This is a genomic window from Fusibacter sp. A1 (genome assembly GCF_004125825.1).
GTDB lineage: Bacteria > Bacillota > Clostridia > Peptostreptococcales > Acidaminobacteraceae > QQWI01.
Window position 1 is genome coordinate 1 of the sequence record NZ_QQWI01000003.1, and the last position, 57,671, is coordinate 57,671.

Consider the following 57,671-nt stretch of genomic DNA (forward strand, 5'->3'; position numbering starts at 1 on the left):
AACTCTTAATTAAAATAGTTTGTTTAACGTCTAGCGTTAATTATTTGTGATTTTTTTTGGTGCTTTTCTTGCACTCTAATTATCCATTGTCGCTTTCCAACTCGCCTATCGTTTATACGGGGCGGCTTATTGGAAGCGGGTACATTGTTCAGTTGTCATGGTTCATTGATCGTGAATTTTTCTTATTCACGACGCCCCACCGGCCAGTTGAACGTACTTTGTTCAACGAAGAGGTGATTAATTTTTCTTACTCGCAATTAAATTGTCTTGCCATCAACGCTTTGTTTCGGCAACTAGTACATAGTATCATCTAAGGCACTATGTCGTCAACACCTTTTTTCAATCTTTTATTCTTTTTTCAGCGCAACTTACTTTTACCCCGTTTTACTTTGAATTAACACAAAATTCATATTTTTTTACGTTTTTTTTCCGTCGGCGTTTCATCATCTTCAACTGCCCTTTCTAGGCCATTTTTGATATTATTCATATTTAACATTCTCTTTCAAATGCAAAAAGGAACTCATGATTAGACATGAGTTCCTTCAAATTTATTTGATAATTAATTTTGCTCAGGCTTCATTGTCGGGAATAGAATTACGTCTCTGATAGATGGTGAGTCTGTCAGTAGCATAATCATTCTATCAATACCTACACCTAAACCGCCTGTTGGAGGCAAGCCGACTTCAAGCGCGTTGATAAAGTCTTCGTCCATCATTTGAGCTTCGTCGTCGCCAGCTTCTCTTTGAGCCACTTGATGTTCGAATCTACCACGTTGATCGATCGCATCATTCAACTCAGAGAATGCATTTGCGATTTCCCAAGTGTTGATGAACGCTTCAAATCTATTTGTGATTCTTGGATCATCAGGGTTACGTTTTGCTAGTGGCGACACTTCTACTGGGTGATGTAGAACAAACGTAGGCTGAACCAGATCGGCTTCACAGAAAGCCTCAAACGCTTCGTTGACAAAATGACCCACTGTCAAGTGATCTGCTACATCAAGGTTAAGACGCTTTGCTTCAGCACGCGCTTCTTCATCTGTCAAAGCGTAGAAGTCAACACCTGTTTTTTCTTGTACCAAATCGTGCATCGATGCACGTCTCCAAGGCGGTGTTAAGTCTAGCTCAGTACCTTGATAATTGATTTTTAAAGTACCGTTCGCTTTTTCACAGCAGTACGCCACTAGATTTTCAGTCAGTTCCATCATGAACTCATAATCTTCATACGCGACATAGACTTCCATCGCAGTGTATTCCGGATTGTGTTTTACAGACATACCTTCGTTACGGAACATCTTACCCATTTCATAAACGCCATCAAAACCACCGACGATTAATCTTTTTAGGTATAGTTCATTTGCAATACGCATATACATGTCAATATCGAGAGAATTGTGATGAGTGACAAATGGTCTTGCAGAAGCTCCACCGACGATTGTGTTGAGTGTAGGAGTATCCACTTCGATATAACCTTTGTTATCTAGGAATTCACGAACCGCTTTTGTGATCAGGTTACGCTTGATGAATGTCTCTTTTACACCTGGATTTACAATTAAGTCGACATAACGCTGTCTATAACGTAAATCGTGGTCTTTTAATCCGTGGAATTTTTCAGGAAGAATTTGAAGTGACTTTGATAGAAGCTGGACTTCATTGGCTTTTACTGAAATTTCACCGACTTTTGTTTTAAAGACAACACCTTTAATTCCCATGATGTCACCGATATCTACTTTTTTGAACCATTCGAACTCTTCTTCTCCGATTCTGTCCAATCTGACATAACATTGAATTCTTCCATCCCTGTCAAGCAAATCGATAAAACCGGCTTTTCCTTGAATTCTCTTTGACATGATTCTGCCAGCGATACTTACTTCTTTATCTTCGTACTTTTCAAAATCCTCTTTGATCGCTGCACTGAAAGCATCTCGCTCGTATTTCTCGATTTTAAAAGGATCTCTCCCCGCTTCTTGTAACTGCTTCAATTTGTCGCGTCTCACCTGCAACAATTCATTAAGATTTAATTCTTCGCTCACTTTGCACCTCCGCTGGTTTAAATTTATTGAAGCCTTTGCAGTAGCAAAGGCTTCGTGTTATCTATGGATTTCTAAAATTTTAAGTTTAGTCACACCATCCGGTACCACGATTTCTACTGTTTCGCCGATACCTTTTCCAATAAGCGCTTCGCCAATAGGTGATTCGTTTGAAACTTTAAAGTTAAACGGATCAGCTTCTGTTGCGCCTACTATTGTATATTCTACTTCTTCATCGAATTCGAAATCAAATACTTTAACTACAGTACCTACAGATACGTGTTCCATATCGATTTCGCTCTCATCAATAACATGCGCGTTTCTTATGATATTTTCAAGCTTCAAGATACGTGCTTCAAGCTCTGCTTGTTCATTCTTCGCCTCATCGTATTCTGAGTTCTCACTGATATCGCCAAAAGCTCTAGCGTGTTTAATCTTTTCCGCTACTTCCTTACGTCTTACCGTTTTTAAAAGTTCGAGTTCCTGTTCTACTTTGTTGAACCCTTCATGCGTTAACACCACAGATTTATTCCCCATGTGATCTCTCCTTTAGTTTATTGAATAAGACTGAAACATAAGCCTAGCCTGTTAGTCCATCAAATTAATAATATCTGATCATGTAACAGGCTTATATGAGTAGTTGCAATCATTACATCGTACAATGATTCTAATGTTACTATTATAGAGTAGTTAAAGTGCCATGTCAAGCCGACTTAAAGTAGCGATCTGAGCAGTGTCGACAACTCTTCCTTAGTAGATGCCTTGTTGATTTGAGCTCTTATGTTGGCAGAGTTCTTGATTCCTTTCAAGTACCAGGCCGAATGTTTTCTCATTTCCATCACAGCGACATGTTCTGGCTTATATTCAGTCATCCAGTTCAATTGTTTTTCAATCAACAGGATTCGTTCTTCAAGGCACGGATCAGGCTTATAGGTTCCTGTCTTTAAGTAATCGTTTATCTGCTCGAACAACCAAGGTCTCCCCTGCACTCCCCTGCCTATCATGATGCCATCGCAGCCTGTCAGTTCAACAATCGATTTGGCGTCTTCCGGTGTGAAGATATCGCCATTTCCGATGACGGGGATGGCTACCGCTTCTTTCACGCTTTTTATGATTGTCCAGTCCGCTTTACCAGAATAGTATTGCTCACGGGTTCTACCGTGTACAGTGATGGCATCCGCACCGGCAGCTTCCATCATCTTGGCAAACTCAACCGCATTGATATGCTCATCATCCCACCCTTTTCTAAACTTTACCGTTACCGGTTTTTTAGAAACCGCTTTGACCGCACTAACAATCTCAGCTGCGAGTCTAGGGTCTTTCATCAAAGCGGAACCATCACCGTTTTTCACGATTTTTGGTGCGGGACAGCCCATGTTGATATCCAAAATATCAAAGGGATGGTCATTTAAGACCTCTTCTGTGACTTGAGCCATCGTGTCAGGTTCTGAACCGAAAATCTGTAGCGCAAGGGGCCTTTCCTCTGGATGGACCTCCATGTATTTGAATGTCCTCTTGTCTCTATAACTTAAGGCTTTTGCGCTTATCATCTCTGTTACGACTACAGGACACCCGAACTCTTTGCAGATTTTTCGAAATGCCAGATCCGTCACTCCAGCCATAGGCGCCAGCCATATGTTCCCATCAAGGGTTACTGATCCAATTTTCATTTTTACTCCTTACAAAAAACCAAGGCAGTGCATACCTTGGCCCTTTATTACTTATTCATCATATAGATTGTGTATAGTCCGTCAAGGGTCAGATGTCGATCAACCGTATTGATCGTTTCTGAATCCGTCGCCACCATGGAGGAGAGCCCTCCTGTTGCTATTACAGGTATATCGCCATCATAATGCATCTCTGATTTCATTCTTCTCACGATATAGTCGACAGCACCAATGTTTCCGTAGATCAGCCCCGCTTGTATGCTCTGTGTCGTGTTTTTACATATGATCTTATTGGGCTTTTCAAGTTCCACACGTGTAAGTTTAGCAGCCCTATTCGTAAGCGCTTCACTTGAGACCTTAACACCCGGCATGATCGCACCACCAAGATATTCACATTTTTCATTGATCGCACAAAACGTCGTAGCGGTTCCGAAATCGACGATAATCACAGGTCCGCCATATTTTTTAAACGCAGATACACCGTTTACGATCCTATCCGCTCCGACTTGACGTGGGTTGTCGTATTTGATGTTCATTCCAGTCTTCACGCCCGGTCCGATGACAAGCGCTTTCACATTACAATATTTAATTGCCATGTGTTGCAATGAATACATGATCGAGGGTACAACAGACGATATGATCACCGCTTTAACTTCAGTAAGTTGAAGACCATGATAACCGAACAACTGGTGTACGATCATTCCGATTTCATCAGATGTTTTTGATTTGTCTGTCGAGATACGCCACTGATGCTTCAGTTCGCCGCTTTCCTCATTAAACACACCGAGTACTACATTAGTATTTCCAACATCGAATGCCAATAGCATAAGTCACCTCTGTTTTCTATTTTATACGAACACTGACTTCACCATAGTAAAGGGTTGTCTCTGTTCCGTCATTTTCAGTTATTATCAGTTCACCAAACTCGTTTATTTCTTTTGCCAGTGCTGTTCTTGTAAACTCTCCCAAGATGACGTTTATCTCTCTTGATACAAGAACGGAGCGTTCGTTGATCAACTTCACAACGGACTTCAACGACAGGTCCTTAAGAAACTGTGCATAATGAGCTTCGAACCGATTAAGAAACGCGCGTAGTAAATCAAATCGACTCACTTCAATGCCAGTTTCTATTCTAAGCGATGTGGCGATCGCGCTGATCTCGTCTGCAAAAGTCTCTTGATTGACATTTAGCCCTATACCAATTACCACATACTGCACAGCGCTCAGTTCTGCCGACATTTCTGTCAGTATGCCGCATACTTTTTTTTCGCCGATGAGCAGGTCATTGGGCCATTTTATCTTTACTTTTAGAGCTAGAACTTCCTCTATCGCCTCGAGCATCGCAACAGCTGCGACCTGTGTGAGCATGGACGCGCCTGCGGGCCTGATACTTGGTCTTAACAGAATTGATTGCCACAATCCTACTCCAGGAGTCGATACCCAAGTTCTACCTAGTCTCCCCCTACCTGCAGTCTGTTCATTTGCCACAACAATCGCTGTGTCCATTTGATCTGAATTTGCTTTCAAGTAGCTGTTTGTTGAAGGGATGCTTTCAAAAAACAGCGCCTTCTTTATAAAATCATGTTCTTCGATGAGCACTTCAAGAGCCGCTTGGCTTATCGTACTACCGACAGTGAGCTTATAACCCTTTCGATGAACTGAACTTATGTCATATCCTTCTTCTTTTAAGCTGTTGATATGTTTGTGAATAGACTGTCTGGATACCTCGCAAATTGCAGATAGCTCTTGACCGGTCGTATACGAATCTCTATGTTCCAATAAATAACCAAGTATTTTTGACTTCATCATCCACCTCCATATGCCATGTTCATTATAGCCCAACTTCTCATAATTGTCACATATAAAGAAAAAAGGTGTCCCTAAGGACACCAAATATCTTTAACTGCCAAACAGTGTTAAAAGTACACCGGCTGCTACTGCAGACCCGATAACTCCAGCAACGTTTGGACCCATCGCATGCATCAATAAGAAGTTAGATGGATTTTCTTTTTGACCTACAACTTGTGAAACCCTTGCTGCCATAGGTACAGCGGATACGCCCGCCGATCCTATAAGCGGATTGAGAGTACCACCAGAAAGTTTGTTCATTAATTTGGCTAAAAGAACGCCCGCAGCAGTACCGACAGCAAATGCCGTTACGCCAAGGATAATGATTTTAATGGTATCCCATTGTAAAAAAGTATCCGCTTGCGCTGTCGCACCAACAGTCACACCTAAGAAGATCGTGACGATATTGATCAGTGCGTTTTTAGCTGTATCTTCAAGTCTTGCAGTCACACCACATTCTCTGAATAGGTTTCCTAGCATCAACATGCCGACAAGGGCAGTTGCTGGTGGAACCATCAGTGAAACGATGATTGTAACGGCGATAGGGAAGATGATCTTCTCTGTTTTAGAAACTTGTCTTAACTGACTCATTTTAATCTGACGTTCCGCTTTTGTTGTAAGCGCCTTCATGATCGGCGGTTGAATAACTGGAACAAGTGCCATGTATGAGTATGCTGCAACTGCTATCGCACCCAATAAGTGAGGTGCAAGCTTAGAAGCTAGGAAAATCGCAGTCGGTCCGTCAGCACCACCGATGATACCGATAGCACCTGCTTCAGGGCCTGTAAATCCTAACAGCAAGGCTCCGATAAAGGTAAAGAAGATACCGAATTGAGCCGCTGCTCCTAAAAGTACCGCTTTGGGATTTGCAATAAGCGGACCGAAGTCAGTCATCGCACCTACACCCATGAAAATGAGTGGTGGGAAAATCCCAAGCTTAACCCCTTGATAGAGGTAGAAGAACAAACCGCCTACACTTTTGATACCAGTATAAGCATGTAATTCGGCGGCGCCGACGAGTCCTTCTTGCACAACTAGTTCATTGATGATCGGCATAGCTGAATCTTTATGGTCCAAGATAGCCAGCATCGGCTTCATCATCATATTGCCAAGCGGCATATTCGTCAGTAGCATACCAAAAGCGATTGGAACCAGTAGTAGGGGTTCAAATCCTTTTTTGATGGCAAGCCACAAGAGTAAGCACGCAACGGCAATCATAGTAAGTGAACCGAAATCTACTGCGCCATCAAAGAATAGGCTGTAGACACCAGAACTTTTAAAGAAATCTATGAAAGCTTGTAACATTAATGCATCTCCTTTCTGTCAGTAGATGTATTAACCTAATACGATTAATACATCGCCAGCGTTGACAGATGCACCTTTAGTCGCGTTGATCGATACAACTTTACCAGCTGCTGGAGCCATGATTTCATTCTCCATTTTCATTGCTTCAAGAATAAGTAGAACATCGCCGTTGCCGACAGTGTCGCCAACTGCTACTTTAATGTCAAGTACCGTACCTGGCATTGGAGCATTAATTGTATTAGCGCCCGCTGGAACTGCTGCTGGAGCTGCTTGCGCAGGTTTAGCTTGGGCAGGAGCCGCTTGCACAGGAGCCGCTGCTCTTGGTGCTGCCGCTCTTGGTGCTGGTGCGCTCATTGCTGGTGCGCCGATTTCTTCAACTTCTACTTCGTATGCTTTACCGTTTACTGTAATATTAAACTTTCTCATGGTGTTAAGCCTCCCAATTAAAATCTTGCGTTCATTTGGTCTACGCGACCTTTACTAGCCCATGCAGGTGTCTCATCAGGAATTCTGACGATATTTTTAACAACCACATTGTGAATCGACGTTTTTAGTGATGCGGCAATTGCTGCTGTTATTACCGCAATCAGTTCATCGTTGTCTTCTGTTTCTTCAACAACAACTGATTTAACCGTAGCGGGTTCGTGTTTAACAACTTGAACCGCTTGCTTTGGTTGTTTAACGATTAGTTTTGTCATCACTACTATAGCACCCCATAATATGAGAAGTGCCAAGACTGTGATTGTCATACCGATTAATGTCACCATAAGACCTGCTGTAAGTTTATCGCCTACAGTCATTGTCTCGAGTAGTGCTGGGTCTGACAATTTGTTAATTAAATCCATAGTCTCACCTCGTCATCTTATAGAGGGATATTACCGTGCTTTTTGCCCGGTCTCGTTTCACGTTTACCAGCTAACATATCAAACGCGTCAATCAATCTTGGTCTAGATGCACTTGGTTCAATCACATCATCAACAAAACCTCTTTCAGCTGCTTTGTATGGTGTAGCAAACTCATTCGTATATTCCTCGATTTTTTCTTGTCTTTTTGCCACTGGATCAGTTGCATCTTTAATGTCGTTTCTGAAAATGATATTAGCTGCACCTTGAGGACCCATTACAGCAATTTCTGCAGTCGGCCAAGCAAGAACCACATCTGCACCTAGTTCTTTCGAACACATCGCCAGGTATGAACCACCATAAGCTTTTCTAGTGATCAGTGTAATCTTTGGTACTGTCGCTTCACTGTATGCATAAAGCATCTTAGCGCCGTGACGGATAATTCCGCCGTACTCTTGTGTCGAACCAGGTAAGAAACCAGGCACATCGACGATGTTTAAAATAGGTATGTTGAACGCGTCACAAGTTCTAACAAATCTAGCTGATTTGTCAGATGCGTTGACATCCAAGCAACCCGCAAGCACTTTAGGCTGGTTGGCGATGATACCTACCGATTGTCCGTTAAGTCTTGCATAACCAGTCACGATATTTTGTGCAAAGTAGGGTTGAACTTCCATGAAGTCACCGTTGTCTACAATCGCACGAATTACATCAAGAACGTCATATGGTTTGTTCGGATTATCAGGGATAATCGTATCTAGCGCTTCAGCAATGCTGTTTATGTCGCCAGCTTCCATGATAGGAGCAGTTTCCATATTGTTTGAAGGCAAGAAGCTAAGTAATCTTCTGATATCTGCGATACACACTTCATCATTTTGAGCTACAAAGTGGGCAACACCAGATGTTCTATTGTGTGTCATCGCACCACCAAGAGCTTCTGCTGTAACTTCTTCACCAGTTACTGTTTTGATAACTTGTGGACCTGTGATAAACATTTGTGATGTTTGATCTACCATGAAGATAAAATCATTAAGCGCTGGTGAGTAAACCGCACCACCTGCACATGGTCCCATGATTGCAGTGATTTGTGGAATAACACCAGATGCGATTGTGTTCTTGAAGAAGATCTTGCCATATCCAGATAAAGCGTCTACCGCTTCTTGGATACGAGCTCCACCTGAATCGTTAAGGCCGACTACTGGAGCGCCTACTTTAAGAGCGTTATCAAGTACCTTGCAGATTTTGTTCGCATGCATTTCGCCAAGTGAACCACCGACTACTGTAAAGTCTTGAGCAAAGGAATAAACCAATCTGCCATCTACCTTACCATAACCTGTGACACACCCCTCAGCCGGAGCATCCACTTTTTCCATACCAAAGTTAGTACATCTGTGCTTCACAAACGCATCAAGTTCAACAAAAGTTCCTTCATCAAATAATAGGTTGATACGCTCTCTAGCAGTCAGCTTACCACTTTTGTGTTGCTTTTCGATACGTTTTTCGCCGCCGCCCATCATGATTCTGTTTTTTTCTTGGCGTAGCTTTTCGAGTTTCTTAAGTGTTTCAGACAATGTGTTTACCTCCAGGTTCAAATCGACTTGAATCGATTATCTTTCCGACAATTCAACTAACACGCGGTTTGAGCTTTTAGGATGGACAAAAGCGATCTTTGCTCCACCTGCGCCGTAACGTGGTTTTTCGTCGATCATTCTCATGCCCTTATCGAGCATGTGCTGAATTGCTTCTTCAATGTTTTCTACTTTGAAAGCGATGTGTTGCATGCCTTCTCCATTTTTTTCAATGAATTTAGCGATAGGACCGTCTTCAGATGTCGATTCCAAAAGCTCGACTTCTGTATCACCGATCGGTAAAAAAGCGACTCTTACCTTTTGCTCTTCCACTGTTTCAGTACCTTGACATTCGAGGCCTAGTACTTCTGTGTAAAACTTAAGTGTCTCATCAAGATTTTTAACTGCAATACCAATATGGTCTACCTTTAAAGCTTTCATGATTCCTCCTCGTTAAAACTGTGATTTAATGGTGCTTAAAATCTGTTCGGTGGCTGTGTAGGGATTGTTCTTCCTATGTGCCACTTGCTCAGATAAATCATCTACTATTTTGTGATACTCCTCATTGTGCAGCATCGATTTCAAGACATGTTCCTTTACAAGTTCGATAATCTCCGATTTAGCATTCGCTTTTCTTCGTTTAGTGAACTCTCCTGTTTCATGCATGTAATCCCTGTGCGAGTGAATCGCTATCAAAAGATTGTCGATTCCTTCGTTTTTTATGGCAATGACCAGTTCCACAGGTGGACGCCAGTCTTCTTTCCCAAAATCAAGCATCATGTTGATCTCACGGGCTGTCTTATTGGCACCATCCCTATCCGCCTTGTTGACGGCAAAGACATCACCGATTTCCATCACACCGGCCTTGATCGCCTGAATATCATCACCAAGTCCCGGTACCATCACCATCACTGTCGTATCACAAGTTTTTACAATGTCGATTTCGGATTGTCCCACACCGACAGTTTCTATGAAGATATAGTCCGCTCCATAGATATCAAGAATTTTCACCGCAGCTGCTGTGGATTCGGATATTCCGCCTAGATGCCCTCTGGCACCCATCGAACGTATGAACACGCCCGGGTCGGTACTCACTTCTCCCATTCTGATTCTGTCACCGAGAATCGCACCACCCGAAAACGGACTGGTAGGATCGATGGCGACAACAGCCACTGTTTTTCCTGTTGTACGAATCGCTTTGACAAGCTTGTCCGTCAGCGTACTTTTTCCGGCTCCAGGAGGTCCTGTGATGCCGATAACATACGCATTTCCGGATTCATGATACATTTCCTTTAGCAAATCGTAAGCCTGAGGATCTTTATTTTCCACTAAGGTAATCAGACGAGCTGCCGCTCGTCTGTCACCGCTGAGTAACCTTTCTTTAAGGTTCATATCATCACCCTTTTGGGTTCTACTTCACGTTTGCGCGAATAAAGTCGATTGTTACAGTAGTCGGCGTGCCTGGAGTGAATACTTCGGCAATACCGCTTTCTTTTAAGAAAGGAATGTCTTCATCTGGAATTACACCGCCACCAATGACTAAAATGTCAGAAGCGTCTTCAGCTTTTAGCATATCGACAACTTTTGGTAGTAATGTATTGTGGGCTCCTGAAAGAATCGAAAGAGCGACACAATCAACATCCTCTTGAATCGCCGCACTGACGATTTGTTCTGCAGTTTGTCTAAGACCTGTATAGATAACTTCCATACCAGCATCTCTAAGCGCTCTAGCGATTACTTTTGCGCCTCTATCGTGACCGTCCAAACCAGGTTTGGCAACTAATACTCTAATTGGTCTATCCATGATATCTCCTCCGTAGGTTCCTATACATTAACGCTTTGCTGATATTCACCAAAGACTTCACGCATAACACCACAGATTTCTCCGAGTGTCGCATATGTTTTAACCGCTTCTAAGATAAATGGCATAACGTTGTCATCGCCTTCGCATGCCACTTTAAGTGCGGCAAGTGTTTCTTCCACTCGAGCGTTGTCACGTTCTGCACGAAGTTTCTTAAGCTTGATTTTTGCGTTTTCACCTACGATAGGATCAACTCTCAACAAGTCTTTTGGCGATTCTTCTTCAACTTGGAATTTATTCATACCGACAACGATGACTTTGCCTGTTTCAACATCCTTCTGATATTGATAAGCGGCGTCCATGATCTCTTCTTGAATATAACCAGCATCAATCGCTTTTGTAGCGCCACCGAGATCGTCGATTTTTTTGATGTATTCCATCGCCTTATTGGCAATTTCATCAGTTTTAGCTTCAATGTAGTACGAACCTGCAAGTGGATCTACAGTATTTGTCACACCTGACTCGAAAGCGACCACTTGTTGTGTACGAAGTGCCGTTCTAACAGAAGCTTCTGTTGGAAGCGCAAGCGCCTCGTCTTTTGAGTTTGTGTGTAATGATTGTGTGCCACCAAGAACAGCAGCAAGTGTCTGAATGGCAACACGTACGATGTTGTTCTCAGTTTGCTGTGCAGTTAGTGTAGAACCACCAGTTTGCGTGTGGAACTTAAGCTGCATGGATTTTGGATCTTTTGCGCCGTAACGCTCTTTCATGATCCTTGCCCATAGCTTTCTTGCAGCGCGGTATTTGGCAACCTCTTCTAAAAGATCGTTATGCGCATTAAAGAAGAATGAAAGTCTTGGAGCGAACGTATCCACATCAAGGCCCGCTTTAATTGCAGCGTCTACGTATGCGATACCGTCAGCAAGTGTGAAACCGACTTCTTGAGCAGCTGTTGAACCAGCTTCTCTAATATGGTAACCGGAAATACTGATCGTGTTCCATAGCGGCACATTTGTCGAGCAGTATTCAAAAATATTTGTAATTAGTCTCATCGACTCTTCTGTTGGGAAGATATAAGTTCCACGAGCGATGTACTCTTTTAAGATATCGTTTTGAATTGTCCCTCTGAGTTTTTCAGCAGATACGCCTTGCTTTTCAGCAACAGCGATATACATTGCAAGAAGAACTGCAGCAGGAGCGTTGATTGTCATTGATGTCGATACTTTATCAAGCGGTAAGCCATCAAAGAGAATTTCCATATCCGCAAGTGAATCGATGGCAACGCCGACTTTACCTACTTCACCTTCAGCAAGTGAGTGGTCTGAATCGTAACCGATTTGAGTCGGTAAGTCGAATGCGACAGATAGTCCCATAGAACCTTGCTCAACCAAGTACTTGTATCGTTTGTTAGAAGCTTCTGCAGTAGCAAAGCCTGCATACATTCTCATCGTCCAAAGTCTACCGCGGTACATGTTAGGTTGTACGCCGCGAGTATATGGATATGAGCCAGGCATGCCTAAGTCATTCGCGTAATCGAAGTTCTCGATATCATGCGGGCCGTACACGCGTTTTACTGGATCTCCAGATATCGTCACAAACTCACTGTAACGTTCCGGTCTCTTTTCTAGTGATGCTTTAACCTTTTCTTCGAAAGCGTCAAATTGCGATCTGACACTAGCGATTTTCTCTTTATCGAACATTGGTATGCCTCCTTAGGAATAGTTCCTTTTAATACCCAATATAGCATATCATATTGGTTGTTAATGTGAATGTTTTTTCACAAAATATGCTTGTATACTTTTTGACAATCTGTATTTAAAAAAACACTTGAAACCTTTTAAAAAAACGTTTGCCAATGTTTCATGAGCACAACCAATTGACGCTCATGCTTATTATATATAGTTTTCTTTTACAGTGCCATAGATTTGAGAATATCCTTCGATAATAAAGTAAGTTACACAGACCGCTTAACTTAATTATAATATGCAAGCTTCTCAAATTGCATTATAAAGATTAGCAGCTGGTGCCTTCCTATTATTTTGTTTTGATGTTGTAACATGTATTTAGAGGCTGTAACATTTGGCTATTTGCTTAGCTTCATCGAGCCCGTTTTCAAGAAACGTTCATGCCAGGAAAGCGCCTCGCCTATCACATGCGGCTGATGCTTGAACTTTCCTTCTCTGGCTCTAGTCAGGTAGTCTCTCAACATAGGTCTGTAATCCGGATGAGCGCAGTTTTCGATAATCGCCTCAGCTCGTTCTATCGGATTAAGTCCCCTTAGGTCAGCAAGTCCAATCTCTGTGACTACAACTGAAACATCATGTTCAGTGTGGTCTATGTGAGACGCCTTAGGAACGATTGATGAAATATCGCCTCCCTTGGCTGTAGAAACCGTTGTGAATATCGAAAGATATGCGTTTCTTGTAAAATCACCGGAACCGCCTATGCCGTTCATCATTCTTGAACCCATGATATTCGTTGAGTTTACATGACCGTAGATATCAAATTCGATTGCCGTGTTCATTGCAATGACACCCAGTCTTCTTGCCACCTCAGGATGGTTTGATATCTCCATAGGTCTCAAAATACAATGTTTAGCATAGTGATCTATGTTGTCCATCAGTCTGACTAGACCTTCTGACGATGGTGTGAATGAAGTACCAGAAGCCACTGTGACTTTACCTGCATCGATTAGGTCGAACATGGAATCCTGAATGACTTCTGTATAACAGGTCAAGTCAGTGAAGTCCGATTCGACCAGTCCGCCAAGCACTGCATTGGCAACTGATCCAACACCTGATTGAAGAGGCAGTAGGTTCTCAGGCAATCTGCCCGCTTTAACCTCGTCTTTTAGAAACTTGATGATATGTGCAGATATCGCCTTAGAATCTTCATCGATCGCTCCAAGGGGTCTGACATTATCCTGAACATCGCAGAAAACGATCGCAGCGATTTTATCAGGGTCACATGGAATATAAGTCGTACCTATGCGGTCTCCTGAATGTTCAATTGGAATCGGCTTTCTAAAAGGCGGTTTTTCGGTAAAGTAGATGTCATGAACACCCTCAAGCGCCATCGGTTGAGATGTGTTTATCTCGATGATCACCTTATCGGCATGTTTGATCGCCTGAGGCGAGATTCCGACTGAAGTGGACGGCACGATTCCACCATCCTCATTGATCGCTATCGCTTCTACGATTGCGATGTCGATTTTTCCGAAAAATCCATATTCGATAAACTGCGGCACATGTGAAAGATGCATATCCTGATAACAGACAGATCCATCATTGATCGCATTTCTACTGGCGGTATTCGTTTGATAAGGAAACCTTCTTTTTAACACGCCTGTCCTCGAAAGTTCTCCATCAAGTTCATCACCTACCGACGCACCTGTGATCAGTGTCACACCGATTTTTTCGCCTTTTTCAGCACGGTTTGCAAGCGCTTTGGGAACCGCCTTCGGGTAACCAGAAGGTGTGAATCCGCTTGTTGCAAGCGTCATTCCGTCTTTAATCATCATCGCCGCTTCTTCGGCGGTCATCACTTTCGATTTAAGCGCTTCACTTCTTATACGAGTATAATCCATCCTTAACCTCCATCATAAATCATGTGTTCAAGCACCTTGAATAAAAAAAGAGTCAGTGGTTTTCTTGTTGAAAACCTCCGACTCTCGACTGCGTGGGTTCAGCACTAGGGTAGTAGCGCCTGTACACAGTCCGTCATTTGAATGCTATTCATCTATCGTTTCTTTGTTCTTTAGAATGTTCTGGTACTTTTCGTTGATAATCTTCAGGGAAGAAAGCAGGGCTTTTCTGGCGGAACCGTGATACCTCTCAGTAAACGCCTTTTCAATCGATTCAAGATCGAGAATGCTTTTTCCGACGATCAGTTCCTTCACGAATTGCCTAGCCACCGTGGTGACTAGCGAACAGTCGACATCGGTGATCAGTCCTGTTTCCCTGTCAAGGAGAACACCTACTGCGATAACCGTGTACAGCTCTGTTGCTGTGATCCCCTGTGGTAATTTTGCATACCCTGTAACAAAGATGATATTTTCATTCAAGGTGTCTTCCTCCAATCGTACATGAAACTTATACACTGAACCATATAGCCATTTTAACAATTAAATCAGCAATTTAAAACCCCATTCATGCTACATCGGCAGCTTATGAAGGATGATTGTGAAGATTACCATTCCTAAAAGGGCGAACGGGTACGTCGCTCCATAACCTGCAGCCGGATCATCGCTGTCTACAGCGTCGATCGCAGCTCCAAGACCAGGAGTCGATGTCATTCCTCCACAAATTGCTCCCGAAAGCATGATCCAATTGATTTTGAAAATATAGTGTCCGACGATAAAACCAACTGTCATCGCTACAAAGCCTACAACAAGGGCCACTACAGCAAGTAGCCAGCCGTCTCCGAGAAGAGCGTCGAATACTTTGAAACCGTATCTGAGGCCGACTACACCAAGGAAGAACGCTAAGGAAAGCTGTCTTACCACACCCAGTATTTTAGAGTTCATTCTGAATGTGACAGGACCGATCTTGCCGATGTAACCTAAGATCAACGAACCGATCAATACTCCACCTGTAGCTCCTAGACTGAAATCACCGAGGAAGCCCATTTTTATCTTGATCATCCCTAGGGTATAACCGAAGAAACATGCAATGGCGAAAGCGATCAGATCAAAGGATGCTTCGGGAATCTCCCTGGCGCCATGACCATTTTTCGCCTCTTCCATTTCAAGCTTGAAGGCCTTATGCTCCTCTTCAACATTGATACGGAACATTTTAGGAAGGAAGTTCACCGCGATGATCACAATCAGGACGCCAAAAGGATACCCGATAGCATGTCCTACGCCGATTCCCGCCTGAGCGTTGGTGATGTACTGCTTTTGCTGTTCCGCGGATAGACTTGGAGTGTTTTCAGGAGTAAGCGCTCCCGTCTTATCCAAGCGATCAAGCATTTTAGCCTTTTTCTCATCCGAAAGCGTGTCATATTCAGCTACAGCTTCTGTGGAGTGCGCTTGAGCGGTCTCAATCGCTGCCGCAAGTCCAGGAGAAGAAGTCAAGGCTCCTGTGTAAACGCCCGATACTTCATAAGGATTAGAGCCGCTACTTACGAATGTCATTCCATAAGTCGCCGCAGCGCCTACCGCTGTGATCAGAACGCCTAGGATAATGAACTTAACACCATACTTCTTCAGTACCACAGCCATATCTTTCGCCGCCAGCAGACCGACAGCCGCTACGAAAAGAATTAGAAAAATAGTAAAGAATTCCTTAGGAATAACTCCTGCAGAGATTAATTTAGAAGCAGATTTGAATGCTGTGTCGGATTCTCCAAATTGCTTGGCATATCCCATTGCCAACCAACCTAAGATGAGTCCTGTGAAAAGTGTGCCGGAAACTCCAAAATTGAATTTTCCAAATTTGATTTTGCCGAATAATAGACCTGTGAATACCGCTACGAACATCAGCACGTAAGGATTCATCAACCAACCTATAAAATCGAAACTCATGCTAAAACCTCCTCTTTGTCTATTGGCCAGTCCCCCCGACCATTTTGAAGTGCAAGATGTCAGCCTCGCGAAAGCCAACAAAAAAGCACAGTACTTACCCTTTTTTAGGATTAGTACTGCGCTTTCAATAAGGCAAGCAGGTAAGGTCGTTACCTACAACTCATTAAAAAGTACAATGTGTCTGATGATGTGCAATATCTTTTATACGCGTGCGACGCCGGATTTGCGTGCCGCTTCTTTTACAGCTTCAGAAACATTTTGTGCAATGCGGGTATCAAACGCCTTGGGTAGAATATACTCAGGAGTTATCTCGTCATCGCCGATTGTTTCTGCAATAGCATAAGCTGCTGCTATTTTCATTGATTCGTTGATGTCGCTTGCACGGACATCAAGTGCTCCTCTGAAGATTCCAGGGAAAGCAAGTACGTTGTTCACCTGATTCGGAAAATCGCTTCTTCCAGTCCCGACCACAAGCGCTCCGGCTTTGATTGCCAGCTCAGGCATGATTTCTGGGATAGGGTTGGCCATCGCAAATACCACAGCATCCTTGTTCATAGATGCGATCATTTCTTCAGTGACCACATTCGGGGCAGATACTCCGATAAAGACATCCTTACCCTTAAGTGCGTCACAAAGCGTTCCGCTCTCGTCGTTCTTGTTCGTGATATCAAGCATCAGACGCTGCTCGCTGTTGATGCTTTGCATGTCTTTTGTCAGTATCCCCTGCTTGCCGCAAAGCACCACATTCTTGATGCCCAGCTGAATTAGTAGTTTGGCAATGGCGATTCCCGCAGATCCTGGTCCGTTGATCACAGCCTCGATATCGGAGAAAGCTTGCTTTTTAAGTTTCAGCGCATTGATCAGACCGGCGGCCACGACAATGGCGGTACCGTGCTGGTCATCATGGAATACGGGAATATCCAATTTGGATTTGAGTTGTCTTTCAATTTCAAAACATCTGGGAGCCGCGATATCCTCAAGATTTATCCCGCCGAATCCAGGAGCGATCAGTTCAACCGTTCTAACGATCTCGTCCACGGATTTAGTGTTCAATACGATAGGAAACGCATCCACATTCGCAAAGTTCTTAAAGAGAACCGCCTTACCTTCCATTACCGGAAGCGAGGCTTCGGGACCGATATCGCCAAGTCCAAGCACCGCCGTTCCGTCACTTACGACAGCCACCATATTGCCCTTGACGGTATATTTATAGACATCGTCCCTATTCTCATGGATTCTTCTGCATGGCTCTGCGACACCTGGAGTATATGCGATGGATAGATCATCCTTGTTTTCCACACTGACCTTGCTGACGACTTCCAGTTTACCTTTATGTTTCTCATGTAGTTCGATTGATAGCCTATTGTAATCCATCTTATACCTCCACGGCGTACTTTGCTCTTTCGGTTTCATATAGGTTGTTGCCTTTGGAGTCGATTACGACGACTGCCGGAAAATCAACCACTTCAAGTCTTCTGATAGCTTCTGGTCCTAAATCTTCATAACATACGATTGTGCTATTTTTAATCGTGCTTGCAATCAGTGCGCCCGCACCGCCGATAGCGGCAAAATAGACTGCTCCATATTTTTTCATTCCTTCGATGACGACACTGTTTCTAGCGCCTTTTCCGATCATTCCGGTTAGACCCTGCTCGAAAAGCGGTACTGTCAGACCGTCCATCCTGTAGCTGGTCGTCGGACCTGCCGATCCGATCACGTTTCCGGGTTTTGCTGGTGATGGACCGACATAATAGATGATCTGGTCCTTTATGTCAAATGGAAGTGCCTCGCCTTGTGAAAGCGCCTCATTCAATCTGATGTGGGCGGCATCTCTTCCTGTATAGATGATTCCTGTTATTTTAACCGTATCTCCCGCTCTAAGTTTTGACACCTTATCTCTTGTTAAAGGGGTTTCAAGTCTGATATCTTCACTCATGACAGCCTCCTATAAGATAACTTCGTCGTGTCTTGCCGCATGGCAGTTGATATTGACAACAACCGGTAGTCCGGCGATATGCGTAGGGTAGGCTTCCACATGTACCGCGATGCACGTCGTCTTTCCGCCTAAGCCTTGGGGACCGATTCCCAGCGCGTTCACCTTGGTAAGCAATAGGGTTTCGAGCTCTTGATAATAGTCGTCCCCGTGCACCGACCCTATCTCCCGTGTCAATGCGTGTTTGGCTATCTGCGCCGCCTTGTCGAGCGTTCCGCCGATTCCGACACCGACAACTATCGGAGGGCATGGATTTGGTCCTGCTAGTGAAACGGTTTTTAGCACAAAATCGATGACGCCGTCAACACCGTCTGCCGGCTTAAGCATCTTTGATCTGGACATGTTTTCACTGCCGAACCCCTTAGGAGCGAATACGATCTTTAGCCTATCGCCGTCCACAAGATCTAAATGTATGACCGCAGGCGTATTGTCGCCCGTGTTTTTTCTTCTTAAAGGATCTGCTACGACCGACTTTCTTAAAAATCCCTTCGTATACCCCTGTCTGACCCCTTCATTGACCGCATCAACAAGAAGGCCTCCTTCAATCATCAGTGACTGGCCTAGTTCGATAAAAAACACTGCCATCCCAGTATCCTGACACATAGGGACTTCGTTTTCGCTGGCCATGTTCGCATTCAAGATGATATCTTCAAGTATTCCTACACCAATCGGTGATTCCTCTTTGTTTTTCATCTCGATGAGTCTTTGTTTTACATCATCAGGTAAATGAAAATTAGCTTCCATACACATTTTTGCAACCGCGTTTGTAATCTGATCGACATGGATTGTTCTCACGTGACTTCCTCCTGTATTTCGTCTTCCTGTTTATTCTAACAGATGAACATTCCAGTTGACTAGCCTTCATTTAAATGGCTAATAAAACTTAATATATCCTTTGAATGAAGCGCAATGTTCGTGTTTTTGCTTTTCCACACTAAAAAAGCACAGCAATAAATCTGCCGTGCCGTAAGAACAATACCGAAAAGTGATGATGAATCACCAAGTGAGTTCAGACAAGTGCCCGTAGTCAGATAACTCTGAAAACGTTTCTGTCGTAATTGTAACATATTCTTAACTGCCTGCCAATACTTTAACAATATAACTTTTCAGAGTATATTACTTTCCTTTGTTTTCAGCGCTTTGAACAAACTTTTCGAATGGTATGATATATCTTTCATGGGTTCCTTCACCAATTAAGTCTAATTCATCAAAGGCCTTAAGGCTGAAAGTAAGCTTTTTACCATCAATTTTTATCAGTTCGGCCTCTGCCCACACCTTCATACCCACAGGCGTCGCAGCCAAATGCTTTACATCCAGATGGATACCTACTGTCGCATACCCCTCAGGCAAATCCGAATCAACCGCCTTAAGGGCGGCGTTTTCCATAAGTCCAATCATCATTGGTGTCGCAAACACCCTCACTTCACCGCTTCCGAACGCTGCGGCGGTGTCATTCTCACCTACGATGCGTTCCACCTTTGCACATTGACCTATCTTCAATTTCAGTTCCATTTAGGCACCTCTTTCTTTAACTGTCGGAAGAATTATTCGATTTCTTCCGTTAGCTTAACACAGGTAAAAAAGTTTAACAAATAAAAAAAGCGGATCAATTTGATCCGCTTCAATTTATTTCTCGGTTTTTTCGATTTTAGCCTCGTCTTCAACTTTAGTCTCTTTTGGGACTTCAGCATCCTCTTCGGCTTTTGTCATGTCATCGATTGTCGCTTCAAAAGTAACTTCATCTTTTGTCTGCGCTTCAACCAATTCCTTTTTCTCAAGAGAAATCTCTTCACTTTCAGGTTGAACAAACAAGGTATTGGCCATTTTGCCTTTGTTGGCTTCCCTGATTGCAGTAACGGCTTCGCTACCGGATTCATATGCGGCTTCGAACTCTTCCCCATTGATTGTTTCAAACTCCAGAAGCGCTTCCGCGATCCTGTGAAGCTTGTCCATATTCTCTTCAAGTAGAGTAAGTGCCTTTTCATATGCCGTGTCCACGATGGCGCTGACTTCCCTATCGATTTCAGCCTGTACACGATCTGAGAAGTTTTTCATCTGTCCCATGTCGCGGCCGATGAAGACTTCTTCTTCCGAGCCATAAGACATTTGAGATAAGTTGTCACTCATCGCATATTTCGTAACCATCGCTTTTGCGATTTGTGTCACTCGATGAAGATCGTTCGACGCACCGGTTGAGATATCATGAAGCACTAATTTTTCTGCGATCCTACCACCTAGAAGTACGATCAGTTCATTTTCCATCTGACCCTTTGTACGATAACTTCTATCCTCTGTAGGAAGCTGAAGCGTAAATCCGCCTGCGCGTCCTCTTGGGATGATCGTTACCTGATGTACAGGATCCGTGTTTGGCATCAATTTGGCAAGTACGGCATGGCCCGCTTCATGGAAAGCGGTAAGCCTGCGCTCTTTTGGATTGACGACTCTACTTTTCTTCTCGACACCGGCGATCAGTTTAGTAGTCGCTTGTTCGATCGTGTCCATTGTGATTTTCTTATGATTATATCTGGCGGACAAAATCGCCGCTTCATTTAGGACGTTTTCAAGGTCTGCAGGTGTGAAACCCGGTGTTCCTCTTGCAACCACTTTAAAGTCCACAAGTTCGGACATGGGTTTGTTTTTAGCATGAACCAGTAGGATTTCCTCACGGGCTTTGATGTCTGGCAGTCCTACAGTGATCTCCCTGTCGAAACGGCCTGGTCTTAAAAGCGCCGGATCTAGGATATCAGGACGGTTCGTCGCCGCAATAATGATGATTCCTTCATTTTCTCCAAAGCCGTCCATCTCGACAAGCAATTGGTTAAGCGTCTGTTCACGTTCATCATGGCCGCCGCCTAAGCCTGCGCCACGTTTACGACCTACAGCATCGATTTCATCGATAAAGATAATGCAAGGTGAGTTCTTTTTGGCGTTCTCAAACATGTCACGTACACGAGAGGCACCGACACCTACGAACATTTCTACAAAATCAGAACCCGAAATATTAAAGAAGGGTACCCCCGCTTCACCGGCAACCGCTTTTGTAAGGTAGGTCTTTCCTGTACCAGGAGGGCCCACCATCAGGATTCCTTTAGGAATTCTGGCACCCAAGTCGATGTATTTTCTTGGAGCCTTCAAGAAGTCTACGATTTCTTGCATTTCTTCTTTTTCTTCTTTAAGTCCCGCTACATCATCAAAGCAGATTTTCTTTTGGTCTTCGTCTTTGTGCAGCTTAGCACGCGACTTGCCGAATGACATGACCTTGTTGCCTCCACCTTGTGAGTTCTGCATGAACAAGAACCAGAATACGACAAAGATCAGTACCATGAAGATCATCGGTAAAAGGTCTAGGATGAAAGGTCTGGCCTGAGGCGCATCGCCATCAAGCAGTAGATCCGTATTTAAGATCTTGTTATAAAGCTCTTGACCGACCGCTTCTTCAAGTGTGGTCGGCACATAGGATGTAAACGCGCTACCTGAATCTAAAACACCTTGAATCTTATTGCTCTCAATCTTAATGGATTTGACATTATCCGATTCTAGATGCTTGATGACATCAGAAATCGCCAATTCCGTTGTAGTTTCCGTCTTTTCAGAAAAGAAGCTAACCACTAATAAGATCACCAGGAATATGACAATATATACCGTGGCTCCCTTAAAAAACTTCCTCATATTTATCCTCCTCGAATTGCTAAAATTCATAATATACGTGTTGTAAGAAATACTTCTGCACTTTGGAAATCCTTTATATTCTATCACACTTAAAAAGGGCTCACAACGATTGGATGGTAATCCTCACAAAATCACCTGTTTTTTTTTGACTTTGCGCATAAATCGATTTTCTTCTTCCTACCACCCAAAGCACTTCATCACTGCTAGCTATAAGCGGTACAGATGCTTTCTCATCTGCTGAGAGTTTTAAATCGATTAATAATTTTTTTACACTTTTACTGCTTCCACCCATACCTGCCAGTCGTATTTTATCTTTTTCACGTCTGGTTCTGATCAGGATACCTTCCTCAAAGACTGAGCGCTCTATGACCATTTCATTCGCATTTGAGGCGCCGGCTTCGTCCACGCTTTCTACGACAATCCGAAGTCCCCAGTCTTGCAGCTCATGCGTGCCCATACTTAAGCGTTTATCCGCTTTCAGACCGAGCTGATCGAACCGGGACTCGAGCATGAACTTGACATAGTTTCCTCGATGTTCGAAACGAATTCCATGAAAATTCATCACAGAACCGGTTCTCCCCGCTTCAATCCAATCGACAAGGGCGTCGATATGCGATTTAAGCACGTTCTTCACATGACCGTTCTCAAAGTCAAAAATATGTCTTAGCACTCTTCTTTGAATCGCTTTTGATTCACTTAGGAACATCTCCCTATCAACATAGTGATGTTCGTCCTTTGTTGTCACCAGCTTAGCATAGGCCTCGCCGGTAATCCGGTCAAGCACGGAGACATCCTCAACGACAAGTTGACTCAACTGATTAAGATGAGCGACTATTTGTGGGTCATAATCCCTTTTAAGGAGCGGTAGCAGCTCTGTTCTGATTTTATTTCTTGAAAACCTTGTATCCGAATTGCTTTTATCTTCTCTATACGGTACTTTGTTTCTGATCGCATATTCGAGTAGTTCAAACTTAGTGAGGTTTAACAGCGGTCTGATCTTAACTCCGCTCTTGTACCTGATACCTTTAAGTCCATCAAGTCCTGATCCTCTGAAGAGGTGCATCAAGACTGTTTCGGCCTGATCATCCATATGATGTGCTGTTGCCAAATGGGTATACCCCTCTGTTTTGGCCAGCGCATCGAACAAAGAATATCTTATGGACCTTGCCATCTCCTCAAAGCCTTTGCCTTGAGCACTCGCGATTTTTTCTATCGGCCTTCTGTAGCTGTAACAGGGAATTTGATTTTCCTTGCAGTAGTCCTTCACAAGCACCGCATCGCCGATGGCTTCGTCACCGCGGTACATATGGTCCAGGTGGCAAACTCCGATTGTAAAACCGCTGCTTGGGCTCAACACCTGAAGCATGTCGAGCAAAACCATGGAATCCGCTCCACCACTCACCGCAATCAGAATTTTGTCACCTGGTTCAACCTGACAGTTTTCTTTAAGAACCTCTAGAACTTCATCGATTGAACTTCTCATAATGGCTCACCACTCAGTTCATAAACAAACGTATCCCGATTCACATCACCTTCTGAAGAGAATCCCTCTTTCTTAAGAGCGTGGATGATCTGTTCATCATCGCTCATGATATGGATCCCTTCACGGTGCGAAAGAAGCGCCTTATCGATGGCAAATGCGACAATTTCTTTCAGATGACCTGTACTGAACACGACCAAAGATAAGATATTGTCTTTGGCATGTTGAGTCGTCAAAACGAAATAATCTCCTTCGATATGATAAAGGTCCCCCCTTGACTGACATTCGGCAAGTATGGATGCTGACACACCCTTAAATACCCAGTCCATGCCAATCATTCCACAACCTAGCCCCTTCTCTTTCAAATAGGCCAGACATGCTGAAGCATCACCTTTTATGATTTCTACTGTAGGCCTGTATCCGCTTGCTTTATCCGAGATATCACAGTATAAGGCTAAAAACTCGCCTATCCGTATGAATCCCATTTGCTCGATGATGGGGATGCTGTGGTTCAAATAATAGGTCGACAATCTTATTTTGACAGGTTTGAGTTTCTTCAACGACTCAAGCTGCGCTCTTGCAATCATTTTTCCGATGCCTAGCTGCCTGGCTTCCTTCGCGACCCTCAAACCTTCCAACCAGTAGATTCCATCGCCAAGATGAGTAGTGCGGGCAAGTGCTACAGCGCGACCTTCATGCTCCGCTACAAGCAACTCGCCTTCCTCATCACTGAGCCAGTGGTCGATCACATGATGAATGTAATCGTAACCGTCCCAGGTATCCTTCGTAAATGCAAGGATTGCGTCCTTATCCGTTTGTTTTGCGAATCTGATCTTCATAAGCATGCCTCCACTTTAGCACCTGAATATGAATACGATATGAATAAATTTAAAAAAGCCTTGTTGCAGGCAACAAGGCTTTTACTTTAAAGATATGGTAGCGGCGAGTGGACTCGAACCACCGACCTCTCGGGTATGAACCGAACGCTCTAGCCAACTAAGCTACGCCGCCGAATACCTTTAGTAGTATACACGAGCCTTAATTACATGTCAACAACTCTTTGAAAATTGCTCCCTCAAGATTATCATAATCACTGACCGCAACCTCCTCGATGGATAGCTTTTGCATGATCTCATCCATGACGGTCGCTCCAGCTGCGATGATGTCGGCACGTTTTGGCATTAGTCCCGTCATCAGAAGCTTCTCATCCAAACTTGCCCGTATAAGCCTGTCTGCGAGTCCGCTGATCGTCCTTCTCGAAAGCTTATGATTTTGAATTCTATCGGCATCGTACTCATCCATCTTCAAGTCCATCGCTCCTAGTGTCGTTATCGTGCCACCGATTCCGATGCATGCACCGATTTCAAACTTTCCAAGTTCCTCCATGATGCTATCTATCCCCCTGTCCACATCCGTCCTGACAGGTTCGAACTCGACTTGACCGCTTTCGTGTTTAAGGGCATGTCTGTCGGTCATCCTCACCGCTCCGATGTCCAAGCTGTGTGCGAACAGAACCTTTCCGTCACGGGTTCCGACAATCAGTTCTGTCGAACCTCCGCCGATATCGACAACCAAGAACGTATTCGCATCCGATCCCGCTCCGAGGGCGACACCCATAAAGCCTAAATTCGCTTCTTCGACCCCTGTGATCACTTGAATATCAAATCCGGTCTCTAGCTTGACCAGGTTTACAAACTCGATTCGATTCGAGGCGTCTCTTACAGCGCTGGTCGCAAAAACAGGACAAGTGGTCAGGCCGTTTTCAAGAAGGATGCCTTTATACGCCTTTAACGCATTCACGGTATCCGTCATCCTTTTACCGTCAAGGGCTTTGGTCGCGTCGACATCTTTTCCTATCCTTGTCATTTCAAGCTTCTTTTCTTTCCAAACAATCTTATCACCACTTAGTTCGCATAGCAGTAACCTCACTGAGTTTGTTCCAATATCGATTGCGGCTTTTATCATCCTTGACTCCTTAATATACAGAAAATCCGAAGCTTCAGCTTCGGATGTTTTTACTCTCTACCACTTTGATGCCCGTTTCCTCGTCTTGACTTAGAGGACTTCTTTACCCCTTTTAGATTATCATCACTTGTTTTGATGAACTGGGACAACATGGATTCAAAGTCATTGCCTCTTCCCTTTGGTCGCTCATAACTGTCCTTTGAACGATCCGCATGATACTCTGTTTTAACTTTTTCGGAAGGTTTTTTTTGACTTGGAGTCTTTAACGGATCGGGTTGAGCTTGTGCTTCTTTGATGGATACGCTCATCTTGCCTTTATCAAATGAGATCACCTTAACGGTAACTTCATCTCCAACAGAAAGATGGTCTTCAACTGATTTGACATAGCTGGCACTAACTTCTGAAATATGACATAATCCGGTCTCTCCGGATTTGAGCTGAACAAATGCACCAAATTTAGTAATGCTGACTACCTTACCTTTTACAATCTCACCAACGGCCGTTGCCACAATGCCCCTCCTTCTTACTCGGGTTTTTCTTTAATAATATATTGGATTTCATCTTTTTTTATCATTTGAAGCCGTTCTCTTGCATACTCTTCTATCGCTTCGTCGGAACCGAGCGCGTCTACTTGAACACGCAGCTCTTCCACTTCAGCGCTTAATGTGGCTTTCACCTCTTCATAATGCTTCTGGTCGTATGCCATCTCCTTCAACTTGATTTCCTGATTCGTCCACACAAGCAGGCAAAGCACCGCAATGATAAGAACGCCCAAAAAAACAAAGCGGTTTCTTCTGATGATTCTCAATTTTTTTTTAGCCATCATATCACTTCCCATATAACTTATCGGTAACTTGGCCTTAAAATTTATAGCTGACTTTCAAATTTATTGCAATTGTTTATACATTTCAAGAGCTTCCTCTTTTTTTACGTGTTCACTTAAGCTCAATACTTCATATTTACTTGTACGGTTTCCAAACGTAATTGTGATGATGTCGCCCAACTTAACCACATGACCTGCTTTAGCCACCATATCATTAACCATGATACGCCCCTGATCGCAGGCATCCTTGGCAATCGTGCGCCTTTTTATGATCCTTGAGGTTTTTAAATATTTATCCAATCGCATAATCTCTTCCTCTTAACTTTCTAGTCGAGTAAAAGACATAAGTTCAATCATATCTTTTCTCAGTTAATAACAATCCAATTATACAACAAGATGCCAGTTCACACCACTGACTATCTGCCTATAGTTATTTTCCCCAAAGAAAAAAGCAGCTGGTTGGCTGCTTTTATGTAATATTATGCGTTTACTAATTCTTTAAGAGCTTTACCTGCTTTGAATACAGGAGCCTTTGAAGCTGGGATGTCAATAACTTGCTCAGGATTTCTTGGGTTTCTGCCTTTTCTTGACTTTCTTTCTCTTACGTCAAAAGTACCAAAACCTACTAATTGAACTTTCTCGTCTTTTGCAAGCGCCTCTTCTACAGAGTTCATGAATGCGTTAAGAGCAAGTTCTGCGTCTTTTTTAGTAAGACCTGATTTTTCTGCAATGCTAGTTACCAATTCGGCTTTATTCACAATAGTACCTCCTTAAAGTATTTAAAATGCATGAATAGCAATAATCGCTATCTACATATTAGCTTGAAATATCAGTGTTTTTCAAGTCTTTTTTACAATTTCTTTAGAAAATTTTCACTTTTTTGCCCGTTCCCATGCTTTTTCGAGCATTTCCAAGTCAGAATTTTCCATTTTTCGCCCTAAGCTAGTGAATTCCGCCTCTACGCGAGAAAATCGATCGATGAATTTGTCAGTCGCCTGATGAAGACATAATTCGACATCCACCTGTAATTTCCTTGCAATATTGACAACTGTGAATAATAAATCGCCGGTCTCTTCCGCTATCCCATCGCTGGATTCATTTTTAAGCGCTTCTTTGAGTTCGTCGATCTCCTCATGCAGTTTTTTGAACACTGGATCAAGTTCCTTCCAATCGAATCCTGCTTTTGAAGCTTTATGTTGAACCTTGTAGCTTCTAAAAAGTGCCGGCAGGCTCTTACCGAACTTCATCATCGTATCGGTGACCGTCTCATGTTTGTTTTCTTCTTTTTTTATCGCTTCCCAGTTGTCTAATACCTCTTCACTGTTAAGAGCTGTGATCTCACCAAACACATGAGGATGTCTCGAAACCATCTTTTCACAGATTCCATCAAGTACCTCAGCCATGGCGAAATCGCCGTTTTCACGACCGATTTGAGCATGGAAAACGATTTGTAGCAAGAGATCTCCCAGTTCTTCCTCAAGTGCGAAAAGATCACCCGAGACGATCGCTTCTGCGACTTCATAAGCTTCTTCTAAAACATAGGGAGTCAACGTCACATGAGTCTGTTCCCTATCCCATGGGCAACCGTTCTCGCTTCTCAGGAGCTTCATGATTCTGACAAGATCATCATAGGACGCCCTTTTAGTCGCCTTGTTTTTCAAGACAACTACAGAAGTCAGGTGGTCATATCCCTGATATCTGTCGAGCTCATAAAGTGGAAGGTGGACAATTTCTTCAAGTTCAGGAATGCCTACAGCCTTGAGGACGACCACAGGGTGGTCATCCATGTACATTTCAGACAGCCAAATCTTGAGCTCTGAAGCGACAATAGCGTCATAACACTGTATGCAGACCATCGCATCATCATTGGCGGCATACGCCTGGTCAAGCTTTAGACAGTCGACAATCCGCATTCCATCAACAGGATCGACTCCAAGCCTTGTGATGATCGCATCCAAAAAGCTGGTCCCGTGGACCACGCGAATCATGTCTGCGCCGTATTCGCTCATCAGAAGCTGAACTGTTTTTTCAGCCACAAAGGGATTGCCTGGTATGGCATACGTGATATCCGATATTTTCAACTTTTCGAGTATATCGTTCTTTATTCCCTGGTAGACCTCATCGAATTCTTCCGACGTCTCATAGAGGTAATCATAACTTTCAAAGGAGACACCCATCTCTTTAAGGGAGTCGATCACCGGATGTTTATCCGTTCTCAGGTAGACGACTTGACTCTCCTTTAACACCTGCATGGCTTCCATCGTCAAATAATTCAGATGCCCAGGCCCTAATCCCACTATGGTAAGTTTGTTCATGATTTTCTCCTATCTGACGAGCTTTTTCAAAATGCGCTTACCTGGTAAAAATGCCAGGTCATCCGCATCCAACGCTTTTATGACGAACAACATCACTCCATAAACCACGACACCTGCGACAACGCTCAGTGCTGTAGAAGTGACATTTCCAAATTTTACTATTAGAAGTATATAACCGAAATGCACCGCCACACCCATGACAATCGATGCGATAACAGGCTTTGCGATGGTATGGGTGATAGAGAATTTCGGTTTGATTTCCTTAAATACAGCCATGACATTCAAAACCACAGCTACAGAGAAGGCGAGAATCGTAGACAATCCGGCTCCTAGAATATTGATTGAAGGAATCCCTACAAGAACATAACACGCGACAATCTTAAAGGCCGCACCGATCATCAGATTCCTCGCAGGGGCATGTTGTTTACCTATACCTTGCAGGATACCAGTCGTCGCTTGGAACAAGGATAAGGCTATCAGACTCAGGCTCACCACCTTCAGCACGTTTGGAGCAAACTGCACCACACCGTCAAGGTTCGGCCATAAGAGGCTTAGGATAGGTCCTGAGAGTACAAATAGACCGATCGCCGATGGAACACCAAGCAGAAGCGCCACCTTCATTCCGGTTTTCACCGTATTCTCAAGACCTATTCTGTCATTGACAGCCTTTAGTGCGGACACCGCCGGCAATAGGCTCACCTGAATCGCAGTAAACAGGATCTGAGGGAAGTTGACAAGGGATGCTGCATAGAAGGCGTGATAACTATAGAATGACTTGGCAGTTTCACCATACCCGATGTCCTGCAGCCTATTGATGATGATAAAGGTGTCTATCATGTTGACAAGAGGCATTACAGAAGCACCTATCGTTATTGGAATCGCAAGGAAGATCACCCGCTTTATCACCGCTTTGTTGTCTCTTAATCTACCGGCTTTCACTTTAGGAATATTGTTCTTTTTTCTAAAGTTGCGATAATAGAAAAACAGCAGGATGGTTCCCAAGATGGCACCGAACGTGGCAGCGAAGGTCGCTCCGGCAGCTGCAAACTCAGCACCGTACGGAATCAGCACGATCGCAAGCACAAGACCTGTAGCAACCCGTCCTATCTGTTCGATGATTTGAGAAAGTCCAAATGGCGTAAGGTTGTGATGCCCCTGGAAATACCCACGATAAGAGGACATATAAGACACGAAAAACAGTGCGATCGCAATCGCCTGCATCGAATAGACCGCTCTTTCATTGCCCGAAACCGAGGTAAGCACAGGAGCCAGGAAGAAGAGTATCGTCATTGTGCTAAGACCGATAAGCGTCATCACACGCCTCATGAGTCCAAACAGCTTCTCAGCTTCAATGATCTCTCCTCTGGCTTCATGTTCAGAAACCAGTTTTGCGATCGCCGCCGGAAAACCGGCCGATGAAACGACAAGCAGCCAATTGTAGTATGGATAGACAGACGCCACGTAGCTGGATCCTTCTTCACCCAATATGTTGCCAAGCGGCACCTTGTAGAAAGCACCGAGAATTTTTACGATGATACCTGCAACACCAAAAATCAGCGCCGCATTTACGAATGATTTATTTTTTTGACTCATGATTTTCCTCATTTTATACTCTATCGAAATTAAGTTCCACAGTACATACAATAATACACCAATTCGATATTGAAAGAAAGGTCTACTAAAAAGTAAAGAGCCAAGTGTTTTCACACCTGACTCCCAAACAACTGATCCGATTACTGCCCGATTAATTCATCATGTCTTTCAATGGTCGCAGCTTCCATCAGTTCAGCAACCTTCTCGTGGTATGCCGCTTCAATTTTAGCCTCCATCAGATTTTGACGGATCGCGTTGATTTCTTCTTCGCTCACTTCGTTCGCTCTCATGTCGGCGATTGTCTGACGATTGTCGACTTTGATGATGTGGAATCCGAACTGGCTTTCAACAGGTTCTGAAACAACACCGACCTCAAGCTCGAATGCCGCATCTTCAAATGCAGGAACCATCTCTCCACGCATAAAGAATCCAAGATCACCACCAAGCGCTCCGCTTCCTGTATCTGTCGAAACTTCAGCAGCGATCACTTCAAAGGCTTCTCCAGATTTGATTCTTGCGATCACCGCATCAGCTTCTTCAAGCGTAGCCACCAATATGTGTCTTGCGCTCACTCTTGCAACCATCGCCTCAAAGGTTTCATCATCGATGCTGTCTGTCTCGTTGACAGACGCCTCTAGGATTTCAACAAATCTAGATGCATATAGTGAACTCTCGATCTGAGACTTGATAAACGCCTCGTCGATACCGTTCTCTTTATAAAACGCAGCTTGTTCTACGTTGTCTTTCATTTCAGCATCGTAGTATTTCTGATAGGCGTCTTCAATTTCAGCGACTTCGATCGCCTGGTCAAGTGACTTCACATACTCGTATTTAAGTACGTCTAAAATCATATTGTTCATAATTTCAACTTTGATCAGTTCGCCAAGCGCTTTTCCGTTATATTCTTGTGAAAGTGCGTCTTCACCGTAAATTTCAATGTAGTTTCTTTTGACGATCGCGTAAGTTTTTTCAAAAGCCTCTAGTGTGATTTCTTCACCATCGACTACAGCTAAGATATTTCCTACCTCATCCTTATTTGTCGCATTTACATCATTTGCCTTGTCCTGACTGCATCCTGCCATCATTAGAACAAAGACCAAAATTAATACTACTGCTACTGAACGTTTCATTTTCCTCTCCTATGACTGTGCGTTTTGTGCTTTAATCTCATCTAAAGCATCTATAAATGTTTCAAGTATTTGAACTGTCCTATTTAAGACTTTTGTAGGATCGTCTTTTATCTTGATAAGTCCGATATCAAAGCGCGGTATTTCTGCACCGACAAATTTCAGTTCCTTATCATTATACGCATCAAGCACAATAGAAATCAACTGCGGATTGACTTTTGTATTCTGACTGTAAACTAATTCTACAAATCTTTCCTTTTGAGCCACTTTTTCAAAGCCCAGCAGCATCGCCATACTGCGGATGTATCCGACAAGGATGAGATTCATCACAGAAGTCGGAATTTTACCATATAGGTCAAACAGCTCATCTTCAATATTCTCCTTATCCTCCTTGTGTCTGATGGAAGATATTTTTTTATAAAGATCGATTTTGAACCTCGAATCGGTGATATAGAATTTTGGAATATAGGCTTCACACGGTACTTCGACAGAGGTGTCGATCGATTCCTCCACCTTTTCGCCTTTCACTTTGCTGACCGCCTCTTCAAGGAGCTTGCAGTAAAGCTCGTACCCGATGGATGCCAAGTGCCCATGCTGCTGCGATCCCAACAGGTTCCCGGCTCCCCTGAGCTCTAGGTCCCTCATCGCGATTTTAAAGCCCGACCCCAAATCCGTGAACTCCTTTATCGCCTTCAACCGTTTTTCAGCGACTTCAGACAAGACCTTCTGCTTATCATAGGTCAAATAGGCATAGGCAAGCCTGTTGCTCCTGCCGACACGGCCTCTTAGCTGATAAAGCTGGGAAAGACCTAGATGGTCCGCGCGGTTGATGATGATGGTGTTCACATTGCTGATGTCAAGACCCGTTTCGATGATCGTGGTGCTCACAAGCACGTCGAACTCATGGTTCATGAAATCGAGCATCAGTTTTTCCAGCACATGTTCGTTCATCTGTCCGTGGGCATAGGCGATTCTGGCTTCTGGAACCAGCCTGATCAGCGACGAAGTGACATCATCAATGTCGTTCACCCGGTTGTGCACAAAGTAGACCTGGCCACCGCGGTCCATCTCCCTCAGGATCGCCTCCCTAAGGGCTCCCTCCTGATAATCGAGCACATACGTCTGTATCGGATACCGGTCTTCAGGCGGATCTTCAATAAGACTCATATCTCTTATTCCCACAAGGCTCATGTGAAGGGTTCTGGGTATGGGAGTCGCCGAAAGCGACAGCACATCGACTGTGGACCGGATCAACTTGATTTTTTCCTTATGTTTGACGCCGAACCGTTGCTCCTCATCGATGACAAGTAAGCCAAGGTCCTTGTACTTCACATCCTTAGAAAGTAACCTATGGGTTCCGACGACAACATCGTAGACACCTGTGCGCAGTCCTTCAATGACCTCTTCCTGTTCCCGTTTACTTCTGAAACGGCTTAAAACTCCGATTTTTACAGGATACTTTGAAAATCGGTGGATCATCGTATTGAAATGCTGCTGCGCCAAGATCGTTGTCGGGACTAAAATAGCAACCTGTTTCGAGTCGTTGACCGCCTTAAAGATCGCACGCATCGCAACTTCTGTCTTTCCATATCCCACATCACCGCACAGAAGACGGTCCATGGGTTTTGGTTTTTCCATGTCCTTTTTGATCTCGATGATGCATTTGAGCTGGTCGTTGGTTTCCTGATAGGGGAAACTGTCCTCGAACTGCATTTGCCATTCGCTGTCGCCTGCAAACGCATAACCCTTTCGACTGTCCCTTTCGGCATACAGCGCGATCAGGTCGTCTGTCATATCCTCGATCGCCTTTTTGACCTTCTGCTTCGTCTGCTTCCATTCGTTCGATCCAAGCTTGCTCATTCTGACATGCTTGATTTCATTGCCCAGATATTTTTGAAGCGTGTTCATCTTTTCGACAGGCACATAAAGGACGTCGTCACCCTTATAGGTGATCTTCAGAAAGTCCTTTTTTTGTCCGTCGACTTTAAGCTGGAACACCCCTTGATACTGGCCTATACCATGGGCTTCATGAACTACGAAGTCACTGATTTCAAGTTCCGAAAAGGCTTTGATCGCCCTTGCATTCTTAATGGGTTTTCTTCGTTTTAGTTGTTTTCCGCCGTAAAGCTCATACTCAGTCAGTACAATTTGCTTGAAGGTGTCTATCGAAAAACCCGAAGTAAAACCTTTATCGATGATTCTGACTCTTTGGTCATCCTCTTGTATGTCGTCTTTGTTTTCAACACCCTCCAGACCCTGGTCGGACAGCCATCTTAAGATACCCTGCGCCTTTTCGGCGCCTTCGACCATGATCCAGATCCTGTAATGCTTGGCGATCCAGACCTTGATATCTTTAGCCGCAAGCTCCAGCTGCTGATGGTACACCGCAGCCTCTCTAAAGTGATAATCGATGATCGACTGAAGCTTGAGATGCCCTACGGGTGTTTTAAGTCCTGTGAATGTAACAAGCCTGCTGATTTGACAGCCGTTGAGCCATTCGCTGAAAGGCAGCAGCAGGTTTCCCTGTTCACCGACGACTTCGCCTCGTTCAAGGTGGCTCTTAAACCGGTCTTCCCAGTCCTCGTATTTTCCCTTTACACGGTCTGAAAGTCGGTTGAAGCTCCACGTGATCAGCAAGGTGTCATCGATATAGTCGAAGATGGAAAAGGGGGTCTTCAACATGACTGGAATCAGTTTGAACCACTCATCAAAGTGAGTCCCCGATTCCAGCTGTTCGACAATGAGTTCATACCTGCTTTTCTGTTCAGGCACCTTGCATCCTGAGGCAAGTTTTTTGACCCTCTCTACAGCCGAAGTCCTTTCCCTAGTGCTCAAAAGACCTTCTCTGCAGGGTCTGACCACTACCTTATCGACATTCCCTGTCGATATTTGCGTGTCTATTTCAAATGCTCGTACGCTATCGATTTCATCGCCGAAAAACTCGATCCGATGGGGATGGGAGTACCTGGGAAGGTAAACATCGACAATCCCACCACGCACGCAGAACTGCCCTTTTGACTCGACCACATCCACGCGGTCGAATCCGAAGGATACCAGTTCTCTGATCAGTTCCTCAAGCTCCATCTCATCTCCCATTTCCAGTGAAAAGGGACTCGTCTTGTACAGCTTGTCAGAAACCATCGGATGCAGCATCGCATCTGCTGTCGTTAGAATCAGCGCGTCTTCATCCTCAAGAAGCGCATAGATGGATTCGAGTCTTTCATACTCGATTTGATGGGAGTGGGAATAGGTGTCGAAAAAGGTCAGTTCCAATCTCGGCAGTGTGTGGATCGTTTCGATAAAAGGCTCCAGAACCTCTTTTGCCTTTAGGACATCACTTTCGTTTTCAAGAACGACGACCGCTCTTCTGTGTTCTTTTACAAGTGCGATCACATTAAAGAGAAAGGCACTTTCTGTAACGCCGAAAACCGCAGTAGGAGTAACTCCACTGCGGATGTTTTCTGTTAACGTATTGAATTCGACCGAATTTTTGAAAAAATGTTTGAACATAACCACACCTAACCGTTGTAGCGATTCATCGCCAGGTTCAGGTCGTCCTTGACCCAGGTTTCAATCGCTTCCACACTTCGTATCACCGCTTCTTCCATAAGCGGTATCTCGTCTTTCTTAAAACCGGATAAGACAAACTTCTCCAGTGGAATCACAGCGGATTTTCCGACGCCGATTCTTATGCGGGGAAAACCGTCCTGCTTAAGTAAGAAGATGATGTTTCTCATCCCGTTGTGCGTTCCAGCGCTTCCCTTGGGTCTGATTCTGACCTTTCCAGGATCCAGGTCGATATCATCGTACACTACGATCAGATTTTCGAGCGGTACTTTGTAGAAGTGAAGTAGACCCACCACGGATTCTCCGCTTAAGTTCATATAGGTCTGCGGTTTTACCAGCACGACTTTTTCACTGCCGATCGTACCTTCTCCGATAAGCGCCTTGTGTTTATGCTTTTTTACCTGAATGTGATGCTTCTGAGCCAAATAATCGATCGCTTCAAATCCGATATTATGCCTTGTCCCACTGTATTTACTACCTGGGTTTCCTAATCCAACAATAATGTACATCCTTCACCCGACCTTTTTACGTCATTTATTCTTAACAACACAAAGAGAGCGACTTTTAAAAAGTCCCCCCTGTGCTGAGTTGATCCGGTCATTATTATACCACATTCACCTGTAATAATCCCTAAAGTATTGTTTTTGTATTCTGAAGCAAGCTTCTTAGAGCCTTCTCCACCGTTTCAGCTACGACTGCGACTTCACTTCCACCTCTTGCTGTCATGTCGTCCTTAGGGGATAGAAAGCCTGCAAACACGTCGCCCTTCTCTTCTCTTACGACAACTTTGCATGGCAGCGTATACGCATACCAGGTATCTTTTCCGATTACGCCCTGTGCAAGCGCGGGTTTGCAGATTTCAAGAAGCGTCGCCCTTGTGTCGATCGGATACCCCTTGCTTTTGAGCACCTCATGAAACTCAAGTTCGAATAGTATTCCAAAACCGATATCCGGCAGATGCTTTTTAATCACTTCAAGGGTGTGCTCGAAGGACAAATCGCTCTTATGTTCATGTACAATCATTTCATTCACCAATTAAACCTTTCTTATAGTCATCAAAGGCTTTTGCGATTTCCTCTTTGGAGTTCATCACAAAAGGTCCGCCTTTTACCATCGGTTCAAGCGTCGGTGGGCCGCTAAAATAAATGCAGCCGCCATCACTGCTCAGTTTTATGTGAATGGGTTCATCCGCCTCCACGACCACAAGATGCTTCGGATCCACCCATTGGCCGCATACGGACATTCCGCCGTCGTATACATAGAAGAAGTGTCTTCCGCCTTTTGTGATCGGTACGGTCATCACCTCTTCGTGCTCTGCCATGATATCAAATAATAGTCCGTCAAAGTATCCGTGGTCGGGACCATGCCGCCCTTCAAATTCTCCTGCGATCACTCTCACCGTGATTCCACCATGGCCGATAAGAGGAAGGTCTTCCGGTTCGACCTGGTCATACATGGGTTCAACCATCTTATCCTTTTTAAGTAGCGACAGCCAAAGCTGATAGCCCCAGATTCCCTCCTGTGACTGCTCTGGCATTTCAGAATGTAGTATGCCTCTTCCCGCTGTCATCCACTGAACGGCATTCGCTCCTATCACACCCGAATTCCCTTTCGAATCCTTGTGTGCGATTCTTCCTTTTTTCATATAGGTTATCGTCTGGATTCCTCGATGCGGATGGGTTGGAAATCCCTTGATGTAATCTTCTGGATTGGTGCTTCTGAACTCATCGAACAAGGGCACTGGATCCACTGAATCCACATAAGGATTTCCGATGATACGAAACACCTTTACGCCAGCTCCTTCTCGTACAGGATATGCAGGATGAATCTCAACGATTTTTTTCATGCGCGAACCTCCTCTGTGAGTCTATAAAATTTTCTGAAAAACCTTAAGTTATTGAAATCCTCGTCATACTTGGCCTTGATGACATAACTAGGATTGTCTTTAATGGCACTTTCCAGATGTTCAAGCGCTTCGGTCTTATGATGGGTCACCGCCATAAGCTTTGCAAGCAAGTAGTGGGCTTCCGCCTGATGTTCGTCGATCCTTACAGCGACTGTGAGCATCTCGGCACCCTTTTGAAACCGTCCTGTTCTGCATAGTGCGTCGCCGTAATGGGTGTAGACAGACGCGTTGTCCATGCCACCAAAGAGAAGTTCCTCCGCATAACTTGCACGTTCCTCGTTTCTTTCAAGCCACTTGAGCAGTCTCATGATGTTAAAATGTACTCCATTGTCCTGTCCACCGAGGGTCTGGTAATATTGGAAAGTAGATAAGGCCTGCTCGTATTTCTTAAGACGCATCTGGACGCTACCCTTTAGTTTAAGGGCAAGCAGGTTGTTCTCATCCAAATCCAAAACCTGATCAAGCATCCGAAGCGAAGCCTCATGATGGTCTGTTCTGTATTCGGCGATGGCCAGATTGATCCTCGCATAGATATTCTCCGGGTGTAAGAGCAGAAAATGGTCCAAATACGGTTTGGCATGGTTGTAATCCTTAAGCTGAATATAGTTGTCCCCGATGATATTGTCGATCTCATCAAAAAACGGTTCAATTTCCTTGGCTTTCTCAAAGACGTTTTTCGCATCATGATAGGCCTTCAGCCTGTACAGCACAAGTCCGTGCAGATATTGAAACAGAGGCACGGTCTGCTTGTCTAGTCGCGCGAAGTTCACATACATCTTCGCCAATTTATAATGTCCCTTGCTAAGCATCCGTTCTGTCATATGCTGCAAGTAATCAAGCCGATTGAATCTGGCGACAAACAAGAGATAGCTTATTCCCGAAAAATACTCGACTATTGAAACACCGGCCGCTAAAGCCACGATCATCATCATATCGCACCTCCTTACTCTTCATTTTATTCATACCCTCAGATTAAAATGAAACTCAACTTTTAACTTTACAAAGCAAGGTGGTTGCCGGTTGCTCAAAAAAAACCTGGAACATTTACATGTTCCAGGGCTTTTTGAATTTGATCGCTAAATGCGTTATTCGTTTCTGATCGCTTCAAGCGCGCTCAGTTTCGTAGCTCTGACAGCAGGCAGAAAGCCTGAGACAACACCGATGAAAGTGGAAAACAACAAAGAGGAGCCGATCAGCCACATGGGAATATAGGAGATATCCTGAATTTCCGGGAGTTCACCGTAATAGTCGAAGTTACCCATCATGTCCGCCTGCATGCTCGCATTCACAGCGTTGATCACATCCGATCCGATCAGGCTGATTCCGATACCGACAAGCCCGCCTAAAAGGCCGATGATGGCTGCTTCGAACAGGAAGAGTTTCATGATATCCTTGACTTCAGCCCCAAGCACCTTCATGACACCGATTTCTTTCGTGCGTTCATAAATCGCCATGATCATCGTATTGGTGATACCGATGGCAGCGATAAGGAGCGACACGGCACCGATACCTCCAAGCACCATCTGCTGCGTCTGCATTTTCTGCTTTTCGTATTTTACATATTCGATGGGACTGTAAGCGCCAAGCCCCATGTCCTTGAGGGTCTGATGAATCACCTCGACATCGTCGATTGTTTCGCAAAGCACCTGCACCCGTTCGTATTCGCGTTCTTCGTTTTTTTTCTTGCCGCCGCCGTTGCCGTTGGGATTTTTTCTTTCCTCATCTTCAATCAGCTTTAAAAGCGCAGCCTGGTCCATGAACACGGTATAGTCGTTGTTCCCTGAAGGCTCGAGCATACCGGATACCTTAAAGGTCATCGCCCGTTTCTTATTGCCGTTCTGGTCATATTCACCACCGACAAAGCCCTTGATGGGAGTGATGAGCGGATCAAAGTCCGCGGGTTGCCATTCTCTTGAACGGGGATCATAGAACATTTCTGCAAAACTAGCACCTACGATCAAGGCGTTCTTATCCGTCGGTTTAGGCAGTTCGCCCTCGCCAAGCTTAAACTGAAACGCCTCAAGGTCGTCAAGATTCACGCCCATCAATTGGGCTCCACCTTCGTATTTTCCAGCTTTGAGCTGCACATAAGTTCCATAAGAGGACAGAACGCTCTGTACGCCTTCGATCTGCTTGATCATCTCGACCGTATCAGCGTTTAGCTTGGGTGTTTCCGTTTTACCGTCAGAATCCCAGCTTCCGTAGTTGTCCACTTCGATGATTCGGATATTGCCGAACATCTCAAGTGATTTTTGAAACGCTCTTTCTTGACCAAGACCTAATGAAATCATAAGGAGAATCGCGCTCGAACCAATCACAACACCAAGCACTGTCAGAATTGTACGTGTTTTACGACGCCAAAGGTTCCTAAGCCCCATTCCAGTCAGATCATTCGTTTTCATCCTCATCCTCCAAAAGCGATGCCAGTCTTTTTTTCTTGCGTAGTCTCAATCCAAACGCGATCAAAGCTATCACGACGACCGCAATGATCACCATGGCCCAGATAGGGAGTGTGAATGGCTCCTTTACCTCGTCGCCTCCATCACCGAAGCCGCCGTTTAATCCGCCGTCAAAGCCCCCATCTCCAAACTCGCCGCCCGGGTACTCTCCTTCACCGCCTTCAAAGCCTTGCTGTTCCATAACCACAAGTTGAATCGTTTTTTCGATCTCTTGTTTGACACCTGTCTCGTCCTCGAATACGAACACGAGTCTTCCTTCTAGGTTGCCCGCATCAGCAGGAAACATGGTGCCGCTGAAGTAGTCGCTTCTACCTGGCTCAAAATTACCTACAAAATAATTGCTGTCCTGGGCTTGGAAGTTCCCCTCCAATTTGACCATCATGTTGTACATGGTCGATTTTCCCATGTTGTAGAACTCTGCATCCACTTGGATAGGCATCCCTACAAAGGTCTCGAAAGGAAGAAAGATATCTGCCACTTCAAGTCGGACTTCTTGTTTTACATTTACAGAAATCCTTTCTTCAGCGACATAGGGATTATCCTTTTCATCATAGGAGTTTCCGTTTTGATCTTCATATTCCACTTTAAAGTCGACACCGTACATCTTCACATTGGCGTCGGCCTTTGTCTTGAGCGTCAATGTCTTCTCGACGACCTCACCTGCGCCGATTCTTTCTATGAAGAAGGAGTTCGCAGCGTCCACAGGAATAAACACCCCGTCTTCAGCGGCGAAAGTCACCTTTGCATTTCTTATTCCCATGCTGGTGCTTGTATTTTTAAACCGTATGGTCAGATCATATGTCTGGCCGGCAAGTATGCTGTCCGATCCGTAATCATAACTGTCGATGATTATTTTGGGCTTGCTTCCAGTCTGCTCTCCTAGCACCTGAACGCCCGCAACCTGGATTCTTTGATCCCCTTCGCTGCCGCCCGCGCTTGTCAGCGCCGCGTAAAGCGGATACGTATTCGCCTGCACGCCCGTTCCGAGCATTGTCTCAAATTCAAGCGTCACGGCTTCACCAGGGTTCAAGGAGTCCACCATCTGAACATAAGGCGATAGGAAGCGAAGGCTTGCATCGCTTGATAGGGACAACTTCAGGTCTTTTTTCACTTGCTGGGCATTGTTTTTCAGCGTCACAGAAATTAGCTTGGATTCTGAACCGGTGAAGGTATACCTCTGGTTATCAAAGCTCATTTCGATATTCTTTGTAGATGCCTTGCCGCTAGCTGTCTCGATATAGACGGGGGCCGTTCTCTCGTAACTTCCGCCCATCTCGTCAAAATAGGTGATTTTCGCACTCAGGCTCTGAACTCCGACAGCAGTAGGTGAAGCGATCACATTGAAGGTGGCCGATCCGGTCATGTTCTGTGCTAAGTTTCCTACCGCCTTCGTGTCGAGATCATTGCTAAGTCTTATTCCCTCAGCATCCATTCCAGTCAGTTGAACGATGATTTTTTGAGCTTTAAGAGTTCCACCGTTTTTTACGGTCAGCGTCAGCTTTTTCGCAGTTTCGCTGCCCACAAAGCCACCGTCAAGTTCTGCAGACGTGACGCCCACGATCGGTTCGAGCTCGTTGTTCACAACACTGATATACACCGGAACCGCTACGACGAAGTCATCACCGTAGGCGTTCTCATAGGTGATGTTCAGCACCAAGTCATAGGTTTTTGGAGCTGCGGCGGGATTGATATGGAACTTGAAATCCAGCGTATCCGATTTGTTCATTGCGAGCATGGATAAGGTATCCTTGATCGTCGCGCCCTCCATCACGATAGGCAGCGCGTCGGACCCCTTTCCGATTGTCGCAGTAATGTTCTTAGCAGAATGTGTCGAGTCGTTTTTTACCTTGACCGCTATCGTGTGCAGTTTGCCCGTTTCAAAAGAACCGAGCACCGTACCGTTTTCGAGCGTGATATTCGGCTGATACTTCGATGTATCCGTCGGAACTGATGGCGTATTGTCCGTTTCCTTGGTTTCGCTTATGAAGATCGAATCCGAATACACCGTATTTCCTGTGGCATCTTCAATTAGATTAAAGGAAAAAGTATTGCCGCTACCCAGGTACTCAAGCGCGATAGAGATTGTCGTACCGTTGTTGATGTCAGAAACGCTCACCGCAGTGGCCCTGTTGTCGAGAACAAAGCTGCTTGTACTGGTATTCACTAGTGTCAGATCTCCAAAGGGATTGAGCTCATTGAATGTCATCGAAAGTGTGAACGACTCTCCTTCACGTATGCTGCTGTCCGGATGTGTGACCCGGCTGCCCGTGATCGTATAATTTGTCGCGCCATGCGTCAAGGTGAACAGCAGCAGCAACACCAAAACGATTCCAAAACTATTGCGTATGTATTTCATGTTCATATCTTCTTACATCCCCTTCTTTACACTCTATCTTTTCGATAACACCATCTAAAATATAAACCACCCGATCGCCGAATCGTGCAACTTCATTGTCATGGGTGACCATGATCAGCGTCTGATTTCGCTTTCTTGCCATCTCGATCATCAGTCCCATGACATTGACCGATGTCTTTGAATCCAGGTTGCCTGTCGGCTCGTCCGCGAATATGATATCAGGAGACCCCGCAAACGCTCTTGCTATACCAACCCTCTGCTGTTGTCCACCGCTCATCTGGGTGGGTTTATGCATGATATGTGTTCCTAGTCCCACCGACTTGAGAAGGTGGGCCGCTTCCTTTTCCCGAACCGTCTTTTTGGTGTTTCTGAACGTGAGCGGTAAGCTGACGTTCTCAAGGGCTGTGAGTGTCGGAAGCAGATTGTAGCTCTGAAAGATAAATCCGACATGCTTTTGTCTGAATTTCGCAAGCTTTTTCTCGCTCATCGCGCTGATGTCGTGCCCCATGATCTTAACGGTGCCCTTTGTAGGTTTTTCAAGCCCCGCGATCATGTTTAAAAATGTGGATTTACCCGATCCTGACGTTCCGAGTATCACCAGTATCTCACCTCTATGGATATCAAGGTCAAGACCGTTAAGCGCCCTTACCTTTTCTTTTCCTATCCGATATATCTTTTTCAAGTCCCTAATTTCAACCAGTAGATCCTGTTCCTTTTTGGTCTTCACTCCATCACCTCTATTCCCTATCACCCGACCACTTTAGCGCCATTAAGTATTAGACGCGATCGAGTGATAAAAGTTCCACAAAGTTCCTAATTAACAGTACCACTTTCTAAGACCGGCAACAATAAGGGAGAACCTTAAGTTTTTCTTAAAAATGTGACGCTAACATTACAAGTTTTAGAAAGCGACTGTAATATTCTATCCGTAAAATTAAAGCCATGCTATGATGAAAACATCTCAACTAGAAAGGACACCTAAGATGAAAAAAAACTTTGTACGATCGGTGGCGGCCGCTCTTATCATAGGCCTGACGCTATCCACCTCCTACGCTGACACTACAAACGACCAAATAGAAGAACCACCGATACTCGAACCATCTGAATTCACCTTCGAGGGTAACACCTACGGCTATTATCTGCAGTGGATCGACCTAAACGATAAGACCCTCAAAGTGGAGCTTTCCTTGGCAGAACAAAAAATAGGTTCTGTGGAGACATTAGAAAAGCTGAGCGCTCCAAAGAACGAGAACGAATCTGTGATCGCAAGCATCAACGGGTCCTTCTTTAACATGAAGCCCGACTCACAACCTGTGAGCACCTTGATTTTGGACGGAAAGATAGAACATATCATGCACACGGGCTCTGTGGTCGGTTTTGACGGCGACAATCAAATGCATGTTGAAAAACTAGGCATCAAGATCGAGGGGGCGATCAACGACCAGTGGGAATGGCCCTACAGCTGGTCCGCATGGAATATCAACCACTATTTCGACAGGCTTGACGCGATCATGATCTTTAACAACCATTATACCGGCAAGTTCCCTGTCGCCCCAGTCTTCGCAGTCGCTGTCGACCGGAACGAAGTCATAGGAATCTATGACTATGTTCCCACGATCCCTACTCACGGCTACATCATCGTAACCAGAAACAGCAATATCACCCACCTCTTTAAGCTAGGCGATAAGGTGGACTATAAATTAAGCACCTTCGAAAGGGACGCAAGTCAGAATCTGACGGACACGGCCGTGCCCTTCAAAGATATACGCACGGCTATCGGGGCCGGACCGACACTTGTGAAGGACGGAGTAAAGGTACTGGATGCCAAAGGCGAAGGATTCAGTGTCAGCAAACTGGTAGGCACTAGGGCAAAACGATCCTTGATAGGGACCGCCCCTACGGGTCAGATGGCCTTTGTCACCACTGATTCGATGACACTCGACACACTTACAGAGCTTGCCTTAAGCCTTGGCCTTACAAATGCGATCAACCTGGACGGCGGTGGATCGTCAGGCATGATGAAGGACGGGGTCTATGTCAGCAAACCCGACAGAAAAATCAGCAACGCCCTGATTGTCACAAAGCTAAAAGAACAACCCATTAGGATTTCACTCAACGACACCGAACTCTTCTTTGATGTGGATCCTTATATCGACTCAGGCAGAACCCTTGTTCCGCTCAGGAGGATTCTTGAGCTGATGGGATGTCAGGTCAAATGGGATCAACAGACGCAGAGCGTCATCGTCAACAGGTATCAGGACCAGCTGGTCTTCACACTCGGTGAAAAAACAGTGCTTGTGAATGACAGGGCCTATGAGATGGACGTTCCGCTATCGATCAGGAACAGTCGAAGTTTTGTTTCCATCAGATTCTTAACAGAATTTTTCGGCGGTGTCGTCGATTGGAACAGCGAACGTAAGCTTGTGACACTCAACCTACCGACAGTCGACCAGTATTACGCTATCGCAGAAGCGCTTTATCAAAGAAAAGAATATGTGTTGGCCCTGGACTATTATGAAATGGTACTAGATATGCACCCCTCGCACGTTTCCAGCCTAAAGAGAACCGCATACATCTTTGACACCACGCTCAAAGACCACCGTTCGGCACTCGAATACTATAAAAAGGCACTCACGATTTTCCCTGAGGACAGTGATACCTATATAAAGCTTGGCAACGCATATAGGAACCTAGACGCCCTTCAAGAAGCCATCGCAGCCTATGAAAACGCGCTTACGATCAGGCCGAACGCTTCAGAAGCCTACTACGGACTGGCAAAGTCCTATGAGTCCCTGAACCCTGAAAGAGCAGGTGAGTATTACTCCTGGTTGGCTGAAAACAGCACCATCTACCAGTACAAGAACGAAGCCAACTTCTATTTGAACGGCAACATGTAAATCAACATAAAAAAGAGCCTCTCGATTATTCGAGGGGCTCCTTTACTAGTAGTCTCTTATGTGTCAGATCCAGTGCTATGGCTCCAAGGGGTGCCGTGACCACGATCGACAGCACCGCAAGCGCAAGGATCAGCTCGCCGTTTGCAACACCCATCGCAAGCGGCACGGCACCGATCGCCGCCTGAACCGTCGCTTTAGGCCAGTATGCGATAACAGAAAACATCCGTTCTTTTCTATTTAGGTTTGTGCCGATAGTAGAAATGATCACGCCAAGGCTTCGTGCGAATAGACCAGCTGCGATAAGCAGTAGTCCAAGAGCGCCCGCATCCCATGCAAGAACCACGTTCACTTGGGCTCCAACCAGCACAAACAGCAGAATTTCTGCAAACAGCCAGATCTTGTTCAGCTTGATAGAAAGCCTCTTTGCCACATGGGGTCTTTTTTCGAGTAGGATAAAACCGATTGCCATCACACTTAGTAGCCCTGCTATTTCAATCCTACTTTTGAGTGCGTTCTCGAGTGCTGTCAGCATGATGGCGATGCCTAAGATCATCATCACCTTTTTTGTATCTCTTATATGATATTTTTCGAAAATCTTGACGAGTATGAATCCGATGATGATTCCAATTGATATTCCTACCAAAATGGATACGGGAATTCCTAAAAGCTTCATCGCAACATTCGACTCGCCACCGATTGAAAGTCCTAAGAACGTCGAAAAGATGGTGATGGCGAATACGTCGTCCACCGAAGCGCCTGCGAGTATCATCGTAGGAATCCGCTTGTCTGTTCCATACCCCTCGGATTTATACCTTAACATATAGGGCACAATCACAGCAGGCGATACCGCCGCGATGATAAACCCTAAAATTCCCGCCTCTAAAAAGGGAAGATTAAACAGCATCATACTCGCTCCAAGTACCGCGAACCCTTCAAGAATTCCAGGAATGAAGCTCATCCTTATCGCCACTCCGCCAATCGCATTCAAATCATCCCTACTGATTCCAAGACCCGCCCTTAGAAGTATGACGATAAGCGCCATCTTTCTAAACTCTGAGGACACCATCATCAGACTCTCGTCAAGTAGGTCAAGTCCGAAAGGTCCCAGAGCGACACCTATGAGAAGCATTCCAAGAAGTCCGGGAAGCTTGAATTTTGAAAATAAATAGTTCGCTGTCATTCCAAGAAGCAGAATCAGCGCTAAACTTGTCGCCATAGGCATACATCCTTTCCAGTTGAAGTCCGTTCTTATTGTACACTAACCGCACCGCATTTGAAAAGCCTTATAGTTCGGCTCTGAGAACCTTCCAGTATTCCCATTTGTCATCAAGCGACTTGCAGTATTTAGTTGGAATAGGACTCGTGGACGGGAGCCGTATCGTATGAATGTTCAACTTGAAATGCTTGTCGAATCCCTTTGCCGCTTTAGAACCGTTAAGCACGATACACTCGATATTCGGATACCTGCCAAGCAGGTCAACTAGATTGTTGGGCACTTCCTCTTTGATATCCTGATCAAGGCTGCCCTTTCGCTGACAGCTTTCAAAAACATCCCATAGTCCGATGCCTCCTTCAAGCAGCCTTTGTATCCTAGTCTCATACCCTGTGTCCATGTCGACGCAAAGAAGCCTGGCCATCAGTTCCCAGAAGTGGTTCCTTGGATTTCCGTAATACATGTTTTCTTCAAGCGATTTGACGCTGGGCATCGAACCAAGAATTAAAATTTTTGTTTGCCCGCATACGACAGGGTTAAAAGAACTAATTCTCACACTACACCACCTTTCAGTACAGTTTTTTTTATTTAACCATATTTCCCCATGGCAGGCTAGTGAAAAGTTCAAATCCCCTTGTTGCATGAATAAGTGACCACCCACCGATTTGATTTGCCGATAACCGTTTGCTTATCGATTTATATGGTATACATTCAAAAGAGGAGATGGTCTAAATGGATGCGCATGATAGGGCAATCCCCCTCGATAAACCAATATGGGTCATTACAACCACCCAAAAGATCTAATACTTCATAAAAAAGGGCTTTCAATCCTTGCAGAGGAAACTGATTCAGGTAACTTCATTTTCCTCAGTACCTAATCTTCATTTGAACCCAACCGACAAGGAGGCACCATGCATAACTTTGACGAAAGCATCTCCCGCAGGCACTACAATGCGCTTAAATGGGATGACATGTATCCCCATTACGGAACCAACGACATCATTCCCCTTTGGGTCGCAGATATGGACTTTAAAACAGCCCCACCCATCATCGAGGCAGTCAAGGCTCAGGCGGAACACGGAATTTACGGTTACATGCACAGAAAAGACAGCTACTTCAGAGCGATTGCAGCGTGGTATGAAAGCAGACATGACTGGCCGGTGAAGGAAGAATGGCTGGTGTTCAGCCCTGGCGTGATGAGTTCGATGAACTTTTTAATCGAAACGCTTTCAAAACCCAACGATCCCGTCCTTATCCAGCAGCCTGTCTATTCTCCCTTTGCGAACAAAATACGCGAGAACGGTCGCAAGGTGCTCGTAAACCAGCTGATAAAAGAGAAGGACTCCAGCTATTCTATCGACATAGAGGCCTTTGAGCAGCTGATCATCGACAATAAGCCACCCCTGTTCATCCTCTGTAATCCACATAACCCTGTAGGACGGGTCTGGACCAGAAGTGAACTGACAGCCCTCGGCGATATCTGCCTGAAGCACGGTGTGAAGGTGATTTCCGACGAAATCCACTGCGACCTTGTCTATAAGCCCTACCGGCACATACCCTTCGGTTCGATCAGTGAGGAATTTGCCCTTAATAGCGTTGTTTTGTCGGCGCCCAGCAAGACGTTCAACTTGGCGGGTCTTCAGACCTCCTTTGCCATCTGTCCGAACGAGTCCGATCGAAAACGACTGGCAAATTCACTGGCCAAGGTGGATCTCACACTCAATAACAGCTTCAGCCTAAGCGCTACAGAGGTCGCCTATAAAAAAGGCGAACCCTGGCTTGAGGATTTGCTTGTCTACCTAGAACACAACATCAATTTCGTCATTGGATTTTTCCACGAGCATTTCCCTAATGTGAAGCTGGCAAAGCCCCAAGGCACCTACCTTCTATGGATCGATTTTTCATCCTACGGGTTGAACGACGACGCCCTTCAGGAAATCATGATCAAAAACGCCGGCGTGGCGCTCAGCCGTGGAGACGCTTTCGGAAAAGGCGGCGAAGGCCATATGCGGATGAACGTGGCATGTCCAAAATCCACACTCGAAATTGCAATGAATCAAATAAAAAAAGCTTTAGACGCGTTATAGTCTAAAGCTTTTTCACTGCGCTATGATTGATCCAATCAAGATCGTACAAGAGTTTCTCCAAGTATCCTTCTTCGTATAGATTTTCGAGCACCGTCGGTACTTTTTTTACATACCCGCCAAGATGTTCTTCAAAAAGCATCTTATTTTCTTTTGTCAGACTATGATGGGCGGTTGTTTCCGTAAAACCGTGAAAATGCGTATGGATGATATCCTCTTCATATCCTTTAACGACGCCATCCGTCCTATATTCATGGGTCAGGTCCGCACACATCTTAAGACGGCTTGACCTAAAGGGGTTGATCAGCACCCTGATATCGTCCCTGGTGTAGGCGGTCGTACCATCTTTACTTCTGATGGTTTCCAGTGCGAAACGTACCCCAAGTCCGAGCTGTTCGGTTCGGTTGAGCAAATAGTCAAGATAGGCTAGGTTCTCATCCGTGTTCTTTGACATCCCAGCATGAACCACCACCGTCGGTGTCTCTTTGAATCTCGTACGGTCGATAAAGGTGAAATAGGCCTCATAAGCCTTTTTTGATTGCTGTTCTTTAATAAACTCGGGCAGATAGGTCTCTCCCGTGTGATAAGGGATATGGTAGGCAAAATCAAAGTCCTTCCAGTTGTTCTTCTTTAAGTTGAACCGCTTATAAAGCTCAGCATCGATACCCAGTTCAAAATGACGCACATCCTTTGATTTTAAGTGATGCAAGTACTCCACTTCCTCTAGTTCAAGGGTTATTTTTTCCTCATACAATACAGATAACATAGACACCCTCCTTGGATTAAGTATATCACTAAACCAAGGTATCAGAGAAGAACTGCTTACTTCCTTTCAGCTAACCACTCGTACGCGCTTGTGAGCATCTCGTTTACGCTCGAAACAGAAGTGGAGCCGACCGACTTCTTATTATTTAGGCAGACCGTGTAATCAAGAACCTCATAGACCCATGAGTCAAATAAATTCGAAACCTCATGGAATTCACTCAGACGGAGGTCTTCAAGCGGGCAGTCCTTGTCGCTTGCGACCTTCACCACTCTTCCGACCAGCTCATGCGCCTCTCTGAAAGGCACCCCTTTTAAAACAAGTGCGTCTGCAAGATCCGTGGCATTCATAAACCCGAGTTTAACCGCTCTTTTCATCTTTGATTCATCGAATGAGATCCCCTCAAGCATGAGCGTCATCATCTCGATTGACATCACCGTATCGGTGTATGCTTCAAGCAGAAGCTTCTTATCTTCCTGCAAGTCCTTATTGTAGGCAAGTGGGAGCGCCTTTAGGATTCCCTGCATGGCACTGAGTCTTGCGGTAGCTACAGATGCCTTGCCACGGATCAGTTCGCACGCATCCGGATTCTTCTTGTTGGGCATGATGCTACTACCCGATGTCACCTCGTCTGAAAGCCTGATGTAACTGAAATTAGGCGAATTCCATAGGATCATTTCATCGCTCAAGCGGCTTAAGTGGATCATCGACACACTCACCCAATTAAGGTAGTCAAGCACGTAATCCCTGTCGCTGACAGCGTCCATCGCATGCACGGCGAGTTTTGAAAAACCAAGCTCACCTGCGACAAACTCGCGGTCCATGTCGTAATTGGTGCCCGCAAGCGCTCCAGCGCCAAGTGGACACGTATCAAGATAGGCAAGTATATGGTTTAGCTTCAGAAAGTCACGCTTGAACATCTCGACATAACTCAGAAGATGAAATCCCATCGTAATCGGCTGGGCATGCTGCAAATGGGTCAGACCTGGCATGAGTGTATCTGCAGTGTCACGCCCTAGGTCCACCAGCACCTCTATCAGTTTCACAACAGCCATTTTGTGATCCATCACGGCTTGCCTCATCCAAATTTTTGTCGCAGTTGCGACCTGGTCGTTTCTGCTCCTTGCGGTATGAAGCTTCTTACCCAATACTCCTGTCCGCTCGCTCAACACGCGTTCCACCCACATATGCACGTCTTCATCCGAACCTGTCGGCACAAGCTCGCCGGTAACGATCTCAGCGGATATCTGCATCAGCGCTTCAGTCACCGTATCGAGTTCGTCTTCAGAGAATATACCAAGCTTGCAAAGCCCCTTTGCATGGGCGATGCTCCCTTCAATATCGGATGCGGCCAAGAAATAATCGACTCCGATCGATGCGTTGAATCGATCGAAAAGTTCGCTCTGATCCTTTGAAAACCTACCGGCCCACATCTTGGTGCTCATAAGAGGTCACGCTTGCCAGGCTGCAACATCGAAGTGAGTTTTAAGGGTAGCGTGAAAAGATTGATGAATCCCTGAGCGTCCTTTTGATCATATACCTGGTCCTCGCCGAAAGTGACGTGCTCAAACGAATACAGGCTGTCCGGCGATTTTGTGCCTAAAATTCTGATGTTCCCCTTTTTAAGTTCGATCCTTACGCTGCCGTTGACAAATGCCTGGGTCTGCTCGACAAAGGCATCAAGCGCGGTCTTAAGCGGACAGTACCAAAGTCCGTTGTATACCAGTTCTGAGTATTTGATGGCGATCAGCTGCTTATACTGCAGCGTATCCCTGTCTAACACCAGCTTTTCAAGCGACTGGTGCGCCTTGTGCAGGATCGTGCCTCCAGGAGTTTCATACACGCCTCTTGATTTCATGCCCACCAACCGGTTCTCCACAATATCAAGCACACCGATTCCGTGTTTGCCACCGATTCGATTAAGCGCGGTCAGCATTTCCACAGAGGTCAGACGCACTCCGCCTATGGCAACAGGGAGGCCCTTTTCAAAGTCGATGGTGATCACTTCACCGCTGTCCGGGGCGTCGTCGATCGAGCTGGTGAGCTGATAGATCGAGGTGGGATGGGCGCTCCATGGATCCTCCAGATCACACCCCTCATGGCTCAAGTGCCAGATGTTCTCGTCTCGACTGTAACTGTCCTTTTTAGATACAGGTATGGGTATCCCGTACTTCACCGCATAATCTATCAGGTCCTCACGTGACTTCATCGACCACTCACGCCAAGGCGCTATGATTGAAAGATCGGGTGCGAGCGCCTTGATCGTCGCTTCAAATCTTACCTGGTCGTTCCCTTTTCCTGTCGCTCCGTGCACGATCGCCACAGCGCCTTCCTCTTTAGCGACCTTCACCAAAAGCTTTGCGATGAGAGGTCGTGCGTAGGCCGTTCCAAGAAGATAGTCGCCCTCGTAGATGGCACCTGCCTTAAGTCCCTTAAAGGCGTAGTCCTGGACAAACTCATCCACAGCATGCATGACCATGGCCTTGACGGCGCCAGTAGCCATCGCTTTTTCCTCTAGTAATTGATAATCCTCTTGTTGCCCCACATTGACACACACAGCGATCACATCATATCCGCAATCTTCCTTGAGCCAGGTCAGGATGACAGACGTATCCAGTCCGCCCGAATAGGCAAGTATCACTTTCTTTTTCATAACTATCTCCTTACGAGCGGTAAGCTCCGTTAATTTTCACATAATCATAAGATAGGTCGCATCCCCATGCCTTAGAGGTGGCTTGTCCTATTTTCAAATCGATCAGGACATTCAGAACATCTCCACGAAGAACGTTGAAGGCGTATTTCTCGTCAAACTCCTGTGCGATACCGTCCACAACCATGGCCACGGACCCCAGTTTTGAAGTGATCGACAAGTCGAAACGTTCGGGGCTGAATGCGGCGCCTGAATATCCGAGCGCACAGGCGATTCTTCCCCAGTTTGCATCCTGACCGAAAAAGGCTGCCTTTACAAGGCTTGAGGAAACAACCGATTTAGCGGCTTTTTTCGCGTCTGCGTTATTTTGCGCCCCTTCCACCTTCACTTCAATCATCTTGGTGGCTCCCTCGCCGTCATGGGCGATCTGTTTTGCCAAGGATTCACATACCGCGTGTACCGCAGTTTTAAAGACATGCGCATGACCCGACTGTTCGTCGATCGTCTGTATCTGCGCCTTTTCACTTGCAAGCATCAGGACCATGTCGTTTGTCGAAGTGTCCCCGTCCACGCTGATCATGTTGAAGGTGCTGTCGGTCGCTTCAAAGAGCACCTGGTCCATGAAGGCTTTTTCCACCGGCACATCCGTCAAGATGAACCCGAGCATCGTCGCCATGTTGGGATGAATCATTCCAGAGCCTTTCGCAAGTCCTAAAAAAGTCACCGGAACTCCGTCCATTTCCACCATAAGGGATGCCACTTTTAAAAAGGTGTCTGTGGTCAGGATACTCTGACCGAAATCGGTCATATTGTGGCTCAGTTCAACCGGGAGTCTTTTGATACTGAAGTTGATCTTCTCCATCGGCATTGCCACACCGATGATTCCTGTTGACGCTACAAGTACCGATTCAGAGGGGACCTCGAACGCGCACGACACCTCATCCGCCATCGTCTGCGCGTCATGTGCTCCCTGCGGACCTGTCAGCGCGTTCGCATTTCCACTGTTGACAACGATGGCGTGTATGCCGTCCTTTGAACGGATATGCTTTTCGCTCAAGAGGACAGGTGCCGCTTTTGTGATGTTCTGGGTGAACACCCCCGAAGCCACACACGGATCTTTCGCAAAGATGACGCCTAGGTCTTTTTTCTTACGTTTCACACCACTATGAAGGCCTGCGCCTTCGAATCCATCGACTGGAATAATATCATATTTCGGTTTCATAATCGCTCCTATTTCAATCCCATGGTCTCTTCAAGCCCCAAGGAAAGGTTCATATTTTGGACGGCTTGCCCTGCCGCGCCCTTTATCGTATTGTCGATCGCGCAAAACACAAGCACACGGCCCGTTCTTTTATCTACGCTAAATCCTATATCCGCGAAATTCGTTCCAACAACCCACCTGGTTTCGGGCAATCCTTCGATGATCCTTATGAACAGCTTCTCCGAGTAAAACTGATGAAAGGCGTTTTCTACATTCTTGCCGTCCACGCCCTTTTTCAGGGTCGCATATGCGCTGACAAGAAGACCGCTGTGCACTGGGATCAGATGCGGTGTGAACTGTACAATCACAGGTTCGCCTGCGATATCCGACAGGTAGCGTTCGATCTCAGGCGTATGCCTATGTGTTCCAGGAGCATACGCCCTGAAGCTCTCATTCACTTCGCAGTATAAGAGGTCTGTCCTAAGTGTTCTACCAGCACCGCTGACTCCAGATTTAGCATCGATCACGATGCTACCAAGCTCGATCAGGCCCTCTTTCACAAGGGGCATCAGGCTGAGAAGACTCGCCGTCGGGTAGCAACCCGGATTCGAAATCAGCCTGCATCCTTCAATACTTTCCCCAAAGGCTTCCGACAATCCATAAACGGCTTCTTCAAGACCTTCTTCATCTATATGGTCGACCTGATACCACAGGTCGTATTCCTCTTTTGTCAACCGGTAGTCGCCGCTTAGATCGATCACGAGCTTTCCACTCGTCCTAAGCCGTTTGACGTAATCCATGGTTATTCCATGGGGCAGCGCCAAAAAAACGACATCCAGTTCCTCAAGCACTTCAAAAACATGTTCATGGGCACTTAAGACCGGTAGATCATAGCCTCTGAACTCACCGAAGCAAGACTCATAGGATTTGCCTATGTACTGGTTCGATGTCAACACCTTGATCGTCGCAACTGGATGGTTCACCAGTAGTTTGACTAGATTCTTGCCTGCATAACCTGTTGCACCTATCACTGAAACACGCATCGTACCACCTCCGTTCATGAGCATGATTATACATACATTCCGATAAATATGCAATAAGTTTTAAAAAAATATAGAAAAAACGTTTCAGAATGTGTATACTAGTGAAAAATAAGAAAGGAAGCGGTAATAATTATGCATACGATTAATAATTTAATCATTTTAAAAGTCGGTGGAAGCGTCCTCGTCGACGAAAACGTCCGCAAGCAATTCACAACCGATATCCTTACACTTTTAGACCTTAAACAAAAGATGGTCATCGTCCACGGCGGCGGGCCTTTCATCGAAAAGAGATTTGAAAAGCTGCAAATACCTACTGAAAAGCTGGATGGTTACCGGATCACCCCGACTCCTCATTTAAAAGTGATCGAAGAAGTGCTTTTCAACGAAGTTCATAGACAGTTTACAAGCGACTTAAAGGACAAGGGCGTTCCCATCGTCTCTTTCGACACCCCCGTAAAACTCCCTGTGACAGCGTCACCCATTTTCCGCTTCAAAAGGCATGACCTTGGGTTCGTGGGAGAACTGAAATCTGTCGATCAAACAGCTTTCAAGCGTTGGACCGACTCAAGTCTCATCCCAGTTCTCGCCTCGATGGCCTGCGACGAAACCGGACAAGTGTATAACATCAACGCCGACACCATGGCGTCGGCACTGGCCGGACACCTTAGCGCAAAGCTTTTGATCTATGCGACAGACACCGATGGCGTTTATAAAGACATCAAAGACTCAAAGAGCCGTATCAGAAAAATGAACACAGGTCAGGCCCTGGACCTGATCGAAAACGGAAGCCTCAGCGCTGGTATGATTCCAAAAATAGAAAGCTGCATCGACGCGCTTAACACAGGAACCCAAAGAGTCATAATCATTAATGGCAAAAACAAAGATGCGCTTTTAAAGGCTTTCCTCTTCAGTTTGGATGAGGGAACGCATCTCTATCAAGAAGGAGAAAGGCTATGAACCATATGATGAACACCTACACGAGACATCCAATAAATCTTGTCAGAGGACAAGGCATCTGGGTATATGATGAATTTGGTACACCTTACCTTGACTGCGTCAGCGGAGTGGCGGCAAACTCTCTAGGCCATGCGAACGCATCACTCAACGAGGTGATCACAAACCAGATAGGACGATTGACACATGTGTCCAACCTGTACACCACGCCCGAAATGAACCGACTATCAAAGCAGCTCGTTCTTAAAAGCGGCATGAACAGCGTGTTCTTTTCAAATAGCGGCACCGAATCGGTCGAGGCCGCGCTTAAGATCGCCCGTAAGTTCGGCAGTCTCACCGGTAATCAAAAGAATAAGATCCTCTATATCAGCGGCAGTTTTCACGGTCGCACGGTCGGTTCGCTCGCCGTCACGTCAAACGAAAACTACAGGCATCCCTTTCTTCCCCTTGTGACGCATACACTATCCTGTCCCGCAAACGACATCCATTCGCTTACTGATCTGATGGACCATGAAGTCTGCGCGATCATCATGGAACCCATCCAGGGCGAATCGGGCGTACATCCGCTGGATAGAGATTTTATAAAACATGCCAGAACACTTGCCGACAACTATGACGCGCTGCTCATCTTTGATGAGGTACAGTGCGGAATCGGGCGTACGGGCTGCTTGTTCTATTACCAGACATTAGATGTCGCTCCCGATGTGCTCTGCCTTGCCAAAGGGCTCGGTGCAGGCTTTCCGATAGGTGCGACACTGGTCAACAAAAGGGCCGATGTGCTTTCGCCTGGCGATCACGGATCCACCTTCGGAGGCAACCCGCTGGCATGCGCAGTGGCTGAGCATGTTCTATCTACCGTCAGTCATGTCGATTTTTTAAAAAGCGTCGACGAGATGTCCGCGGTACTTAAAGACGGCATTCTCGGGCTGGATTCCCCCTTGATCGATTCCTTGACAGGGGCCGGACTGCTGATAGGCATTCAACTCAAGGTAAAGGCAAGCGAAGTCGTCCGTGAGGCGCTAAAGGAAAATCTGCTTCTGATCGGCGCAGGCCCTACTTGTGTGAGAATCCTTCCACCACTGAATGTGACAAAAGAGGAGTGTCAGGAAATCGTCAAACGCTTGGGAAAGGCACTTGATTCTATAAAGTAAACTAAAAAAGGGATTTACGCAGCGGCAGTCCATCTACCGGCGTAAATCCCTTTTCACTTATTTATGCTTACTTCGCCCTCAAAACGCTTTTGCTAATCCAGCCTTTTAGCGTCGGTATCCACTTCATGTGGTTGACGATACTCTTCAACGTCGAGACGACCTCACTAGCGCCAAGTTCCATCTCGTCCTTGTCACTAGCCTCTATTCCTAGAGCGCGTCTCAAACTGTACTCAAGCCAACCTAGCTTGCCATCACAAGCCGCATAGAGCGCATCTTCGATGTCATCTTTGATTTTAGCGCCACAGCGCCCATAAGCCTCAAGCACCGCTTGAAAGTTCTCTTTAATGAAACCGTCGTCCTCAGTCATCGACCACGAGAGTGCCACTTCAATCAGTTCCACCGTCGGGTTCACAAGCCCAGCCGCCTCCCAGTCGATCAGCATCGGATTTTGACACTTGTCCCAAAGTACGTTCTTGGGATCGAGATCACGGTGACTGACCACCTGATTTTTCTCAAGGTTTTTCTGTGCCTGATTCACTCTTTTTTGTAGCAATTTCAGCACTTCCACCTGCTCAAGATAAGCTTGATGCCAAGAATGACCGCCTGATTTAAGGGCATATGCCGCCCAATCCGATTCGCAAAAGTCATCTTTTCCACTATCGTATTCGCTTGCAAGGTCGCCCATATCAAGAAGATGTATTTTGGCAAGTTCTTCACCCATGACTAGGCATCTGCGATGATCGATGTTCAACTCATTCACTGCACGACCCTCAAACCAATCAAATACCATATAGTGCTGTCCGCCGATCTCATGCATAGCCTTTTCAGCCACTACAAGCGCCGGTAGCGCCTTGATTCCGTTTTCTAGGCAGAGCTTTGTCACCTTCTCTGAAAAGAGATAATGCCCCATCGCAGGTTTTCTTTTCATCACCTGAGGATTGAGCGCCTTGACGGCATAGGTCGCGCTTGCCGTTTCAACCCGATACATCCTATGGAGCAACCCTCCACAAATCCGCTCGGGTTCTGTTAAAAGCTCCCCGAATCCAAGCGCGTAAGACAGCGCTTTAAAATCCAGTCTATACTGATCATTCCCCATAAATCATGCTTCCTTTCACATCAATCGATAAGGTCGATTACCTCGAGCAGGCTCTTTACCGTATAGGTGGGTTTGATGGGATGCTTCCAGGTTTCTGCTGTTCTGTTGATCCAGCAGCTGGCAATTCCCGCCCTGCTCGCTCCGCTGATGTCCGCGGACGAATCACCGATATGCAGCACCTTTTTCGGATCTATCTGATAATAAGCTAAAACCGAATTGAACATCCTGCACTCGGGATCGTTCTTATACGCCCCCACCGCTTCAGAGATGAAGACATGATCAAATTCAAACCGGTCCAGCAGACCATGCACCATGCTGTGGTCCGCATCGCTTACAAGGCAAATTCTGACCCTATCCTTCAATCGGTTAAAAAACGCATGCACGTCTTCATAACTGTCGCAGTAGTTATGCTCCTCAAGGAAAATATCCACCGCCACCTCAGGGTCCGTCTTCAATTCAAACTCCGTCATGATTTCTGTAAAATATTTTAAAAACACCGTTCTGAGCGTGACGAACTGCGAACTATAACTATCGACAGTAAAAAATCCGTTCACAGCCCTTGTGATAAGTTGGTTCTTATAGAAAGCTCCTTTGTCAGGAGTATAGTCCTCACCTAAAATGCGCATCCAGACCGATTTTGTACGCGTGTTGATATCCACAAGCGTCTGAAACATATCAATGCAAATCAAATCGTATTTCATATCAGTACCTCGCTTAGCTGATTTCATCAATTTCCATCCTCATCCATTTTACACTATTTAACTTGATAATACAGCCGTTGG

Annotated in this window: 52 protein-coding genes and 1 tRNA gene; 4 read left to right on the top strand and 49 right to left on the bottom strand. The window is 45.4% G+C overall.

Annotated features, from left to right (window positions below; all coding sequences use genetic code 11):
* Window positions 1-559: 559 nt before the first annotated feature.
* The 40 genes from lysS to DWB64_RS04210 form a co-directional block, all read right to left on the bottom strand.
* Entirely contained in the window at window positions 560-2,059 is a 1,500-nt protein-coding gene (lysS, locus tag DWB64_RS04015; RefSeq protein WP_371682596.1) for a lysine--tRNA ligase, read from the bottom strand.
* 30 nt (window positions 2,060-2,089) lie between these two features.
* On the bottom strand, window positions 2,090-2,566 hold the full coding sequence (gene greA, locus DWB64_RS04020) for a transcription elongation factor GreA (protein WP_129486914.1): 477 nt from the start codon (window positions 2,564-2,566) through the stop codon (window positions 2,090-2,092).
* Window positions 2,567-2,742: 176 nt separating this feature from the next.
* Window positions 2,743-3,699 (bottom strand): tRNA dihydrouridine synthase DusB, encoded by a 957-nt coding sequence (dusB, locus tag DWB64_RS04025; protein ID WP_129486915.1) that lies wholly within the window; start codon window positions 3,697-3,699, stop codon window positions 2,743-2,745.
* Window positions 3,700-3,746: 47 nt separating this feature from the next.
* Complete coding sequence (locus tag DWB64_RS04030) at window positions 3,747-4,523, bottom strand: type III pantothenate kinase (protein WP_129486916.1); 777 nt, start codon at window positions 4,521-4,523, stop codon at window positions 3,747-3,749.
* Between the two features lie 16 nt (window positions 4,524-4,539).
* The gene (locus DWB64_RS04035) at window positions 4,540-5,502 is read right to left on the bottom strand and encodes a biotin--[acetyl-CoA-carboxylase] ligase (protein ID WP_164980222.1); all 963 of its coding nucleotides are present in this window, start codon (window positions 5,500-5,502) and stop codon (window positions 4,540-4,542) included.
* Window positions 5,503-5,595: 93 nt separating this feature from the next.
* Entirely contained in the window at window positions 5,596-6,849 is a 1,254-nt protein-coding gene (locus DWB64_RS04040) for a sodium ion-translocating decarboxylase subunit beta (RefSeq protein WP_171831351.1), read from the bottom strand.
* A gap of 30 nt (window positions 6,850-6,879) precedes the next feature.
* Window positions 6,880-7,275, bottom strand: coding sequence for a biotin/lipoyl-containing protein (locus tag DWB64_RS04045; protein WP_129486918.1), 396 nt, complete (start codon window positions 7,273-7,275; stop codon window positions 6,880-6,882).
* A 17-nt stretch (window positions 7,276-7,292) separates the two neighbouring features.
* Entirely contained in the window at window positions 7,293-7,694 is a 402-nt protein-coding gene (locus DWB64_RS04050; RefSeq protein ID WP_129486919.1) for an OadG family protein, read from the bottom strand.
* 17 nt (window positions 7,695-7,711) lie between these two features.
* Window positions 7,712-9,208, bottom strand: coding sequence for an acyl-CoA carboxylase subunit beta (locus tag DWB64_RS04055; protein WP_171831355.1), 1,497 nt, complete (start codon window positions 9,206-9,208; stop codon window positions 7,712-7,714).
* Between the two features lie 90 nt (window positions 9,209-9,298).
* Window positions 9,299-9,700, bottom strand: coding sequence for a methylmalonyl-CoA epimerase (gene mce, locus DWB64_RS04060; protein ID WP_171831352.1), 402 nt, complete (start codon window positions 9,698-9,700; stop codon window positions 9,299-9,301).
* Window positions 9,701-9,712: 12 nt separating this feature from the next.
* Window positions 9,713-10,651 (bottom strand): methylmalonyl Co-A mutase-associated GTPase MeaB, encoded by a 939-nt coding sequence (meaB, locus tag DWB64_RS04065; RefSeq protein WP_129486922.1) that lies wholly within the window; start codon window positions 10,649-10,651, stop codon window positions 9,713-9,715.
* A gap of 19 nt (window positions 10,652-10,670) precedes the next feature.
* Window positions 10,671-11,066 (bottom strand): cobalamin B12-binding domain-containing protein, encoded by a 396-nt coding sequence (locus DWB64_RS04070; RefSeq protein ID WP_348983824.1) that lies wholly within the window; start codon window positions 11,064-11,066, stop codon window positions 10,671-10,673.
* A gap of 17 nt (window positions 11,067-11,083) precedes the next feature.
* Window positions 11,084-12,760, bottom strand: a complete 1,677-nt coding sequence (locus tag DWB64_RS04075; RefSeq protein ID WP_129486924.1) for a methylmalonyl-CoA mutase — start codon at window positions 12,758-12,760, stop codon at window positions 11,084-11,086.
* A 383-nt stretch (window positions 12,761-13,143) separates the two neighbouring features.
* Window positions 13,144-14,646, bottom strand: a complete 1,503-nt coding sequence (locus DWB64_RS04080; protein ID WP_129486925.1) for an acetyl-CoA hydrolase/transferase family protein — start codon at window positions 14,644-14,646, stop codon at window positions 13,144-13,146.
* Between the two features lie 144 nt (window positions 14,647-14,790).
* A complete protein-coding gene (locus DWB64_RS04085) occupies window positions 14,791-15,123 on the bottom strand; it encodes a DUF3870 domain-containing protein (RefSeq protein WP_164980223.1) in 333 nt (110 codons plus the stop codon).
* A gap of 90 nt (window positions 15,124-15,213) precedes the next feature.
* Window positions 15,214-16,584 carry a hypothetical protein gene (locus DWB64_RS04090; protein WP_129486927.1) on the bottom strand — a complete coding sequence of 457 codons (1,371 nt, stop codon included), beginning with the start codon at window positions 16,582-16,584 and terminating at the stop codon, window positions 15,214-15,216.
* 201 nt (window positions 16,585-16,785) lie between these two features.
* The gene (locus DWB64_RS04095) at window positions 16,786-17,958 is read right to left on the bottom strand and encodes an NADP-dependent malic enzyme (RefSeq protein WP_129486928.1); all 1,173 of its coding nucleotides are present in this window, start codon (window positions 17,956-17,958) and stop codon (window positions 16,786-16,788) included.
* Between the two features lies 1 nt (window position 17,959).
* A complete protein-coding gene (locus DWB64_RS04100) occupies window positions 17,960-18,520 on the bottom strand; it encodes a Fe-S-containing hydro-lyase (protein WP_129486929.1) in 561 nt (186 codons plus the stop codon).
* A 9-nt stretch (window positions 18,521-18,529) separates the two neighbouring features.
* On the bottom strand, window positions 18,530-19,372 hold the full coding sequence (locus tag DWB64_RS04105; RefSeq protein ID WP_129486930.1) for a fumarate hydratase: 843 nt from the start codon (window positions 19,370-19,372) through the stop codon (window positions 18,530-18,532).
* A gap of 321 nt (window positions 19,373-19,693) precedes the next feature.
* Entirely contained in the window at window positions 19,694-20,089 is a 396-nt protein-coding gene (locus tag DWB64_RS04110) for a thioesterase family protein (RefSeq protein WP_129486931.1), read from the bottom strand.
* A gap of 114 nt (window positions 20,090-20,203) precedes the next feature.
* On the bottom strand, window positions 20,204-22,246 hold the full coding sequence (gene ftsH / locus DWB64_RS04115; protein WP_129486932.1) for an ATP-dependent zinc metalloprotease FtsH: 2,043 nt from the start codon (window positions 22,244-22,246) through the stop codon (window positions 20,204-20,206).
* A 100-nt stretch (window positions 22,247-22,346) separates the two neighbouring features.
* A complete protein-coding gene (gene tilS, locus DWB64_RS04120; RefSeq protein ID WP_129486933.1) occupies window positions 22,347-23,729 on the bottom strand; it encodes a tRNA lysidine(34) synthetase TilS in 1,383 nt (460 codons plus the stop codon).
* Window positions 23,726-24,565, bottom strand: a complete 840-nt coding sequence (locus tag DWB64_RS04125; protein WP_164980224.1) for a GNAT family N-acetyltransferase — start codon at window positions 24,563-24,565, stop codon at window positions 23,726-23,728. Before DWB64_RS04125 ends, tilS begins: the two co-directional genes overlap by 4 nt.
* Before the next feature lie 95 nt (window positions 24,566-24,660).
* Window positions 24,661-24,737, bottom strand: a tRNA-Met gene (locus DWB64_RS04130).
* A gap of 27 nt (window positions 24,738-24,764) precedes the next feature.
* Entirely contained in the window at window positions 24,765-25,691 is a 927-nt protein-coding gene (locus DWB64_RS04135) for a Ppx/GppA phosphatase family protein (protein WP_129486935.1), read from the bottom strand.
* Between the two features lie 50 nt (window positions 25,692-25,741).
* Window positions 25,742-26,200, bottom strand: coding sequence for a S1 RNA-binding domain-containing protein (locus tag DWB64_RS04140; protein WP_129486936.1), 459 nt, complete (start codon window positions 26,198-26,200; stop codon window positions 25,742-25,744).
* A 14-nt stretch (window positions 26,201-26,214) separates the two neighbouring features.
* Window positions 26,215-26,514 (bottom strand): septum formation initiator family protein, encoded by a 300-nt coding sequence (locus DWB64_RS04145; protein ID WP_164980225.1) that lies wholly within the window; start codon window positions 26,512-26,514, stop codon window positions 26,215-26,217.
* Between the two features lie 63 nt (window positions 26,515-26,577).
* Entirely contained in the window at window positions 26,578-26,820 is a 243-nt protein-coding gene (locus DWB64_RS04150; RefSeq protein WP_129486938.1) for an RNA-binding S4 domain-containing protein, read from the bottom strand.
* 173 nt (window positions 26,821-26,993) lie between these two features.
* Window positions 26,994-27,272 (bottom strand): HU family DNA-binding protein, encoded by a 279-nt coding sequence (locus DWB64_RS04155; protein ID WP_129486939.1) that lies wholly within the window; start codon window positions 27,270-27,272, stop codon window positions 26,994-26,996.
* Between the two features lie 114 nt (window positions 27,273-27,386).
* Window positions 27,387-28,829: a nucleoside triphosphate pyrophosphohydrolase gene (gene mazG / locus DWB64_RS04160; RefSeq protein WP_129486940.1), complete on the bottom strand. Its 1,443-nt coding sequence runs from the start codon at window positions 28,827-28,829 to the stop codon at window positions 27,387-27,389.
* Between the two features lie 9 nt (window positions 28,830-28,838).
* Window positions 28,839-30,422 (bottom strand): polysaccharide biosynthesis protein, encoded by a 1,584-nt coding sequence (locus DWB64_RS04165; protein WP_164980226.1) that lies wholly within the window; start codon window positions 30,420-30,422, stop codon window positions 28,839-28,841.
* A 140-nt stretch (window positions 30,423-30,562) separates the two neighbouring features.
* Window positions 30,563-31,552, bottom strand: coding sequence for a peptidylprolyl isomerase (locus DWB64_RS04170; protein WP_129486942.1), 990 nt, complete (start codon window positions 31,550-31,552; stop codon window positions 30,563-30,565).
* A gap of 9 nt (window positions 31,553-31,561) precedes the next feature.
* A complete protein-coding gene (gene mfd / locus DWB64_RS04175; protein WP_129486943.1) occupies window positions 31,562-35,059 on the bottom strand; it encodes a transcription-repair coupling factor in 3,498 nt (1,165 codons plus the stop codon).
* A gap of 8 nt (window positions 35,060-35,067) precedes the next feature.
* Entirely contained in the window at window positions 35,068-35,625 is a 558-nt protein-coding gene (pth, locus tag DWB64_RS04180) for an aminoacyl-tRNA hydrolase (protein ID WP_129486944.1), read from the bottom strand.
* A gap of 121 nt (window positions 35,626-35,746) precedes the next feature.
* Window positions 35,747-36,139 (bottom strand): DUF302 domain-containing protein, encoded by a 393-nt coding sequence (locus DWB64_RS04185; protein WP_129486945.1) that lies wholly within the window; start codon window positions 36,137-36,139, stop codon window positions 35,747-35,749.
* 1 nt (window position 36,140) lies between these two features.
* A complete protein-coding gene (locus tag DWB64_RS04190; protein ID WP_129486946.1) occupies window positions 36,141-36,962 on the bottom strand; it encodes a pirin family protein in 822 nt (273 codons plus the stop codon).
* The gene (locus DWB64_RS04195) at window positions 36,959-37,954 is read right to left on the bottom strand and encodes a tetratricopeptide repeat protein (protein WP_129486947.1); all 996 of its coding nucleotides are present in this window, start codon (window positions 37,952-37,954) and stop codon (window positions 36,959-36,961) included. The genes DWB64_RS04190 and DWB64_RS04195 overlap by 4 nt, the downstream gene beginning before the upstream one ends.
* A gap of 153 nt (window positions 37,955-38,107) precedes the next feature.
* Window positions 38,108-39,424 carry an ABC transporter permease gene (locus DWB64_RS04200; protein WP_164980227.1) on the bottom strand — a complete coding sequence of 439 codons (1,317 nt, stop codon included), beginning with the start codon at window positions 39,422-39,424 and terminating at the stop codon, window positions 38,108-38,110.
* The gene (locus DWB64_RS04205) at window positions 39,411-41,837 is read right to left on the bottom strand and encodes a COG1361 S-layer family protein (RefSeq protein WP_129486949.1); all 2,427 of its coding nucleotides are present in this window, start codon (window positions 41,835-41,837) and stop codon (window positions 39,411-39,413) included. The genes DWB64_RS04200 and DWB64_RS04205 overlap by 14 nt, the downstream gene beginning before the upstream one ends.
* A complete protein-coding gene (locus tag DWB64_RS04210; protein WP_129486950.1) occupies window positions 41,818-42,564 on the bottom strand; it encodes an ABC transporter ATP-binding protein in 747 nt (248 codons plus the stop codon). The genes DWB64_RS04205 and DWB64_RS04210 overlap by 20 nt, the downstream gene beginning before the upstream one ends.
* A 256-nt stretch (window positions 42,565-42,820) precedes the next feature.
* On the opposite strand from DWB64_RS04210, the gene DWB64_RS04215 reads away from it, so the two are divergent.
* Window positions 42,821-44,734: a stalk domain-containing protein gene (locus DWB64_RS04215; protein ID WP_164980228.1), complete on the top strand. Its 1,914-nt coding sequence runs from the start codon at window positions 42,821-42,823 to the stop codon at window positions 44,732-44,734.
* A gap of 25 nt (window positions 44,735-44,759) precedes the next feature.
* On the opposite strand, the gene DWB64_RS04220 is transcribed toward DWB64_RS04215, so the two are convergent.
* Both DWB64_RS04220 and DWB64_RS04225 read right to left on the bottom strand, forming a co-directional pair.
* Window positions 44,760-45,950 carry a sodium:proton antiporter gene (locus DWB64_RS04220; RefSeq protein WP_129486952.1) on the bottom strand — a complete coding sequence of 397 codons (1,191 nt, stop codon included), beginning with the start codon at window positions 45,948-45,950 and terminating at the stop codon, window positions 44,760-44,762.
* A 67-nt stretch (window positions 45,951-46,017) separates the two neighbouring features.
* Complete coding sequence (locus DWB64_RS04225) at window positions 46,018-46,503, bottom strand: DNA-deoxyinosine glycosylase (RefSeq protein ID WP_164980229.1); 486 nt, start codon at window positions 46,501-46,503, stop codon at window positions 46,018-46,020.
* A gap of 355 nt (window positions 46,504-46,858) precedes the next feature.
* Here DWB64_RS04225 and DWB64_RS04230 point away from each other — a divergent pair, with 355 nt between their 5' ends.
* Complete coding sequence (locus tag DWB64_RS04230) at window positions 46,859-48,034, top strand: MalY/PatB family protein (RefSeq protein WP_129486954.1); 1,176 nt, start codon at window positions 46,859-46,861, stop codon at window positions 48,032-48,034.
* A gap of 1 nt (window position 48,035) precedes the next feature.
* Here the strand turns inward: DWB64_RS04230 and DWB64_RS04235 are convergent, their stop codons facing one another.
* From DWB64_RS04235 to argC, 5 genes are read right to left on the bottom strand one after another with little or no spacing between them, the layout of a single operon-like run.
* On the bottom strand, window positions 48,036-48,797 hold the full coding sequence (locus tag DWB64_RS04235; protein WP_129486955.1) for a TIM barrel protein: 762 nt from the start codon (window positions 48,795-48,797) through the stop codon (window positions 48,036-48,038).
* 56 nt (window positions 48,798-48,853) lie between these two features.
* Window positions 48,854-50,239 carry an argininosuccinate lyase gene (gene argH / locus DWB64_RS04240; RefSeq protein WP_129486956.1) on the bottom strand — a complete coding sequence of 462 codons (1,386 nt, stop codon included), beginning with the start codon at window positions 50,237-50,239 and terminating at the stop codon, window positions 48,854-48,856.
* Entirely contained in the window at window positions 50,236-51,447 is a 1,212-nt protein-coding gene (locus DWB64_RS04245; RefSeq protein ID WP_129486957.1) for an argininosuccinate synthase, read from the bottom strand. The genes argH and DWB64_RS04245 overlap by 4 nt, the downstream gene beginning before the upstream one ends.
* A gap of 10 nt (window positions 51,448-51,457) precedes the next feature.
* On the bottom strand, window positions 51,458-52,666 hold the full coding sequence (argJ, locus tag DWB64_RS04250; protein ID WP_129486958.1) for a bifunctional ornithine acetyltransferase/N-acetylglutamate synthase: 1,209 nt from the start codon (window positions 52,664-52,666) through the stop codon (window positions 51,458-51,460).
* An 8-nt stretch (window positions 52,667-52,674) separates the two neighbouring features.
* Window positions 52,675-53,688: an N-acetyl-gamma-glutamyl-phosphate reductase gene (argC, locus tag DWB64_RS04255; RefSeq protein WP_129486959.1), complete on the bottom strand. Its 1,014-nt coding sequence runs from the start codon at window positions 53,686-53,688 to the stop codon at window positions 52,675-52,677.
* A 132-nt stretch (window positions 53,689-53,820) separates the two neighbouring features.
* Between argC and argB the strand changes: the two genes are divergently transcribed.
* Window positions 53,821-54,645: an acetylglutamate kinase gene (gene argB / locus DWB64_RS04260; RefSeq protein WP_129486960.1), complete on the top strand. Its 825-nt coding sequence runs from the start codon at window positions 53,821-53,823 to the stop codon at window positions 54,643-54,645.
* A complete protein-coding gene (locus tag DWB64_RS04265; RefSeq protein WP_129486961.1) occupies window positions 54,642-55,793 on the top strand; it encodes an aspartate aminotransferase family protein in 1,152 nt (383 codons plus the stop codon). Before argB ends, DWB64_RS04265 begins: the two co-directional genes overlap by 4 nt.
* Before the next feature lie 67 nt (window positions 55,794-55,860).
* Here DWB64_RS04265 and DWB64_RS04270 read toward each other — a convergent pair whose 3' ends face one another.
* Both DWB64_RS04270 and DWB64_RS04275 read right to left on the bottom strand, forming a co-directional pair.
* Window positions 55,861-56,889 carry an aminoglycoside phosphotransferase family protein gene (locus DWB64_RS04270; protein ID WP_129486962.1) on the bottom strand — a complete coding sequence of 343 codons (1,029 nt, stop codon included), beginning with the start codon at window positions 56,887-56,889 and terminating at the stop codon, window positions 55,861-55,863.
* Between the two features lie 20 nt (window positions 56,890-56,909).
* Entirely contained in the window at window positions 56,910-57,617 is a 708-nt protein-coding gene (locus DWB64_RS04275; RefSeq protein ID WP_129486963.1) for an HAD family hydrolase, read from the bottom strand.
* Window positions 57,618-57,671: the final 54 nt, after the last annotated feature.

Coding starts and splice junctions, on each gene's coding strand:
- DWB64_RS04110 (WP_129486931.1), bottom strand. CDS start 20,089: ATGGAACTGAAATTGAAGATAGGTCAATGTGCAAAGGTGGAACGCATC.
- DWB64_RS04265 (WP_129486961.1), top strand. CDS start 54,642: ATGAACCATATGATGAACACCTACACGAGACATCCAATAAATCTTGTC.
- argH (WP_129486956.1), bottom strand. CDS start 50,239: ATGAGCACCAAGATGTGGGCCGGTAGGTTTTCAAAGGATCAGAGCGAA.
- DWB64_RS04050 (WP_129486919.1), bottom strand. CDS start 7,694: ATGGATTTAATTAACAAATTGTCAGACCCAGCACTACTCGAGACAATG.
- DWB64_RS04030 (WP_129486916.1), bottom strand. CDS start 4,523: ATGCTATTGGCATTCGATGTTGGAAATACTAATGTAGTACTCGGTGTG.
- DWB64_RS04170 (WP_129486942.1), bottom strand. CDS start 31,552: ATGAAACGTTCAGTAGCAGTAGTATTAATTTTGGTCTTTGTTCTAATG.
- DWB64_RS04090 (WP_129486927.1), bottom strand. CDS start 16,584: ATGAGTTTCGATTTTATAGGTTGGTTGATGAATCCTTACGTGCTGATG.
- DWB64_RS04245 (WP_129486957.1), bottom strand. CDS start 51,447: ATGAAAAAGAAAGTGATACTTGCCTATTCGGGCGGACTGGATACGTCT.
- mfd (WP_129486943.1), bottom strand. CDS start 35,059: ATGTTCAAACATTTTTTCAAAAATTCGGTCGAATTCAATACGTTAACA.
- DWB64_RS04100 (WP_129486929.1), bottom strand. CDS start 18,520: ATGAGTGAAGATATCAGACTTGAAACCCCTTTAACAAGAGATAAGGTG.
- DWB64_RS04165 (WP_164980226.1), bottom strand. CDS start 30,422: ATGAGTCAAAAAAATAAATCATTCGTAAATGCGGCGCTGATTTTTGGT.
- DWB64_RS04035 (WP_164980222.1), bottom strand. CDS start 5,502: ATGAAGTCAAAAATACTTGGTTATTTATTGGAACATAGAGATTCGTAT.
- DWB64_RS04080 (WP_129486925.1), bottom strand. CDS start 14,646: ATGGATTATACTCGTATAAGAAGTGAAGCGCTTAAATCGAAAGTGATG.
- argC (WP_129486959.1), bottom strand. CDS start 53,688: ATGCGTGTTTCAGTGATAGGTGCAACAGGTTATGCAGGCAAGAATCTA.
- DWB64_RS04095 (WP_129486928.1), bottom strand. CDS start 17,958: ATGGATTACAATAGGCTATCAATCGAACTACATGAGAAACATAAAGGT.
- DWB64_RS04275 (WP_129486963.1), bottom strand. CDS start 57,617: ATGAAATCAGCTAAGCGAGGTACTGATATGAAATACGATTTGATTTGC.
- DWB64_RS04235 (WP_129486955.1), bottom strand. CDS start 48,797: ATGTTATCTGTATTGTATGAGGAAAAAATAACCCTTGAACTAGAGGAA.
- mce (WP_171831352.1), bottom strand. CDS start 9,700: ATGAAAGCTTTAAAGGTAGACCATATTGGTATTGCAGTTAAAAATCTT.
- DWB64_RS04045 (WP_129486918.1), bottom strand. CDS start 7,275: ATGAGAAAGTTTAATATTACAGTAAACGGTAAAGCATACGAAGTAGAA.
- greA (WP_129486914.1), bottom strand. CDS start 2,566: ATGGGGAATAAATCTGTGGTGTTAACGCATGAAGGGTTCAACAAAGTA.
- DWB64_RS04040 (WP_171831351.1), bottom strand. CDS start 6,849: ATGTTACAAGCTTTCATAGATTTCTTTAAAAGTTCTGGTGTCTACAGC.
- DWB64_RS04055 (WP_171831355.1), bottom strand. CDS start 9,208: ATGATGGGCGGCGGCGAAAAACGTATCGAAAAGCAACACAAAAGTGGT.
- ftsH (WP_129486932.1), bottom strand. CDS start 22,246: ATGAGGAAGTTTTTTAAGGGAGCCACGGTATATATTGTCATATTCCTG.
- DWB64_RS04125 (WP_164980224.1), bottom strand. CDS start 24,565: ATGAAGATCAGATTCGCAAAACAAACGGATAAGGACGCAATCCTTGCA.
- DWB64_RS04075 (WP_129486924.1), bottom strand. CDS start 12,760: ATGTTCGATAAAGAGAAAATCGCTAGTGTCAGATCGCAATTTGACGCT.
- DWB64_RS04135 (WP_129486935.1), bottom strand. CDS start 25,691: ATGATAAAAGCCGCAATCGATATTGGAACAAACTCAGTGAGGTTACTG.
- pth (WP_129486944.1), bottom strand. CDS start 35,625: ATGTACATTATTGTTGGATTAGGAAACCCAGGTAGTAAATACAGTGGG.
- DWB64_RS04185 (WP_129486945.1), bottom strand. CDS start 36,139: ATGATTGTACATGAACATAAGAGCGATTTGTCCTTCGAGCACACCCTT.
- tilS (WP_129486933.1), bottom strand. CDS start 23,729: ATGAGAAGTTCAATCGATGAAGTTCTAGAGGTTCTTAAAGAAAACTGT.
- DWB64_RS04220 (WP_129486952.1), bottom strand. CDS start 45,950: ATGGCGACAAGTTTAGCGCTGATTCTGCTTCTTGGAATGACAGCGAAC.
- dusB (WP_129486915.1), bottom strand. CDS start 3,699: ATGAAAATTGGATCAGTAACCCTTGATGGGAACATATGGCTGGCGCCT.
- DWB64_RS04190 (WP_129486946.1), bottom strand. CDS start 36,962: ATGAAAAAAATCGTTGAGATTCATCCTGCATATCCTGTACGAGAAGGA.
- DWB64_RS04150 (WP_129486938.1), bottom strand. CDS start 26,820: ATGCGATTGGATAAATATTTAAAAACCTCAAGGATCATAAAAAGGCGC.
- DWB64_RS04270 (WP_129486962.1), bottom strand. CDS start 56,889: ATGGGGAATGATCAGTATAGACTGGATTTTAAAGCGCTGTCTTACGCG.
- mazG (WP_129486940.1), bottom strand. CDS start 28,829: ATGAACAAACTTACCATAGTGGGATTAGGGCCTGGGCATCTGAATTAT.
- DWB64_RS04200 (WP_164980227.1), bottom strand. CDS start 39,424: ATGAAAACGAATGATCTGACTGGAATGGGGCTTAGGAACCTTTGGCGT.
- DWB64_RS04195 (WP_129486947.1), bottom strand. CDS start 37,954: ATGATGATGATCGTGGCTTTAGCGGCCGGTGTTTCAATAGTCGAGTAT.
- DWB64_RS04215 (WP_164980228.1), top strand. CDS start 42,821: ATGAAAAAAAACTTTGTACGATCGGTGGCGGCCGCTCTTATCATAGGC.
- DWB64_RS04205 (WP_129486949.1), bottom strand. CDS start 41,837: ATGAAATACATACGCAATAGTTTTGGAATCGTTTTGGTGTTGCTGCTG.
- argJ (WP_129486958.1), bottom strand. CDS start 52,666: ATGAAACCGAAATATGATATTATTCCAGTCGATGGATTCGAAGGCGCA.
- DWB64_RS04145 (WP_164980225.1), bottom strand. CDS start 26,514: ATGGCTAAAAAAAAATTGAGAATCATCAGAAGAAACCGCTTTGTTTTT.
- argB (WP_129486960.1), top strand. CDS start 53,821: ATGCATACGATTAATAATTTAATCATTTTAAAAGTCGGTGGAAGCGTC.
- meaB (WP_129486922.1), bottom strand. CDS start 10,651: ATGAACCTTAAAGAAAGGTTACTCAGCGGTGACAGACGAGCGGCAGCT.
- DWB64_RS04230 (WP_129486954.1), top strand. CDS start 46,859: ATGCATAACTTTGACGAAAGCATCTCCCGCAGGCACTACAATGCGCTT.